The sequence below is a fragment of the Achromobacter sp. RTa genome, assembly GCF_000757485.1.
Lineage (GTDB): Bacteria > Pseudomonadota > Gammaproteobacteria > Burkholderiales > Burkholderiaceae_B > Achromobacter.
On sequence record NZ_JPYO01000045.1, the window covers coordinates 365365 to 421637 of the forward strand.

The window sequence follows — 56273 nt, forward strand, 5'->3', positions numbered from 1 at the left end:
GGCCGCGCTGGCGCGCGAGCGCCTGTGCGCCGCCGGGGCCGAGAACCGCGTGCTGCGCGTGCTGAGCCTGCCGTGCTCCAGCGGCGAAGAGCCTTACTCCATCGTCATGGCCCTGCTGGACGCGGGCGTGCCGGCGGAGCGTTTCCAGGTGGACGCCGTGGATATCAGCGTCCGTATGGTCGAGTTCGCCCAGCGCGCCGTGTATGGACGGAACTCGTTCCGGGGCGACGGACTGGCGTATCGCGACCGCTATTTTTTCGAAACGGCCGACGGCCACCAGCTCGCCGGGCACGTGGCGGGCCGGGTCCGGTTCCGGCCGGGCAATCTGTTCGACCCGGACTTGCTGGCGGGCGCGGCGCCTTATGACTTCGTCTTCTGCCGCAACCTGCTCATCTACTTCGACGCCGCCACCCAGGAACGCGCCGTGCAGGTGCTGCTGCGGCTCACGCGGGACGACGGCGCGCTGTTCGTCGGGCCGGCCGAGACCAGCCTGCTGACCGCGCGCCGCCTGCCGGCGGTGCCGCTCGCGCGCGCTTTCGCTTTTCAGGCAAAGGCCTTGCCGCCGCCGGCGCCACCTCCGCTGTTGCGGCCCCTCGTGCACAGCTGGACGCCGCCCAGGCGTCCGGCGCCTCAAGCGCCGGCGTCCGGATTGCCGCTGCCCCGGGCCGCCCGGCCGCCGGAACCGGCGGCGGAGCTGGACGCGCAGGCTTCGCTGCGCCGCATCGCGGCCCTGGCGGACCAGGGGCTGGTGCGCGACGCGATGGCGTGTTGCCGCGCCCATATCGACATGCACGGAGCGAGCGCCGAGGCCTTGTACCTGCAAGGGCTGCTGCAGGACGCCGCAGGCGACGCGCGCCAGGCGCAGGCCGCGTACCGCAAGGCGCTCTACCTGGATCCGGCCCACCGCGAGGCCTTGCTGCACCTCGCCGCCCTGGTCGCGTCGGACGGAGACCACGAAGGCGCCCGCCGCCTGCAGGCGCGCGCGGCGCGCGAGGAGGCCAGACGTGAGTGAACCGATGGGCATGCTGTCCGAAGTGGACGATTGCTGGAACCGCATCGGCATCCGCGGCGACAAGAGCTGCGCGCAGCTGGCGGGCCACGTGCATTGCCGCAACTGTCCGGTCTATGCCGAGGCGGCCAAGCGCATCCTGGACCGCCTGCCGCCGCAGATGGAGGAAGGCGGCGTGGACGCTCCCGCCGAGGAGCGGGGCAGGCTGTCCTCGCTGCTGGTGTTCCGCGTGGAGCGCGAATGGCTGGGGCTGCCGGCCCGGGCGCTGGACGAAGTGGCGGGCATGCGCCGCATCCTCGGCCTGCCTCATCGCCGCGATCCCGCGATGCTGGGCGTGGCGAACGTGCGCGGGACGCTGACCGTCTGTGTTTCGCTGTCCCGGCTGCTGGGCCTGGACGCCACGGCGGTGGATGCGCGCGAGCGCCCGGCCTCGGCGCGGATGCTGATCCTGGGCGGCGCCGGCCGGGCGGTGGTGCTGCCGGTGGACGAGGTGGAGGGCATCCATGCCGTCGATCTCGACCGGCTTGGCGCGCTGCCCGCCACGGTCGAGGGCGCCAGCCTGAAGTATTCGCGCGGCATGGCCCGCTGCGGCAGCCGCGCCGTGGGCGTGCTGGACGAGGCCTTGCTGATGCAAGCCCTGGAAAGGAGCCTGGCGTGAACCCGGAACAGATGCGCGACGCGTCGCTCCTGGAACTATTCCAGCTCGAGACCCGTACCCAGGTGCAGGTGCTGAACGACGGCCTGCTGGCCCTGGAACACGATCCGACCTCGGCGCCGCAGCTGGAAGCCTGCATGCGGGCGGCGCATTCGCTCAAGGGCGCCGCCCGTATCGTGGACCTGCACCCCGCAGTGCGCATCGCGCACGCCATGGAGGACTGTCTGGTCGAGGCGAAGGAAGGGCGCCTGCGCTTGCAGGCCGCGGATATCGACGCGCTGCTGCTGGGGGCCGACCTGCTGCAGCGGGTGGCCACGCCCGGCGCGGAACTGGGCGGGGAGATCGACGATCTGGTGGCCCGGCTGAGCGGCGCGGCCCATCCGCAGGCCGGGCTCCCGGCCGCGCCCGGGCCCTCCGGCTTGCCGCCGTCGATCCCGCCGCAAGAATATCTGCCGCCCGCCGAGGCCAAGGCGGCGCTGCCGGCAAGGCGTAGCTCGGACCTGGGCTTGGGCGATGGAGAGCGGGTGCTGCGCGTTACGGCGGACACGCTCAACAAGTTGCTGGGCCTGTCCAGCGAGACGCTGGTGGAGTCGCATTGGATCGCCCCGTTCGGCGCGTCCATGCTGCGCCTGCGGCGCATGCAGGCGGGCGCGGTGCAGGCGCTGGAGGGGTTGCGGACGGCTCTGGCCGGCCAGGCGCTGGATGCGCGCGCTCAATCAGCGCTGGACGACGCGCAGCGCATCGTTGACCAATGCCAGCAGGAACTGTCGCGGCGCACCGGCGAGGTCGATGAGTTTGGCTGGCGCATGGGCCATCTGGCCCAGCGCCTGTACGACACCGCGCTGGCGTGCCGCATGCGGCCGTTCGGCGATGGCGTGGGCGGCCTGCCGCGCATGGTGCGCGACCTGGGCCGTTCGCTGGGCAAGCAGGTGCGGCTGGAAATCGACGGCGAGTCCACGGAGGTGGACCGCGACATCCTGGACAAGCTGGACGCGCCGCTGACGCACCTGCTGCGCAATGCCGTGGACCACGGGATCGAGATGCCGGCCATCCGGGTGGCGGCAGGCAAGCCGCCGGAAGGGCTGATCCGGCTGTCGGCGCGCCATGCGGCCGGCATGCTGCTGATCGAACTGAGCGACGACGGGGCCGGCATTTCGCCGGAACGGCTGCGTGGCGAAGTCGTGCGGCGCAAGCTCGCCAGCCCGGAGACCGCCGCGCGGCTCACCGAGGCCGAGTTGCTGGAATTCCTGTTCCTGTCCGGTTTCAGCACGCGCGGCGAGGTCACCGAGATCTCCGGCCGCGGGGTGGGGTTGGACGTGGTGCAGACCATGGCGCGCCAGTTGCGGGGCGCGGTGCGCATCCATCAGCAAACGGGGCAGGGCACGCGCTTCATGCTGGAAATGCCCCTGTCGCTGTCCGTGGTGCGCAGCCTGCTGGTCGAAGTGCAGGGCGAGATCTACGCCTTTCCGCTGGCCTACGTCAGCCATGCCCTGCAGATACGCGCGCAAGATATCGAACAGCTGGAGGGCCACCAGCATTTCCGCTTCATGGACCGCCAGGTCGGGCTCGTGTCGGCGCGGCAGATCCTGCGCGCCGGCGAACCCGCGCCCTACACGGAGTCGGTCTGCGTGGTGCTGGTGGGCGGCCACGACCGGCTCTACGGGATCGCCGTGGACCGCTACGTGGGCGAGCGCACGCTGGTGGTGCAGCCGCTGGATCCGCGGCTGGGCAAAGTGCAGGACGTGATGGCGGGCTCGCTGATGGACGATGGCACGCCGCTGCTGATCCTCGACGTGGAGGACATGCTGGTGTCGGTCCAGAAGCTGGTGGAAGGCGGCCGGCTGGCCCGCGTGGACGGGCCGGGGGCTTCCGTCCAGGCGCGCCGCCGCAAGCGCGTGCTGGTGGTGGACGACTCGCTGACGGTGCGCGAGCTCGAACGCAAGCTGCTCCTGAACCGCGGCTTCGAGGTCGCCGTGGCGGTGGACGGCATGGACGGCTGGAACATGCTGCGCAGCGAGGACTTCGACCTGGTGGTGACCGACGTGGACATGCCGCGCATGGACGGCATCGAGCTCGTGTCCTGCATCAAGGCGGACCCCAGGCTGCAATCGCTGCCGGTCATGGTAGTGTCCTACAAGGACCGCGAAGAGGACCGGCGGCGCGGGCTGGATGCCGGCGCCGACTATTATCTGGCCAAGGGCAGCTTCCATGACGATGCGCTGCTCGACGCCGTGGAAGACCTGATCGGAAAGGCGAACGCGTGAGAATCGGGATCGTCAACGATATGCCGATGGCGGTGGAGATGCTGCGGCGCGCGATCGCGCTGGAGCCGGAACTCTCCGTGGCCTGGGTTGCGGGCAACGGCCAGGAGGCCGTGGACCTGTGCGTCCGCGACAGGCCGGACCTGGTGCTGATGGACCTCATCATGCCGGTCATGGACGGCGTGGAGGCCACGCGCCGCATCATGGCGGAAACGCCTTGCGCCATCGTCGTGGTCACGTCGGACGTCGCGCGCCACACGTCGCGCGTGTTCGACGCCATGGGCCATGGCGCGCTGGACGCCGCCGATACGCCGGTTGTCGGCTGTGCCGACCTGCGGACGGCCGCCGCGCCGCTGCTGCGCAAGATCCGCAACATCGGCTGGCTGATCGGCCGCTATGGCAAGCGCCCCGCCTTGAGCCCGGTGGCCGGGCCGGGGCCGCAGGCCGACGCCCGGCGCCTGCTGGTCATCGGCGCTTCCGCGGGCGGCCCCGCGGCGCTGTCGGAGCTGCTGGCCGGCATTCCGGCGGGTTTTCCGGCGGGCATCGTGCTGGTGCAGCATGTGGACGCCTCGTTCGCCGCAGGCATGGCCGACTGGCTCAACGAACAGGTGGCCCTGCCGGTCCGGCTGGTGCGCGAAGGCGAATCGCCCGCGCCCGGCCAGATACTGCTGGCCGGCACCGGCGACCATCTGCGCCTGCTTTCCGATGGTACGCTGCGGTATGCCCAGGATCCCAAGGAAAGCCTCTACCGGCCTTCCATCGATGTTTTTTTCCATAGCGTGGCGCAGCATTGGCGAGGCAAGGTGGTTGGCGTGCTGCTGACCGGCATGGGCCAGGACGGCGCGCGCGGACTGCGGGCGCTGCGCGAGCGCGGATGCCTGACCATCGCCCAGGACCAAGCCTCCAGCGCCGTCTACGGCATGCCCAAGGCCGCGGCGGCCATGCAGGCGGCCGTCGAGATCTGCCCATTGGACCAAATCGCTCCCCGCTTGGTGAAGGCGTTTGCCTGAGCGGCCGGACATTGCCAGAAACGAAGGATGAATATGCACCCTCCCATTGACAGCTCGGCTGCGTCGAATCTGCATTCGCATGCGGCCATGGTGTTGCTCGTCGACGACCAGGTGATGGTCGGCGAGGCCATCAGGCGGGCGCTGGTCACAGAGGGGAATATCGATTTCCACTACTGCTCGGACCCCGACAAGGCGCTGGCCGTGGCGATCCAGACGCGGCCCACGGTCATCCTCCAGGACCTAGTGCTGCCGGGCGTGGACGGGCTGAGCCTGGTCCAGGAATACCGCAACCATCCCGTGACGCGCGACATTCCCATCATCGTGCTGTCCACCAAGGAAGATCCTGCCATCAAGAGCGCCGCCTTCTCGGCCGGAGCCAACGACTACCTGGTCAAGCTGCCCGATTCGATCGAGCTGGTGGCGCGCATCCGCTACCACTCCCGCTCGTATCTGGCCCTGGTGCAGCGGGACGAGGCCTACCAGGCTCTGCGCCAGAGCCAGCAGCAGCTGCTGGAAAGCAATATGGAGTTGCGCCGGCTGACGAATTCCGACGGCCTCACGGGCCTGGGCAACCGCCGCTACTTCGATGAATACCTCAATGCCGAATGGCTGCGCGCGCGCCGCAACGGCCGCGAGATCAGCATGCTGATGATCGACGTGGACCACTTCAAGTCCTACAACGACACCTACGGGCATATCGCGGGCGACGAGGCCCTCAAGCGCGTGGCCAATACCATTTTCGCCAGCTGCGACCGTTCCACCGACCTGGCGGCCCGCTTCGGCGGAGAGGAATTCGCGCTGGTGCTGCCGGGCACGCCGGCCGGCAGCGCGAGGCTGGCCGCCGAAAAGCTGCGGCGCGCCGTCGAGGCCATGCAGATCCCCCAGAAAGACGCCGGCTCGGGGCCCTGGCTGACGGTCAGCATCGGCGCCGCCACCGCGGTGCCGCGGGACGAGCAGCCGTACACCGACCTGATCCAGGCGGCCGACCGCGGCCTCTACCAGGCCAAGCGGCAGGGCCGCAACCGCGTGGTGCCCGGCATGATGTAGCCGCCAGGCCGCTTACAGATGCAGCTTGGCCGAGGACTTGACCTCGTGCATGGATAGCGTGCTGAGCAGTTCCTTCACGCCCGGGAGCGGGCGGAGGCGATTGCGCACGAATTCCGAATAGGCGTCGAAATCGCGCGCCACGATGTGCAGCAGATAGTCGTGCTGGCCGGTGGTGTTGTGGCAAGCCAGCACCTCCGGCATGGCGAGCACGCCGGCCTCGAAGGCGCCGCAGGTTTTTTCCGTGTGGTTTTCCAGCGAGATGCTGACGAAGGCGACCACTCCCATGCCCAGCGCGCGGCGGTCCAGGATGGCCTGGTAGCCGCGGATCATGCCCGACGTTTCCAGACGCTTGAGGCGCTTCCAGCAGGGCGAGGCCGATAGCGACACGCGCTCGGCCAGCTCGGCGTTGCTGAGCCGCCCATCTTCTTGAAGGATTTTCATGATTTTCCAATCGATCGCGTCAAGTTGATGTAACGAGGCAGTGTCTTTCATGGAAGTCTTCTTATGGGAAACGTTGTTTCCCATTATCGCCGTGCGGCGATAGAAATGGAAAGAATATTGCCGGCGCCCGAGCCCATACTGCCATGCATCCCCGAGCCGCCGGCGCTATTGTTTTCGCATGCGCGACGCGCCCGCTCCGGCAGCCCCGCCGGCGGCCCGCAAACCGAGAGAGGCAGACCATGAGTTACTCCAGCTATCACAAGAAAGACATCTTCGGCCGTCCCCTGCACGCGGAGACGCAGATGATGTCCTATGGGTTCGACCCCTTTCTGTCGGAGGGCGCCGTCAAGCCGCCGGTATTCCTGACCTCTACCTTCGCGTTCCGCTCGGCGGAGGACGGCGCGGCCTTCTTCGACCTGGTGTCGGGCCGCAAGCCCCTGCCGCAGGGCGAATCCGCGGGGCTGGTGTACAGCCGCTTCAACCACCCGAACCTGGAAATCGTGGAAGACCGGCTGGCGCTGCTGGACGGCTCGCAGGATGCGGCGGTGACCTCCAGCGGCATGTCGGCGATCAGCGCGGTGTTCCTGGCGTTCCTGCGGCCGGGCGACCAGCTGGTGCAATCGGTGCCGCTCTATGGCGGCACGGAGACGCTGATTTCCAGGATCTTTCCGGAATGGGGCATCGGGTCGCACCCGATCCGGGACGGCCTGTCCGCCAGCAGTATGCGCGAGGCGCTGGAGGCCGCGGCGGCGCAGGGGCCTGTCCGTCTTTTCTACGTGGAGACGCCCGCCAATCCGACCAACGCGCTGATCGATTTCGAGGCCATGAAGAACGAGCTGGACGCGTTCGAGGGGCGGCACGGCTACCGGCCCATCTCGGTCTGCGACAACACGCTGCTGGGCCCCATTTTCCAGAAGCCGGCCGAGCACGGGGTGGACCTGTGCGTGTATTCGCTCACGAAGTACGTGGGCGGCCATAGCGATCTGGTGGCGGGCGCCGTCACCGGCAGCAAGGAACTGATCAAGAAGGTGCGCGCGATCCGCAGCGCGTTCGGCTCGCAGCTGGACCCGCATTCGTGCTGGATGATCACGCGTTCGATGGAGACCGTGGTGCTGCGCATGAAGCAGGCGGCGCGCACGGCGACCAAGGTGGCGCAATGGCTGTCGGGCAATCCGCACGAGAAGGTGCGCATATACCATTCGGAGCTGATCGCCGATCCTGCCTACCAGGAGGTCTACAAGCGCCAGTGCACCGGGCCGGGCTCGACGTTCGCATTCGTGCTGGACGGCGGGCGGGCCAAGGCGTTCCGCTTCATCAACGCGCTGCACCTGTTCCGCTCGGCGGTGAGCCTGGGCGGCACCGAATCGCTGATCTGCCATCCGGCCTCGACCACGCATTCCGGCGTGCCGGCGGCCGAGCGCGATGCCGCTGGCGTGTCAGAGGGGCTGATCCGGATTTCGATCGGGCTGGAGCACGAGGAAGACCTGATCGCCGACATGGACCACGCCTTCCGCAACGCCTGAACGGCGGGCCGGCCCTATGCGCGCATCCGCCGGCGGTTGAACAGCACGAATGCCGCGGTGGCCAGTAGCAGCACGGTGGCCGTGGCGAGCACGGCCGCGTAGCCGGTGTCGAACGCCGTCCTGGCCAGGCGGACGAGCGCGGCGCCCAGGTCGGCCGGCACGCCCTCGGCGACGATGAGCGCCTGGTCCAGGCTGTCGCGCGCGGCGTCGGATCCGGACAGGCCGGCGGGCACGGCGAGGGAATGCGCATACACGCCCGACAGGATGGATCCCATCAGGGTGACGCCCAGGGCGCCGCCCAGCTCATAGGACACCTCTTCGATCGACGCGGCCATGCCCGCGCGTTCGGGCGTGGCGCTTTGCATGATGGTGCTGGAGGCCGCCGTCATGGTGGCGCCGATGCCCGCGCCCAGCACGCACAGGCTGGCCATCTGGGGCAGGATCGCGGCGTCGTAGCTCAGCAGGTAGCCGGCCATGCCGATGCCCGAGACCAGCAGCGACAGGAACAGGATGCGGGCGCTGTCCGCCCGCCCCAGCAGCCAGCCGGTCAGCGGGCCGGAAACGAAGGCGGCCAGCGACAGCGGCAGGATGAAGAGCGCGGCCTCCAGGGGCGATTTCCCCATGACCAGCTGCAGCCGCTGGCTGAACACCAGTTCCATGCCCAGGAGCGCCGCCGCCGCGAACAGCGCGGCCGCCACGGCCGAACTGAAGGCGCGGTTGCGGAAGAGGGCGAAGTCGATGAGCGGATATGGCCGCGAGCGCTGGCGGCGCGCGAAAACCGCAAGCAGCGCCGCGCCCGCGGCGCAGGCCAGGCCGGCGTGCAGCCAGGACGGCGCCGGCTTGCCCAGCTCCTTCAACGCGTAGGCGCAGAGGATCAGGCCGGCCATCACCTGCAGGGAACCGACGAGGTCCCAGGGGCGCGAGGCATCCGGCCGGCTGGCCGGAATGAAGCGCCATGCTAGCGGCAGGGCGGCCAGCACGATCGGCACGTTGATGAGGAACACCGATCCCCACCAGAAATGCTCCAGCAGCACGCCGCCCACCACCGGGCCGACGGCCGCGCCGCCCGACGCCACGGAGGCCCAGACGCCGATGGCGACCGCGCGTTCGCGTTCGTCGGCGAACGTGAGACGCAGGATGGACAGGGTGGCCGGCATCATCATGGCCGCGCCCACCGCCAGCAGCGCGCGCGCCGCGATCAGCGCGGCCGAGCCGGGCGAATAGGCGGCGGCCAGCGATGCCACGCCGAACACCGCCAGGCCCGCCATGAAGAGGCGCTTGTGGCCCAGGCGGTCGCCCAGCGTGCCCATGCCCAGCAGCAGGCCCGACACGACCAGCGCATAGATGTTCACGATCCACAGCTTGGCCGGCGCGGTGACGCTCAGTTCATGAGTGAGGCGCGGTAGCGCGGTGTAAAGCACGGTCATGTCGACCACGATCAACAGCAAGGCGCTGGACACGATGGCCAGCACCAGCCAGCGGCCGGGCGCGGCCGTGGCGACAGCGTTCGGTTCAGTCCGCTGCATGGTTCTACTCCTGGATGGCTGGAATGCGCCGCGGGCGGGAAGCCTTTGTGGCGGCGGGTTATTATCCATCTTGTAATTTGCACGAAAAAGTTAGATTCCATCTATTAAATAGATGAATTACGGGAGGTGCCTATGCAGTGGACGCTGGACCAGCTACGCCAATTCGCCGCCGCGGCGGAGGCCGGGTCTTTCTCGGCGGCCGCGCGGCGCCTGGGCCGCGCGCAATCCGCGGTCAGCACCTCGGTGGGCCTGCTGGAAGCGGACCTGGGCGTGGAGCTGTTCGACCGGTCGCGCCGCAACGCCACCCTGACTCCGGCCGGCGAAGTGATGCTGCAGGAGGCCCGTGAACTGCTGCGCCAGGCCGGCGGGCTGGAGCAGCGCGCTTTGTCGTTCGCCGGCGGGCAGGACGCGCGCCTGTCCATCGCCCTGGACGAGGCCTTGCCCCACCTGGTGCTGGGCGCGCTGTGCAAGGAGCTGGCCGCGCGCTTCCCGGCGCTGGAATTGACCCAGCTGAACGGCACCGCGACGGAAGTGGCGGACTATGTGGAGCAGGGCCGCGCCAGCCTTGCCTTCCACTTCGACCGGGGAAATCCGGGCCCCGCCTTTGCGCACCGCTATCTGGGCAACGTGGCGCAAGGCATCTTCGTGGCCCTGGAGCATCCGCTGGCGGCGCTGTCCGAGGTCGGGCGCAGCGACCTGGCCCGCCACCGGCAGCTGATCATGCAGATGGATGGCGTGGACGAACTGGTGCTCAGCCCCACGGTGTGGCGGGCGGACAGCTGCTATAGCATCGCGGCGATGGCGGCCGACGGCGTGGGCTGGGCCATTCTTCCGCTGAACATCGCGGAATACGAAGGCAACCGCAACGCGCTGGTACGCGTGCCGTGTGAGGACCTGTCGCTGCCGATGCTGCCGGTGCGCACCCTGTGGCTGCAGGGCGCCAGGCTGAGCGAAACGGAGCGCTGGATCCAGCAGCGCATGGGGCAGTTGCTGCGGGCCGGGTCGCGGGGTTGAACTAGCGCAGCAGCGCGCTGACCAGGTCGCTGTCGGCGCGGCCGCCTTCCGCGAAATCCAGCGAGGTCTGGACGTGGTCCAGGTGCGCGTCCATCAGGGCGCAGGCGCGGTCGGCGTCGCCGGCGCGGGCCGCCTCGATGAAGGCGTGGTGTTCCTGGGACGAACAGCTCGCGTCGCGCGAGCTTTGGTACAGCATGGTGATCACGGCGCTGCGGGCGGAGAGTTCGCGCAGCATGCCGGTCAGCACGGAGTTGCCCACGGCCTCGGCCAGCAGGATATGGAAATGGCCGAGCAATTGGTTGCGCGCCTGCACGTCGGCGCCTTCGAGCGCGCGGCGCTCCGCGGCCAGGTGGGCGTCGATGCGGCGGTAGTCGGCCGCCGTGGCGCAGGCCACGAACTGGCGCGCCAGGGCCGCCTCCAGGATGCGGCGCACGGCGTAGACTTCGCGGGCCTCGTTGGCGTCCGGCTTGCTGACGAACGCGCCCTTGTCGGGGACGATCTGGATCAGCTTGTCCTTGGACAGCATGAGCAGGGCGGCGCGGACCTTGGTCCGGCTGACCTTGTAGACGCGCCCCAGCGCCTCTTCGCGCAGCCGGGTGCCGGGCGGAAGTTTGTGCGCCACGATGGCGGCGGCCACTTCCTTGGCGATATCGTCGGCGCTGGGGTCGGTGTGGACGTCCTGGGGCATTGGGGGCGGCGGCGCGTGCTCGCCGTTGTGGGCATCGGGGAGCCAGTCTAGCAAATCCAGCTGTATGGGGCCCCCACGCCGCGTATGCTGCGCATGCTTGCTGCCCCCACGCCGCGTCGGCTCAGTTCTTCGCCATCAGTCCCAGGTACTCGATCAGCGCCTTTTCCTTCACGAAGGTGGCCTGGGCCCAGGCTTTGTAGTCCTCGCTGTTGCGGTAGGCGGGTTCCTGGTTGAGCTGCTTCATGACTTCCATGCTGGCGGGGTCGAAGAGGGCGCGCTTGAAGGCGTCGTGCAGCGTCTTGACCACGGCCGGGTCCATGCCCTTGGGGCCGGCCAGTCCATAGGGCGAGGTGGACACGACCTTGTAGCCCAGCTCCTGCGCGGTGGGCACGTCGGGCCAACGGGTGGTGCGCTTTTCGCCGAAGGTCACCAGCAGTCGCATCTTGCCGGCGTCCACGAACTGGTCCCAGCCGGTGGCGTCGCTCTGCGCCATGACGTGGCCGCCCAGCAGCGCCTGCTGCATGTCGGCGTTGCCCTTGAACGGCACGTGGTTCAGCTTGACCTTGGCGTTGATCGCGATTTCCTCGATCAGCAGGTGGGGCGAGGAGCCCACGCCGGTGGAGCCGTAGTCGATCGTGCCCGGAGCCTTGCGCGCGGCTTCGATGTATTCGTCGAAGGTCTTGTACGGGGAGTCCGCGCGCACGGTAAAGCCGAAGGTGTAGCCGGACAGCCCCAGGATGAACGTGAAGTCATTGATGGGGTCCCAGCTGCTTTTCTGCATATAGGGCATGCGCAGCATCGCCAGCGTGTACAGGCTGATGGTGTAGCCGTCGGGCTTGGACGTCTTGGCCATGGTGGCCGGGCCCAGCGTGCCGCCGGCGCCCGGCCGGTTTTCCACGATGACCGGCTGGCCCAGGTACTTGGACGCGTCCTGCGCCACGATGCGCAGGTGGCGGTCGGTCGAGCCGCCGGCCGGGAAGGGCACGATGAGCGTGATGGGCTTGGAAGGGAAGGCGGTCTGCGCGCCGGCCTGCAGGGGCAGCGCGGCGGACAGCGCCGCGGTCAGCGCCAGCGCTAGGCAGACGCGGCGGTTGATGGATCGTTGCATGTTGTCAGTCTCCTCTTGTGGCAGCCGTTGGCCCGGCTGGAAGCGGCCGTTATTCGGCCGTCATTCCCTTGTCGCGCGCGAGTTCGCCCCATTTCCGATAGTCGTCGGAAATGCGCTGGCCCATTGCGGCAGCGGGTTCGAAGTGCGCGATGGTGCCCGCGCTGATCAATTTTTCCTGGATCGCGGGGTCCGCCAGGATGGCTTCGAGCTCGCGGTTCAGCCGGTCGACGACGACGGCGGGCGTGCCCGGCGGCGCCAGCAGGCCGCCCCAGGACACCGCGTCGAAACCCGCGAAGCCCTGTTCGCTGATGGTGGGCACGTCGGGCAGCACGGCGACGCGGCTGGGGGAACCCACCGCCAGCGCGCGCAGCTTGCCCGCCTGGATGTGGGGCAGGGCCGCCACCAGGTCGGCGTACATCATGGGCACCTGTCCGCCTATCGTGTCGGTGATCGCCGGCACGCCGCCCTTGTAGGCGACGTGCTGCATCCGGAAGTCGCCCACGTCCTGGAGCCGTTCCATGCTCATGTGGCCGAAGCTGCCGGCGCCGGAGCTGGCGTAGTTGAGTTCGCCGGGGTGGGCGCGCGCATAGTCGACCAACTGCGCCAGGTTGGCGACATCGGGCAGTTTCCGCGGATTGGTCACCACCACGATGGGCAGGTCGTACACGGTGGCGACGGGCGTGAAGTCCTTCGGAGTTTCGTAGCCGACATTCTTGTAGAAGAACGGCGCGAACAGGGTGGGCGTGGCCAGCATCATCAGCGTGTAGCCGTCGGGCGGCGAACGCTTGAGCAGGTTGGCCGCGATCGACCCCGAGGCTCCGGCGCGGTTCTCGACGATGACCGGCTGCCGCAGGCGCGCTTCGAGCTGCTGGCCGACCAGGCGCGAGGCCACATCGGTGGGGCCGCCGGGCGGGAAGGGCACGATGAGCCTGATCGGCTGGTTGGGGTAGGCCTGCGCGGCGGCGGCGCCCGCAACGAGCAGGTTGGCGGCCAGGGCCAGAACGGCGCGCCGGGTGAACTTGGAGCAAACCGCAAGCGTCAGATCACGCATATGAAAGTTCCATAGGGAGAAGGTGGGCCGGGTGAGCAATTAGTCGATGCGCGCTCAGCGCAATCAATCCGTGGCGGGCAGTGTCAGGACGCCTTGCGCCTGCAATGCCTCGAGTTGTGTATCGGTCATCTGCAGCAGGCCCCGCAGCACGTCGCGCGTGCCTTCGCCCAGGGTGGGCGGGGCATGGCGGACCGGCAGGCGTTCGCCGTCCAGGCGGTAGGGCGGCGCATAGACGTGCGTGCTGCCCGCTACGGGATGCGGCATTTCCTGCACCAGCCCGCTCTGGCGGGTGCGCTGGCTGGTCAGGGCTTCGTGCAGGCCCAGCACCTTGCCGCAAGGGATGCCGCAGTCGGCCAGGCGCTGCAGCAGCAGGTCGCGGGGGAATTCGCGGATCAGCCCGATCATCATGGGCAGCAGTTCCAGGCGGTTCTTCGCGCGCTCGACATTGGTGGCGTAGCGGGGGTCTTCGACGATGTCGGGCCGCATCAGCACCTGGCGGCAGAACTTGTCGAACTGCGCGTTGGTGCCCACCGAGATGATCAGCGGGCCATCGGCGGCCTCGAACATGCCGTAGGGCACGATGGACGGATGGGCATTGCCGTAGCGCCGGGGATCATGGCCCAGCAGCAGGGCGTCGAGGCCGTAATAGCTCGTGACCATGATGCCGCAGTCGTACAGCGCCATTTCGATCAGGCGGCCGCGGCCGGTGCGTTCGCGCCGGAACAGCGCCGCCAGCACCGCCTGCGCGGCATACATGCCGGTCATCATGTCGACGGCCGCGACGCCGAACTTCAGCGGAGGCTGCTGCGGTTCGCCGTTGATCGCCATGAGGCCGGTCTCGCCCTGGATGACCAGATCGTAGCCGGGCCGCGCCGCTTCGGGCCCGGCGCTGTTGTAGCCGCCGATGGCGCAATAGATCAGGTCCGGCTTCAAGTCCTTGAGCTGCGCATAGCCCAGGCCCAGCTTCTCGGCGCCGCCGCTCTTGAAGTTGTGGATCACCACGTCGAACTGCGGCAGCAGTCGGTAGACGATCTCCACGCCTTCCCTGGACTGGAGGTCCAGGGTGATGGACCGCTTGTTGCGGTTCATGCTGTTGTAGTAGGTGGTTTCGGTCTTGCCGATGCGCATGCCCCAGTCGCGCGTGTCGTCGCCGCGCACAGGGTGTTCGACCTTTACGACCTCGGCGCCGAAGTCGGCCAGCACCTGGCCGCACAGCGGGCCGGCGAACACGCGGGAAAGGTCCAGGACGCGCACGCCTTCCAGGGGCAGGTCCAGGCCATCGGGGGGCGGAGTACCGATATCCATGGCATTACTCCTGCGGGGCCAGCGCGATGAATCGGGCCAGGTGATGATCCTCGTCGCCCAGTTGATGATCGATCATGACCAGGCGCTTGGCATAGTGGGCCAGCGGCAGTTCCCAGGTCATGCCGATGCCGCCATGCAGCTGGATGCATTCTTCGGCCACCAGCGTGCCCACGCGTCCGATGGTGTGCTTGGCGGCCGACAGCGCGCGTTCGCGCGTGGCGCGGTCGGCATGGCCGAGCTGCGCGGCGGCGTTGATGACGGCCGAGCGCGCCTGCTCGATTTCGAGGAGCACGTCGGCCATGCGGTGCTGCAAGGCCTGGAAGCGGCCGATCGGCACGCCGAACTGCTTGCGGGTCTGCAGGTATTCGAGGGTGGCGTCGCGGGCGGCGTCCATGGCGCCGACGGCCTCGGCGCACAGCGCCAGCAGGCCTTTGCCGACGCTGCGCTCCAGCACGGCATGGCCCGCGCCGGGGCGGCCCAGCAGGGCCTCGGCGCCGACCCGCACGCCCGACAGCTCCAGGTCGCCGGCGCGGCCGCCGTCGATCAGGGGGTAGCCCTGCACCCGCAGGCCCGGGGTGCCGGCGGGCACCAGGAACAGCGAAATGCCGTCGGGGTCGGCGTCGCCGCCCGCGGTGCGCGCCGACACCACGAACAAGCCCGCATGCTCCGCGTTCGCCACCACGGCCTTGGAGCCGTCCAGCCGCCAGCCGTCGCCGTCGGGCCGCGCGCGCGTTTCCACGTGCGCCAGCTCGTCGCCGGCCTGGGCCTCGGCATGGGCCAGCGAAACGATGGCCGCGCCGGCCTGCAGCTCGGCCAGCACGGCCTTCTGCGCCGGCGTGCCGGCGGCGGCGATGGCGTCGCCCGCGATCAGTGCATCGAGAAAGGGCTCGACGACCAGCGCGCGGCCCAGGGCCTCGAATACGACGGCGATGTCGAAGCCCGACCCGCCCAGCCCGCCGTCCTCTTCGCCGAACAGCGCGGCGACGGCGCCGAGTTCCGCATAGCGTTGCCAGAACTCCGGGCTGTAGCCTTGCGGCGAGCGCGCGATGCGGTCGCGCACCGCGAAGCCGTATTGTTCGGCCCCGAAGCGTTTCAACATGTCCGACAGCATGCGCCGGTCTTCGGTATGGTCGAAATTCATGGGCGTTCTTCCTTACAGTCCCAGGATCATCTTCGAGATGATGTTCTTCTGGATTTCGTTCGAGCCGCCGAAGATCGACAGCTTGCGGTTGTTGAAATACTGTGCGGCGGCGCTGTCGGCGCCATCCGGGCCGATGCGCGGGCCGGCGTAGCCGTCTTCCAGCGCCTCCGCCACGTAAGGCCGCGCATAGATGCCCATGGCGCGCCGGTTCAGCGCCGATATCTCCTGGCGGATCTGGGTGCCGCGGATCTTCAGCATCGAACTCTCGGCGCCGGGCGCGCCGCCGTGGGCGGCCGCCGCCAGCACCCGCAGGTTGGTGACGCGCATGTTGTCGAGCTCGATTTCGACGCGCGCCAGCCTGGCCGCGAACGCCGGGTCCTGGGCCAGCGGCTTGCCGTTCCTGCGCTGGCGCGCCGCCACGGCCTTGAGCTGCTGCAGCGCGGCGGTGGACTGGCCCACGCCGGCGATGTTGGTGCGTTCGTAGGTCAGCAGGTACTTGGCGCAGGACCAGCCGCGGTTCTCTTCGCCCACCAGGTTGTCCGCGGGCACGCGCACGTCGGAGAAGAACACCTCGTTGACCTCGTGGGCGCCGTCCAGGGTGATGATGGGGCGCACTTCGATACCCGGCGTGCGCATGTCGATGAGCAGGAAGCTGATGCCCTCCTGGGGCTTGCCCTCGCTGCGGGTGCGCACCAGGCAGAAGATCATGTTGGCATGCTGTCCCAGCGTGGTCCAGGTCTTCTGGCCGTTGACGATGTAGGCGTCGCCGTCGCGCACCGCGGCGGTCTTGAGCGACGCCAGGTCCGAACCCGCGCCGGGCTCGGAATAGCCCTGGCACCACCAGTCGGACCCGTCCAGGATGCGCGGCAGCCAATAGCGCTTCTGCGCCTCGGTGCCGTACTTGATCAGGACCGGCCCCAGCATGCTCAGCCCGAAGGGCACGATACGCGGCGCATGGGCGAGGGCGCATTCGTTTTCGAAAATGAACTTCTGGACCGCCGTCCAGCCGGTGCCGCCGTATTCGGCGGGCCAGTGGCTCGCGAGCCAGCCGCGCGCGTTCAGGATGGCGTGCCAGGCTTCCATGTCGGCCTTGGCGAGATGCCGGTGCTCGCGCACCTTGCGCGCCAGCGCCTCGGGCAGTTCGGCGGCCAGGAAGGCGCGCACGTCGGCGCGGAACGCCTCTTCTTCGGGAGTGAAATTCAGATCCATGGATGCTCTCGTACTCAATAGATTTCAAACAGTCCGGCCGCGCCCATGCCTCCGCCCACGCACATCGTCACGACGGCGTAGCGGGCGCCGCGGCGGCGGCCCTCGATCAGCACGTGGCCGGCCAGCCGGGCGCCGGTGACGCCGAAGGGATGGCCCAGCGCGATGGCGCCGCCGTCCACGTTCAGGCGGTCCATCGGGATGCCCAGTTTTTCCTGGCAGTACAGGGCCTGCGAGGCAAAGGCTTCGTTCAGTTCCCAGAGGTCGATGTCCTGCACCGAGAGGCCGTGGCGGGCCAGCAGCCTGGGCACGGCGTAGACCGGCCCGATGCCCATCTCGTCGGGCTCGCAGCCCGCGATCGCCAGGCCGCGGAACGCGCCCAGGGGCTGGATGCTGGCGCGCTGCGCCTCCGCGGCCTCCATCAGCACGCAGGCCGCGGCGCCGTCGGACAGCTGGGACGCGTTGCCCGCGGTGACGAACTGGCCGTCGCCGCGCACCGGCGCCAGCGCGGCCAGCGCGTCGTAAGTCGTGCCGGGACGGTTGCAGGTGTCGCGATCCACCGTGACTTCGCGTTCGCTGACCGAGCCGGTCGCGCGGTCGGTGACCGACATGGTGGTGGTGACGGGGATGATCTCTTCGCGGTAGCGCCCGGCGGCCTGCGCGGCCTCGGTACGCGCCTGGCTTTGCGCCGCGAAACGGTCCTGGGCCTCGCGGCTGATGCCGTAGCGGGCCGCGACGATATCGGCGGTTTCGATCATGGGCAGATAGAGTTCGGGCTTGTTCGCCACGATCCAGGGATCCATGCCGCTGACGCCGTCGTCGCGGGTGCGGATCTGCGATACGCATTCCACGCCGCCCGCGATCATGGCGGGCGCGCCATCCATCACGATGCGGCTGGCGGCGGTGGCGATGGCCTGCAATCCCGACGCGCAGTAGCGGTTGACGGTCGCGCCGCCCACGCTCAGCGGCAGGCCGGCGCGGACCACGGCCTGGCGGCCGATATTGCGGCCGGTGGCGCCCTCGGGGTAGCCGCAGCCGAGGATGGCGTCCTCGATCAGCGCCGGGTCCACGCCGGCGCGTTCGACCGCGGCGCGCACGGCGTGGGCGGCCAGCGTCGGGCCCGGGATCAGGTTGAATTCGCCGCGCCCCGCCTTGGTGATGGGGGTGCGGGCGGTGGAGACGATGACGGCTTCGCGCATGAGTGGCCTATGGAAGTTGGGTATCAGGCAGCCCGGTTCAGGCTGGCGAAATCGCGGCCGGAGCCGGCCAGTTCGACGAGCAGGGGGGAGGGCGTCCAGAACGCCGGGTCTTCCTTCGCGTACTCGCGCAGGTCGGCCAGGATGGCGGGCAGGCCCACGCTGTCCGCGTGGTGCAGCGGCCCGCCCCGGTGGCGCGGAAAGCCGTAGCCCGCGACCGCCACCACGTCGATGTCGGACGGGCGCAGGGCGATGCCTTCGCGCAGCACGTTGGCCGCTTCGTTGATCATGGCGGCCAGGTAGCGGCGCTGGATGTCTTCCTGCGTGAACGGGCGTGGACGGATTGCGGCCCGCGCGCGCTCGGCGTCGATGATGGCGAGCACCTCGGGATCCGGCTGGCCCTGGCGCGCGCCGTCGGGATAGAGGTAGTAGCCGCGGCCCGTCTTCTGGCCGAACCAGCCGCGCTCGCACAGGCGGTCGGCGATCTGCACGTAGCGCAGCGCGGGATTGCGGGTGGGGGCGCGGCGCTTGCGCGTCGCCCAGCCGATATCCCCGCCCGCAAGATCCATCATCTGGTAAGGGCCCATCGGATAGCCGAAGGCGCGCACCGCGGCGTCGATGTCGTAGGGCGAGGCGCCGTCCTCCATCATCATGTCGGCGGCCTGCCGGTAGGCCGCGAGGATGCGGTTGCCGATGAAGCCGTCGCACACCCCGGCGCGCACCGGGATCTTGCGCAGCCTGCGCGCGAAGTCGAAGCCGGTGGCGACGGTGTCCGGCGCGGTCTGCCTGCCCACCACCACTTCCAGCAGCTTCATGATGTTGGCGGGCGAGAAAAAGTGCAGGCCCAGCACGTCGGCGGGGCCGCGCGTCGCGGCCGCGATCCGGTCCACGTCCAGGTACGAGGTGTTCGTGGCCAGCACCGCGCCGGGCTTGGCCACGCGGTCCAGCTGCGCGAACACGGCGAGCTTGGCGTCCATGTCCTCGAATACGGCCTCGACGATCAGGTCGGCATCGGCCAGCGCGTCGTAGGCCGTCGCGCCGGTGAAGCGGGCCAGGCGCGCGGCGCGCTCGTCGGCGCTCATCCGGCCCTTGGCGACCAGCAGGTCATACACCTTGGCGACGCGCGCGCGGCCCCGTTCCAGGGCGGCGTCGTCCTGTTCGACCATCACCACCGGCAGGCCGGCGTCCAGCACCGACACGGCGATGCCGGCGCCCATGGTGCCGCCGCCCACGATGCCCACCCGTTCCACGCCGCGCGGCCGGGCCTGTTTCAGTTCGGGCGCCTTGGCGGTTTCGCGTTCCGCGAAGAAGGCGTGCACCAGGCCGGCCCGCTGCGGGCTGTCCAGGCATTGGAGGAACAGGGCGCGTTCGGCGCGCAGGCCTTCGTCGAAGGGAAGTTCGATGGCGGCGCGCACGGCTTCGACGATACGGGCGGGCGAGTACAGGCCGCGCGCGGTCTTGGCGACGCGTTCGGCGGCGGCGTCGGCCTCGGCCAGCGCGGCCGGCTTGTCCGCCAAAGCGGCGGCCGCGTCGCGCGTACGGCGCGGGCCGGCGCGCATGGCGAGCAGCTGCCGGGCGTATGCCAGGCCGGCGTCCAGCGCATCGTTCTCGCTGGCCAGCGCATCTACTAGGCCGGCTTCCAGCGCTTCCTGGGCGGACAGGTGCCTGCCCGACAGCATCAGGTCCAGCGCGGCCCGCGCTCCCATGAGGCGCGGGGCGCGCTGCGTGCCGCCCGCGCCCGGCAACAGGCCCAGCGTCACTTCGGGCAGCCCCAGTCTGGCCCCGGCCAGCGCGACGCGGTAGTGGGCGGCCATCGCCACTTCCAGCCCGCCGCCCAGCGCGACGCCGTGCAGCACCGCCACCACTGGCTTGGCGCTGGCCTCTATCTGGTTGCAGACGTCCGGAAGGCCGGGAGGCGGGGGGGCTTGCCGAATTCGCGTATGTCCGCGCCGGCGATGAAATTCCGGCCGGCCCCCGCCAGCACGATGGCTCGCACTTGCGGGTCCGCCTGGGCGTCCTGGATGGCGGCGGCCAGGCCGGCGCGCACGGAGGCGCTCAGGGCGTTGACAGGAGGATGGTCGATCGTGATGACGAGAATGTCTTCATAGCGGCGCGCGTGCGCGGCGCCGGTGCCTGCGCTGTCGGTCATGAACCGTGTCTCCTTCGGGGGCCGCCCCTGGCGCGCGCGGAACCGGCGGCAAGGGGTGGCCTGGCGGGCCAGGGCGGCCCGTCTTTTTTGTGGCTTTATTCTTCCGCAGTAAATATGTCTTGACAATGACATCTATAATTGACACTACGTATAAGAAATTTTGACAGTGCCTAGAGACACGCTCACCGGGAGACGCCGCATGGACACCAAATCCCTGACCCTGCTGGTGGAGATACTGGACGCCGGCAACCTGAGCGAGGCCGCGCGCCGGCTGAAGATGACGCGCGCCAACGTCAGCTATCACCTGAGCCAGCTCGAGCGTTCGGTGGGCATGCAGCTGGTGCGGCGCACGACGCGGCGCGTCGAGCCCACCGAAATCGGATTGAAGCTCTATCGCCATGGACGCAGCATCCAGGACGAGCTTGCAGCCGCCCGCGAATCGATCGAAACGCTGGGCAAGACGCCCCAGGGCAAGGTCCGCTTGAGCGTGCCCAGCGGCTACGGCCAGTTCGTGATGGCGCCGTGGCTGCTGGAATTCAAGCGGGCCTATCCGGACATCGTGCTGGACGTGCTTTTCGAGAACAGCGTCGACGACCTGTTGCGCGACGAGGTCGACATCGCGGTCCGCATCATGTCCGAGCCGCCGCAGAACCTGGTGGCGCGCGAGCTGGGCCAGGTGCGCTACGTGGCATGCGCATCGCAGGCCTATGCCGCCGCCCGGGGACTGCCGCAGCGCCCCGAAGACCTGGCGGGCAGCCCCATCATCAGCGCCGCCGTCATCGGCCGGCCGCTGCGCCTGTCAGCCTATTACGGGGGGCAGCCGCGGCAGCACGTGGTGCTGGAGCCCACCGTGATCTCGCGCAACTACGCCTTCCTGCGCGATGCCATCCGCGCCGGGCTGGGCGTGGGCATCGTGCCTGACTACGTGGTCCACGAGGACCTGGCCCGAGGCGAGCTGGTGGCCGCCCTGACGCCGTGGCGGCTCAGCATCTTCGGGCGCGGCATGTACATGCTCTACATGCCGAACCGGCATCACCCCCGCGCGATCGCGATGATCATCGAGTTCATCCTCGAACGCGCGCAGGCGCGCCACGAGGGCAGGCCGGGGCTGATGGCGGCCGCCGGATAAGGCGCGGCGCGGGTTTCCTGACTGGGCGTTCAGCTTCGCGGGAATAAAATCCGTTTTCATCATGGCGGCCAGCCGCAGGCTGGCGACGCCCCGCCCGCTTTTTCCAGGCCCGACTATGTCTTCGTTCGACATCCAACTGCTGCTCACCGCCCTGGCGAGCGTTCTCGTGCTGGTGGCGCTCATCGTCTCGCGCATCCGCATGCATCCATTGCTGGCGCTGCTGATCGTGTCCATCGGCGTCGGTTTCGCCACCGGCATGGAACCGTCGGCCATCGTCAAGAACCTGACCAACGGCGCCGGCAAGACCTTGGGCGCGGTGGGCGTGGTGATCGCGCTCGGCGCCATGCTGGGCAAGATCCTGGCCGATTCCGGCACCACGGAGCGCCTGGCCAATGCCATCCTGCGCCATACCTCGGCCCGCCTGATTCCGTGGGCCATGACGCTGGTGGCGTTCGTCATCGGCATCCCCATGTTTTTCGAGGTGGGCCTGGTGGTGATGCTGCCGCTGATCTTCAGCGTGGCGCGCAAGCTGGAAAGCCAGGAGCGCTTCAAGGGCTCGGCCTATGTGTACGTGGGCGTGCCGGTGATTTCGGCGCTGGCGGCCATGCACGGCATGGTGCCGCCGCATCCCGGCCCGCTGACGGCCATCGCCACGCTCAAGACCACCGTGGGCCCGACCATGATCTACGGCTTCGTCGCCGCGCTGCCGGCCATGATCTTCGGCGGCCCGCTGTACGGCGCGTTCATCGCGCCGCGCATGACCACCCGCCCGGACGAGGCCTTGCTCGAACAGTTCACCGCGACCCGGCAGCAGGCCGAAGGGCGCGGCGCGCCCAGCGTGGGCCTGGGCGTCCTGGCGGCGCTGCTGCCGGCGCTGCTGATGCTGGTGCATGCGCTGGCCGAGATGCTGCTGCCCAAGGATTCCCCGGCGATGCACGCCGCCGCCTTCCTGGGCGACCCGCTGGTGGCCATGCTGCTGGGCGTGCTGTTCGCGGCCGTCACCCTCGTGTACTTGCGCGGCGGCGATGCCGAGAAGCTGCGCGACGCGCTGGGCAAAAGCCTCAAGCCGATTGCCGGCATCATGCTCATCATCGCCGGCGGCGGCGCGTTCCAGCAGGTGCTCACGAGCGCCAAGGTGGGCGACGCCATCGTGCACCTGACCCACCAGTTCGCCTTGCCGCCTCTGGTGCTGGGCTGGCTGATCGCCATGCTGCTGTCGGTCTCCACCGGTTCGGCCACCGTCGGCATCGTGGGCGCCGCGGGCCTGCTGGCGCCGTTGGCGGGCGCCGATCCCAGCCTGAACCTGCCGCTGCTGGCGCTGTCCATCGGCTGCGGCTCGCTGTTCTTCAACTACGCCAACCACGCGGGCTTCTGGATGGTGAAGGAATCCTTCGGCATGACCATGGGCGAAGCCACCAAGACGATTTCGGTGGTGCAGTCCATCGTTTCCGTGGTGGGCCTGGCGATGGTCCTGCTGTTCGACCTGCTGCCTCCCCTGGGTTGATGCCGGGGCCGCCGGCCGCCATGGCGGCCGGTATTGTTATGCTGGGTCCATCCGAGCCGGAGACCCCATGACAGACACGCCCCGTCCCGCCGCCGCGCACGCGACCCGTTCCGCCCTGGCGTCCGACGCGCGCCGCGCGCAGCTGCGGCGCATGAAGATCGCCGCGCTGGCCTTGCTGGCGGCCATGATCAGCGGCTTCATCACCAGCCATGCCATGGGCGGGCAGGGCGCCTGGGCATGGGTGCGGGCGTTCTGCGAGGCGGCCACGGTGGGCGCGCTGGCTGACTGGTTCGCCGTGGTCGCACTGTTCCGCCGCCCGATGGGGCTGCCCATCCCCCATACCGCCATCATCCCCAGCAACAAGGACCGCATCGGCGACAACCTGGCGGTATTCGTACGCGACCATTTCCTGGACCCGGACGCCCTGATGGAAAAGCTGCGCGTGTTCGATCCGGCAGCGCGCCTGAGCCGCTGGCTGGCGCGTCCCCGCCAGGCGCGCGCCTTGAGCGACGGCGCCCGCAACGTGGCTCTGCAGACGCTGGACCTGCTGGACGATCGGGCGGTGCGCGGCGTGATCCAGGAGTTCGTGGTCAAGAACCTGCGCCGCTGGGACGCCGCCGATACGGCGGGGGAAGTGCTGGGCCTGCTGACCCGCGACGGACGGCACCAGGAACTGCTGGACGCGGCGCTGGAAAGGCTGGGCGGCTATCTGGGCGAGGAAGACGTGAAGGCGCGCGCCTCGGGCCTGCTGGTGAAGTTCGCCAAGAAGGAGTGGCCGCGCATCATCGCCGCCGTGGACGTGGTGAAGTCGGTGGACGGCATCGCCGATAACCTGGCGGACCGGCTGGCTCGGGCCCTGGTGGAGGAGCTGCGCGACGTGCTGTCCGAGCCGGACCACCCCGTGCGGCGCGACTACGAGGCCTGGGTGCTGAACTACATCCGGCGCCTGCGGGACGATCCTGCCCTGGCGGAGCAGGTCGAGGCGCTGAAGCAGCGCGCCATCGACCATCCCAAGGTCCAGGAATACGTGCAGGGGCTGTGGGACGACATCCATGCCGCGCTGCGGCGCGATCTGTCCAACGAGGATTCGGCGCTGGCGCGCCATCTGGAAAGCGCTTTGCTGGCGCTGGGCCGCAAGCTGGGCGAGGATCCCGGCCTGCGCGAGGCGATCAACAACCACGTGCTGGGCGGCGCGCGGCGGCTGACGGGCAGGCTGCGCAGCGGCGTCACCGAACATATTTCGCGCACCGTCAAGAACTGGGACGAGCGCCATCTGGTCGATGAACTGGAGCTCAGCGTGGGCCGCGACCTGCAATACATCCGCTTCAACGGCACCCTGGTGGGCGGCCTGATCGGGGTGGCGCTGCATGCGGCGGTGGTGATGGCGCGGGGGTGAGGCCGGGCTACCCATCGCCACGGTTTGTATCAGGAACGAAGATTGCTGGCGGACGGCGCGAGGCGAATGCTATTGTTTTTGACGGCATGGGCGGCGGCTGGGCCGTCCTTGTCCTACCGGCCGCCCGCGGCTTGCGGGCACGAATCCTGGAGGCACTCCATGAAGAAAATATCGTTGCTGGTCACGGCGCTTGCGCTGGCAGGCGCATCCGGCGCCGCATCGGCGGAAAATGTCTCGATGTCGTTCCTGTCCGCGGATGGCGTGGGCAAGAGCGCCGGCACTATCTCCGTCAAGGACACCAAGGGCGGGCTGCAATTCACGCCGAACCTGAAGGGCCTGCCTCCCGGCGAGCACGGTTTCCACGTGCACGAGAAGGGTTCTTGCGGCCCCGGCATGGTGAACGACCAGATGGCGCCCGGCGGCGCGGCGGGCGGGCACCTGGATCCCAAGGGCACCAAGGCCCACAAGGGCCCGATGGCGACCGACGGCCATCAGGGCGACTTGCCCTTCATCGTGGTGGCTGCCGACGGCAGCGCCAAGAAAGCCGTCGTGGCGCCGCACCTGAAGCTGGCAGACGTAAAAGGGCGCGCGCTGATGGTGCACGTAGGCGGCGACAACTACAGCGATACGCCGAAGCCCCTGGGCGGCGGAGGCGGACGCCTGGTCTGCGGCGTGGTGAAGTAGCCGCGGCTTGCGTCAGACGGTGCCGTTGCGGCCGTGCCGTCGGTAGCCCTCGCGTTCGGCCAGGCGGTCGTAGTAGGCCGCGACGGCCGGCAGCGCGGGCTTATCGAAGGGCGTGAGGTACCACCGGTTCACCGACAGCCCGACGGGGATGTCCGCAAGCGAGAACGCCTCTCCCGCCACATAGGCGCCGGTCTGCGCCAGGCGCTGGTCCAGTATGCCCATGCAGTGGGCCCACGCCTGGCAGGACGCTTCGATGGCGGCCGCGTCCTGGTGCGCGGGCGACTGCCGCGCCAGCGCCATGAAGGCGTAGGACCATGAACGGTTCAGATCGGTCGCCTGCCAGTCCATCCATTGGTCCACGCGCGCCCGCAGCCTGGGTTCGGCTGGATACAAACGCTGCCCGCCATGCTGCGAGGCTAGGTAGCGGATGATGGTGTTGGACTCCCACAGCACGAAATCGCCGTCCTGGATGACGGGCACCATGGCGTTGGGATTCAAGGCCAGGAAGGCGGGATCGGAAGTGGGCCGGAAGCCCGATCCCCAGTCTTCCCGGTCGAACGGCAGGTTCAGTTCGGCGCAGGTCCACAACACCTTGCGCACATTGATGGATGAGGCCTTGCCCAGTATTTTCAGCATGTTGCGCGCGCCGGGCGCTCCGATGGGATGACTGGCGCAGTCTAGCCGCGCCGCGCCGGCGCCGCCAGATACAGATTCCCGCCGCTCAGCCCGCAACAGATCCGGCGGCCACGGCTTCGGGCTGGCTGCGCAGCCGCAGCACGGGCGAGGTGAACAGCACCGCGAACTGCACGGCGAAGCCGGCGGCGGACACCCACAGGCAGGCCTCCACCCCGGCGCGCGCTGCCAGGGCGGCGCCGATCAGCGCGCCGATGGGGCGGGCGCCGAAGGTGGCGGTGAGGATCACCGCGGAAACCCTGCCCAGCAAGGCATTGGGCGTTACCGCCTGGCGCAGCGTGGTGGTCGTGATCGTCCACAGGATCGGCCCGGCGCCGAAAAGGAAGAACCCGGCCGCAGCCCAGGCGCCCGAAGGATGCGCGAGGGTGGACAGCAGGATGAGGCTGGCCGCCAGCGCGGCCAGGGGGCCCGCTCCGATCATCGCGCCGAAGGACAGCCGCCGGGCCAGCCAGGGCGCAAGCAGGGCGCCCGCCACCATGCCCGCGCCGTACACGCCCAGTGTGGCGCCGACCCCGGCGGCGGACAGTCCCAGCCTTTCGATGGCATAGGCCACGTAGATGGCTTGCAGCACGAACCAGGCGGTATTGAAGAACACGGCGGTAACCAGCACGGGGCGCAGCAGGGGATGTGAAAGGACGAAGGCCGCGCCTTCGCGCAGCTCGCCCAGCATGTGCCGCCGAGGCCTGGGGCCGGGCACGTCCCGAGGCAGTCCCGCAAGCAGCAGCGCCGCCAGCAGCGATAGCGCGGTAGCCAGCACGTACGCCGCGGGCGCTCCCGTCCAGCCGACCAGCGCGCCGCCTGCCGCGGGGCCGGCGGAGAATGCCGCGCTGCGCGCCAGCTCCAGCCAGCGGTTGGCGCTGGCCAGTTCGCCGGGCGCCACCAACCGGGGCACGAGGGCGGGCGCCGCTACGTTGTACGCAACCGTGCCCACCGCGCCCAGGAAACCCAGCGCGGCGAGCCAGCCCAGGCCCAGCCCGCCGGTCCACAGCAGCGCGAGCAGGCCCAGCAGGCTGGCCGCGCGCACGGACTCGGCTGCGGTCATCAGCGTCCGGCGCGACACCCGGTCGGCCAGCACGCCCGCGGGCAGCGATAGCAGCAGGAACGGCAGGGTCTGGGCGGTCTGGAGATAGCCCGTCTGCGCCGCGCTGGCGCCCAGGGCAAGCACCGCCACCAGGGGCGCGGCGGCCAGCGCCATCTGTTCGGAGAACTGGGCGGCGAGGTTGGACGCGGCCAGGCGGCGGAACGCGGAGGGCAGGGCGGGCATGGAGGCGGGGGGGCGCGGCGGCCGCGCCACGGAAACGGCAAGGGCACGATCATGATCGTGCCCTTGCTTGCCCGCACTCCGTTCCTTGCCGTGGGCAAGGAAGCGCCCGTCAGGGTATGGGGGGATAGCTGCCGAAGCCGTCCGGCCAGGATGTCAGCACCTCGTAGCCGGCGTCGGTCACGACTACCATGTGCTCCCATTGGGCCGACAGCGAGCGGTCCTTGGTGACCACCGTCCAGCCGTCGGGCAGCTGCTTGGTCTGGGGCTTGCCCGCGTTGATCATGGGTTCGATCGTGAACATCATGCCCGGTTGCAGAACCAGGCCTTCGCCCGGACGGCCGTAGTGCAGTACCTGCGGTTCATCGTGGTAGATCTGGCCGATGCCGTGGCCGCAGTATTCGCGCACGATGCTGAAGTGCTCGCGGTGCGCCACGGTCTGGATCGCATGCCCCACGTCGCCCAGCGTCGCGCCCGGCTTCACGGCCATGATGCCGGCGCGCATGGCTTCGAAGGTTGTCTCGACCAGGCGGCGCGCCAGCGGGCTGGGCTGGCCCACGTAGTACATGCGGCTGGTGTCGCCGAACCAGCCGTCCTTGATGACGGCCACGTCGATGTTGAGGATGTCGCCGTTCTTCAGCACCTTGGCCGACGGGATGCCGTGGCAGATGACGTGGTTGGCCGACGCGCAGATCGTCTTCGGAAAGCCGTGGTAGCCCACGTTGGCCGGTATCGCCTTCTGCACGTTCACGATGTAGTCGTGGCAGATGCGGTCCAGCTCGTCGGTGGTGACGCCGGGGCGGACGTGCTCGGCGATCATGTGCAGCACTTCGGCCGCCATGGCGCCGGCCTTGCGGGCCATTTCGATGTCGGCGGCGGACTTGATGGAGACTTTGCGCGCCATTTACGCGGCCTCCTGCTGGGCGGCCTGGGGCAGGCCCTGGGACAGGGAGGCGATGGCGAAACCCTCGGCCTGCTCGATGCGGATCAGCATCTGGCAGATGTCCGCGTGGCGCAATTCGGGATAGAGCTCGGACAGCATGCCGATGCGCATCCAGTGTTCGGCCTGGGAGTTGATGGAGCGGCTGAGCGCGCCGCTGGCGACGCGGAGGTTCTCATGCATCTGCTCGGAGATCTTGACGATGCCCATAAGTAATCCATATATGATCCGTATATGGAACGTATCTTACTGCCGAGCGGGGGCCGGGCGCAAATCGGGCGGGCGCCTAGGCTGCGCCCAGCTCGGAGTGCGCCCCGCGCCTGCCCTAGCGGGCCTTGCCGCGCGCAGTCTTCCTGGCGCTGGCGCGCGGCGCGTCCTTCGGCGGCGGGGCGACGGCCGCGGCCATCTGCTCCATCCACATCAACGCATCCGTATACGACAGGAATTGCTGCAGATAGCCGGGCGACAGTTCGCGCATCAGCGAGAGCGTCCGGTGCACGATCTGGTTGGAGTTGAGCGGGCCGGCGTTCTTGTGCACCTGCTCCTGCGATTGTCGGACCTGGCGGTCGGCGCTGACGCGCGACCACACGCCGCGGAAGTATTCCAGCACCGGCAGGTCGGGGTAGGCGGCGCGCAGCTCTGCCACGAGGGAGGCGTCGTCCGCGGCGGGCGCAGGGGCGGCGAGGGCGTCGGCCAGTTGCCCGAGCGGCCCGCGCAAGGGGGCTGCGGGCGCGGGGCCGTCCGAGGCGGCCGAGGCGCAGGCGGAATGCGCGGCGGCGCGGTCCAGATCGGCCTCGTAGGCCTGGATCAGCGCCGCCAGCCTGCCGTCCAGGCGCCGTCGGGCTTCGCCGTCGTGAACGGCCGCGCGGCGTTCCATCGCGTCGATGAACTGGAAGCGCGCCGGCGCCAGGCGGTCGGCGCCGCTTTCGCGCCAGGCGTCCAGCAGGGCGCGGACGCCGAGGATTTCCTCGCGGGTCCCGTCACTGCTCACTTGGCTGCCCCGGGTTGCTGGAAGGCCTGGGGATGGGCGTGATCTCGACCCGGCGGTTCTTGGCGCGGCCTTCCTCGTCGGCGTTGGAGGCCACCGGCTGCTCGGAGCCGAAGGCGGCGGCGAACACGGAGGAAGAGGGCACGCCCTCGTCGATCAGCGCGCGCGTCACCGTCAGGGCGCGCTGGGCCGAAAGGTCCCAGTTGTCCGCAAAGCGGCGGTTGCCTTCGCGCACCTGCTGGTCATCGGTGTAACCGCTGACCATCAGGATCTCGTTGTGCGTCTTCAGGTAGGCGGCCAGCGGTTCGATCAGCGTCTTCAGGACCTCGCGGCCCTCGGGCTGCAATTGATCGGAGTTCAGGGCGAACAGCACGCTGCCGCTGATGCCGATGCGGCCGTTGATCAGGGTCACGCGGCCGGCCGCCAGCGGGCCGGCCAGCGCCTGTTCGAGCGTCTCGCGGCGCTGCGTTTCGGCCTGGCGTTGCTTGACCTCTTCCTCGAGCTGGTTCGACAACTGGAGCTGCACGGCGACGACGCTGACGAGGATCAGGACGAAAGCGCCCAGCAGCACCGACATCAGGTCGCCGAAGACGGCCCAGGCCGGGACTGTGGGCTCGACGCCGCCGTCGATGTCCTCGCTCATGCCGCTTCCGCTCCGGCCGTTGCGCGCTGGCTGGCCAGCTGCTGCAGGTTTTCGACGATCTGCTTCTGCGACATCACGCTCAGGTCCACGACTTCACGCGCCTGCGCGACGTAGTAGGCCAGTTGCTCGTCGCCGCGCGCGATGGACTTGTCCAGCGCGGCTTCGATGCGCTGCAGATGCGCCACCAGCTTGTCGTTGGACTCGCCGAAGAGCTGCACGGCCGCGCCGAAGGATTCGCCCAGGCTGGCGACCTCGACGGCGCCGCTGGAGACCTGCGCGGCGACCTCGGCCAGCTTGCCGGTCTCGCTTTCGACGAGGCCGGTGAACTGGGCACCCACGCGGTCCAGCAGGCCGGCAGACGAAGAGACCAGCGCGTCCACGGCCGAGCGCTGCTCGGCGGCCGTGTGATTGACGGCGTCCAGCAAGGTGCCCAGCGTTTCGAGCAGGCGGCTGCGCTCTTCCAGCATGTCGTTGTCGCGCGCCATGCTGTCGGACAGCTTCTGGCGCAGTTCCCCAATGACGTCGGCGGCCGCGCGCGGCGCTTCGGACGCCGCCTGCACCAGGCGGCTGATTTCAGCGATGGTCTCGCTGGCGTGCGCCTGCGTCTGGGACGCGATGTCCTGCGCGGTCAGGGCCAGCGCGTCGCAGATCTGCTGCTGCTGGCTGGCGGTGCTGGCGCCTGCCTGCTCCCATTCGGCGCGCAAGGCGTCGGCCATTTCGCCGAGCTTGCCGGTCCAGGCCGCCAAACGGGCCTCGTCGCCGGAGGCCAGGGCCGCCTGCAGGTCCGAATGCGATTGCTCCAGCGTCCGCAGCAGCGCGGCGGAATGTTCTTCGAAAGCGGCCGCGGCGGTTTCCAGCGCCTGCCGGTTGCTGTCGGCCAATCGTTCGCCGACCTGCTCTTGGCGGGACTGCGCTTCGGTCCAGGCCTGGGTGACGGTGCCGGCCGCCGTTTCCAGCCGGTTGGACACGCTTTCCAGCAGGCTGGCCTGCGTCTGCGACTGCGCGGTGAGGTCCCGCGCGGTCTGGGACAGCGTGTCGCTGATTTCCAGCTGGCGGATGGCGGCCTGTGTGCCGGCCTGCTCCCATTCCTCGCCGAGCCTGGCGGCCATCGCGGCAAGCGTGCCGGTCCAGGCGGCGAGGCGTTCCTCGTCGCGCGAGGCCAGCGTCTGCTGGAGCTGCGCGTGCGATTGGTCCAGCGTGCCCAGCAGGGCCGCCGCATGCCGTTCGAAGGCCGACGCGGCGGCTTCCAGCGCCTGCTGGTTGTCGCTGGCCAGCTTCGCCCCGACCTGCTCCTGGCGGGATTGGGCCTCGGTCCAGGCCTGCGTGACGCTGGCGGCGGCCGTCTCCAGGCGCGCCGAAACGTTTTCCAGCAGGCCGGCCTGCGCCTGCGTCTGGGCGGTGATGTCGCTTGCGGTCTGCGCCAGCGTGCCGGTCCAGGCGGCCAGGCGTTCCTGGTCGCGCGTGGCCAGCGCGTCCTGCAGCTGGGCATGCGACTCGTCCAGCGTGCGCAGGAGCGAGGCCGAGTGCTGTTCGAACGCGGCGGCCGCGGTCTCCAGCGCCGCCTGGTTGCCGGCGGCCAGCTTCTCGCTCACCTGCTCCTGGCGGGCCAGGGCGCTGCTCCATTGGTCGGAAACGCCGCGCGCGGCGGTTTCCATGCGCGCCGCCACGCCTTCCAGCAGCGCGGCCTGGGATTCCGTCCGGGACGTAACGTCGCGCACCGCCTGGGCCAGCGATTCGGTGATTTCCTGCTGGCGGGCCACGGTGTGTTCGCCGGCCTGTTCCCATTGCCGGCCCAGCGCGGCGGTCATGGCGGCGAGCGTGCCGCTCCATGCGGCCAGGCGCTCCTGGTCGCGCGAGGCGAGCGTGGCCTGCAGGTCCGCGTGCGATTGGTCCAGCGCGCGCAGCAACGAGGCGGAATGCTGTTCGAAGGTGGCGGCGGCGGCCGCCAAGGCCTGCTGGTTGTCGCCGGCGAGCTTGGCGCTTGCGGCTTCCTGGCGGGAGAGGGCGTCGGCCCATTGCTGCGAAACGCCGTTGGCCGCGGCTTCCATGCGGGCCGACACGCCTTCCAGCAGGCTGGCCTGCTCGGCCGCCTGCGAGGTGATGTCGCGCACCGTCCGGGCCAGCGTTTCGGCGATGGCCTGCTGGCGGTCGGCGGCCTGTGCGCCAGCCTGTTGCCATTCCTGGCGCAGCGTCGCGCCCATGGCGCCCAGCGTCTCGGACCAGGCCGCCAGGCGCTGCTGGTCGCGCGAAGCCAATTCGGATTGCAGTGCGGTATGCGATTGGTTCAGGGTGCGCAGCAGCGAGGCCGAGTGCTGCTCGAAACTCGCGGCTGCGGCCGTCAACGCCTGCAGATTGTCGCCAGCCAGCTTTTCGCTTGCCTGCTCCTGGCGCGACAGGGCGTGGGTCCATGCTTCGGACATCGTGCCCGAGGAGGCTTCCAGGCGGGCGGAGACGTTGTCCAGCAGGGCGGCCGAGCGCTGCTCGAAGGTCTGGGCAAAGCGGTCCAGCGACGCGCGCAGGTCCTGGGCCAGCGCCTCGCTGGCGCGTTGCTGCCCGGCCAGGGCCTGGTTCCAGATGTCGGCCACGTTGGCGGTCGAGGCCTGGAGGCCGGCCGTCAGGCCGTCCAGTTGCCGCTGCACGGCCTGCGTCACGGTGTCCTGCAGGGAGGCCGTCTCGCGCGACAGGCTCGCCATCGTTGCTTCCACCACGGGCTGCAAAGCCTCGCCGGCGGAGCGCGCGCTGTGCGCCACGCCGTCCTTCATGGATTGTTCCATGACGGCTGCCAGGCGGGCGTACGCGGCCTCGGCCTTGCCCTGGAACGCATCCTGGCTGGCCAGTTGCCGGTCGTTCAGCGACTGGTTCTGGCGGGTCATGCCGTCCATCATCGTCTGCAGCTTATCCACCAGCGCGGGCATGGCATCGGCCTGCCGTTGCATGACTTCGGCCTGCCGCTGGAGCAGCTTGAAGGATTCCTCGCGCTGGTAGCCCTGCGAATACACGCGCAGGGTGGTGGCGGCCTTGGTGTCCAGCCATTGGGCCGCCCGCACGCGGTCGCGGCGGCACAGCGCGGCCAGCAGCCCCAGCATTGCGGAGGTGGCCACGCCGGCGATCGATGTGCCGAACGCGAAACCCAGGCCCTTGACCGGCGCGGCCAGCGACGCCCGGATGGCGGCCAGGTCGGTGGCGCTTTCCAGCGCCAGGCCGGTGCCGCGCAGCGTGACCACCATGCCCAGGAATGTGCCCAGCATGCCCAGCAGCACCAGCAGCCCCACGAGATAGGGAGTAAGCGCCGGCCCGGGCAACCCCGCGCGCTCGCCTTCGATGCGCAGGCGGGCCGCGTTGCGCAGGCTGGGCGCAAGCTGGTCCAGCCAGCTGCCCAGATTGCCCGGCGCCTCCGACAGGCCGGAAAGGGCGCGGGTCAGCGACGATGTCGCCTGCTGGTAGCGCCATAATTCGAATGCGCCCGTGAGGTAGCAGAAGCCGATGAGCAGGGTCACGGCCAGCGCCAGCGGATTGGTGCCGGCATAGCCCAGGCCGATCCAGCCCGCGACGGCCAGGCCGGCCAGGAAAACAACGAAATTGATCAGATATCGGGACATAGTGTCCTTAGTGTGAACAGACCTAGCTGGAGCGAAGGGCGGCAAGCAGCCCCTCGACCGGTTGTAAACGAACGTCCAATTCAGCAAGCAGGACGCTCCGCATATCCTTGCGGAACGTATCCAGCCATGCGCCGGACGCGATCGGCGCGGGCGCGGCGGCGTCTTCGGCCTCGTCGGCGGCTTGCGCGCCTGCCTCGGCCAACGCTGCCGCCTCCGCCTGGCGCAGGCGCTCGAAATGGCTCTGCAGCAGCTTGGGGATGGCGCCCAGCAGGGCGCGCTCCTTGGGCAGCAGGGCGCGGTCCATGATGGCATCCACCACCGCCAGCCGCGTCCACTCGCCGTTGCGGGCCGCGACCATGCCGCGCAGCCGGCTGCGCAGATTGCCCACGCTGGTTTCCATCGTGTGCTGCAACGATAGATAGCGCTGGCGGAAATTCGCGTAGTCGGCCTCGGCTTCGGCCAGGGCCGCCAGCTTTTTCGCCGGCGGCGCCTGCCCCGGCACGGGCCGCTTGGCGGCCGTGGCGGCGGTATCGCTGGCGATGGCGTCGGCCAGCGTGGTCCGGACCCGCTCGCACTCGCGTTCCTCGGCGCTGCTGAACATGCGCGCGCCCGGGGCGATTACCGGCGGCTTGGTATTGAGCGCCGCGGACAGGGCGATCGCGTCCGTCCAGCCGAGCCATTGGCTCAGATGGTCCGAGAGCGATTGCCTGGATTCCGGAACATCGACATCCGTCAGGCGAGTCAGCAAGCGAATGAGCGTCGGGCCGCTTAAACCTGTGCGCTGTGGGGCTTGCAACATACCACCAGAGTCAAAAAGGGGGGAGTTTACACGGTGGCTGGCAGGCGAAGGGCCCCAGGCGGGCGGGAGAGGGCGCTGGGCAGCCAAAAGGGGGCGTATCACCCCCTGGAATGCAATATTGTGACGCCGGGCTACGCCGCGGGCGCCGGCGCAGGGCCGGTTTCCGGGGCAGGCGCGGGCGAATCCAGGCGTTGCGCCAGGAAGTCGATGAAACGGCGCGTCTTGGCAGGCAGCAGGCGCGTTTCGGTAACGGCATGGACCGCAACCGGCCCGAGGCTCCAATCCGGCAGCACGCGCACCAGTCCGCCGGCCTCGCCGCCCAGCGCCGCGATGCCGGCCCCCAGCATGGCCAGTTGCCTGGCCATGCAGGCATCGTTGACGCCGTAGCGCTGGGCCGCCGGCGCCGGGCGCCGCTCACGCCCGCGCTGCAGCAGCCAGGGAGCCGCCTGGCCGGCGCCCAGCCGCAGGCCGATGCAATCGTGGCGTTCCAGGTCGGCGGGAACCTGGGGCGTTCCACGCGCCGCCAGGTAGGCGGGCGAGGCGTACAGCCCGGCCCGCAGCGTGCCGATGCGGCGCGCCACCAGCGAGGAATCGGGCAGCTCGCCCAGCCGGATCGACACGTCGCCGGTGCCGGGCGGCCGGTCGGCGGATTCGGCGCCGGCCACGCCCAGCTGGAGGCGGATTTCCGGGTGACGGCTGCCGAAAGCCACCAGGGCGGGCATCAAGGCGTCCAGCGCATAGGCCGCCGGCAACAGGACGAGCAGCGGGCCGCTCGGGGTTTCCAGCTGTTCGCGCAGCTCTTCGTGGGCGAGCTCGGCTTGCGCCACGATACGGCGGCAACGCTCGAAGTACAGGCGGCCGGCGTCGGTCAATTCCACGCGTCGGGTGCTGCGGTTGAGCAGCCGCAGCCCCACCGCCCGTTCCAGCTCCGCCACGTGGCGCGATACGGTGGACGTCGGGACGCCGAGCGCGGCGGCGGCGCGGCTGAAACTGTGCGCCTTCGCCACTTCGGCGAACAATTCCATTCCATGCAGGCGTTTCATCAGTGGGTCTCCCACGCTCGGCCGGGCAGGGGCCGTGGCGTCAGAATGCGTAGATCACGCCCACGTTGGCGAAAACGTTCGTCTTGCGTTCCGTCAGCGGGCTGTCCCGGGCGTCGCCCACCAGGGTATTGACGCCCAGCGTGGTTACGGCGCTCCAGCGCGTATCGATGCGGTGGGCCCAGGTGCCGAAGAGCGCCACGGACTTGAAGCCGGACGAGGGCGAGTACGTTTCCAGTCCCGCGTGGCTGCGCGCCGCCTGCGACTGCGTCACGCCGAACCAGGTCTGCATGGCGTCGCCGTTGGCCCATTGCGTGCTGGCGCCCAGCGTGACGCGGTTGCTGGTGTCGCGCCATGCTTCATAGGTGGCGCGCAGCTCCAGCGTGCCGCCGTAGCCGCTGCGCGCCGCTTGCCGGTAGGCCGCCATCACCGAATACGGCCCGGGGGACCATTCGATGAAGGCGCCGTAGGTGCCGTGGAAGTCGATGTCGTCCAGGCCCTCGGTCCGGTCGGAATCGTCCGCCTTCCGTCCCAGCGCCATGCCGACGAAGGCGCCGGCCGTCCAATCGGGGGCCAGATCCGTCTTCAGGCCCATGGCGGGCAGCCCGGCGCGCGGGGAAATGAAGAAATGACCCGAGTCGTAGTTGATCAGGGGCACGGGCAGGGCCCGGTACTCGCGCGAGCCTTCGTACACCGGCACGGCTCCCACGCCCAACCCGATGAAGTTGGCGCTGCCGCTTTCGGCGCGGGCATTGCCCGCCAGGGCGGCCAGCAGGGCCGAAGCCACCGCCGGCCCGCTTGCTAAAATCTTTCGCTTCATTCCATTGCTTCCTGTGCGTGTTCGCGGCGGGCCATCAGCCTCGCCGTCCGAGGTCCGCATTGTCGGCATGGGGTTTTAATAATTTTTTAAAGCGGTGCCGGCATCCTCTGGCCTCGTTTGATTGCCTGGGAGCGCCCTTGCGTGTCCTGTTAGTGGAAGACGACGCCATGCTGGGCGACGCGCTGCATACCGGCCTGGCCCAGTCGGGCGCGGACGTGCATTGGGTGCGCGACGTCGCGCAGGCGAAGCTGGCCCTGGTCGAGCATGGCTTCAACGCCGTGCTGCTGGACCTGGGGCTGCCCGACGGCAGCGGCCTGGCGGTCCTGAAGCAGCTGCGCGCGCGCTACGACGCCACGCCGGTACTCATTCTTACCGCGCGCGACCGGCTGAGCGAACGCGTGCAGGGCCTGGACCTGGGCGCCGACGACTACATCGTCAAGCCGTTCCAGCTCGATGAACTGCTGGCCCGCCTGCGCGCCGTCGTCCGGCGCAGCAGCAATACGGTCGTGTCGGCGCTGCGCTGCGGCGACGTGTCGGTGGAGCCCGCGAGGCGGGCGGTGACCCGCGGCGGCGTGGAAATCAGCCTGAGCGCGCACGAGTACCGCACGCTGCTGGCGCTGATGGAGCGCATCGGCCACACCGTCAACCGCGAGCAACTGGAAGCCGCGGTCTATGGCGATAGCGGCGCCATCGAGAGCAATACCGTGGCCGTGTACATCCACCAATTGCGCCGCAAGCTGGGCGAGGGGCTGATCACGACCGTGCACGGCCTTGGCTACCGCATCGAGGCTGCGCCATGAAAACGCTGCGCAGGCAGCTGACGGTCACGCTGCTTCTGACCCTGCTGCTGGCCTGGGTGGCCGTGTTCGCGTTCCAGCAGTACGAAACCACGCGCTCGCAGACGGGCGTGCGCGATCAATGGCTGCATGACGCCGCCAACCAGATGCTGGCGTCGCTGCCCGTCAGTCTGCTGGGCAACGTGGCGCCCACCGAACGCTTCTCTCCCCCCGTTTCCGGCCATGTGGATGGCGACAGGATCAGGTTCCACGTGTGGTCGCTGGCAGACAGCCGGCTGCTGATGCGCTCTCCGGAATCGCCGGCCCAGCCCTTGAGCGGCGGCTTCCGGGACGGCTATGCCGACGTGGCCGCCGACGGGGCCGAATGGCGCGTGTTCGCGCTGACCGACGCCAGCGGGCGCGTGCAGGTGCAGGTGGCCAAGCCCCTGAGCGTATGGCGCGCGGAGTCCCTGTACAGCTTCAAGCGCGGGTTGATCATCGTCTCCATTCTCTTCGTGCTGCTGGCGGCGGTGAGTTGCGCGGTAGTGGGCCGGGCCTTCCGCAAGGTGGACCGCGCGGGAGTGGCCATTTCCCGCCGGGGGCCCTTCGACCTGGCGCCGCTGCCCTCGGCCGGCATGCCGGGCGAATTGCGCCCGTTCATCCAGTCGATCAATCAGCTGCTGCTGCGCGTGAAGGGCGGCATGGACCGCGAGCGCCGCTTCCTGGAAGACGCGGCGCACGAGCTGCGCACGCCCCTGGCCGCGCTGAGCGCGCATGCGGAGCTGGTGGCGCGCAGCGCCGGCAGCAACGAGGCCGCCGCAGCCATTGAGAAGCTGCGCCTGGTCGCGCAGCGCACGTCGCGCCTTTCGGAACAACTGCTGGACCAGGCCCGCACGGACGCCTTGAACGAAAGCGCGGACGCGCCGGTGGCGATCGAACTGGACGCGCTCCTCGTGATGCTGGTGCGGGACCGGGAAATGGACGCCACCCGCAAGCGGCAGCGCATCCAGCTCGACGTTCAGCCCTGCGCGGCCCAGGGGCGGCTCGATGCGATGGGCGTGCTGCTGCGCAACCTGCTGGACAATGCGGTCCGCTATACGCCGGAGGGCGGCCAGATCGCGGTGTCCTGCGGGCCGCTGCCCGGCGGCGGCGCATTCGTGTGCGTGGCCGACGACGGCCCGGGCATTGCGCCGGCGGAGCGCGAGCGCGTGTTCGACCGCTTCTACCGGCCCGCGGGCAGCGCTGGCGGGGGCAGCGGCATCGGCTTGTCGCTGGTGGCGCAGATCGCCGGCCAGCACGGCGCCGACGTGACCCTGGGGCCGGGCCTGCGCGGGGCGGGCGTGGCGCTGTCGGTGGCTTTCCCGCCGGCGGGCGCCTGATAAAGCCGGCCGCCGCGGCCTCGTTCCTGCGCGCCGCTTGATGGTAGATTAGGGTGAACTGGCCCTAATCCCGGTCACCCAGGGGGAGCGGCGAAAGTGGCGGTATGCCCATGGATTTCCTGATCGACTCGGCTGCGCGCGCGCTGGCGGCCGGCGATCCCCTGGGCGCGCTGAATCACATTGCCCTGCGCGGCGACGCGGCCGCGCTCGCCCTGCGGGGCATCGCCATGGCCCAGCTGGGCGACTTCCGGCGCGCGAAAACGCTGTTGCGCTGCGCCGCCCGCGGCTTCGATCCGAAAGATGCGCTGTCACGCGCCCGCTGCGTCGTGGCGGAGGCCGAGATCGCGCTCGTGTCGCGCGAGCTGGCCTGGCCCGAGAAGGCGCTTGAGGCCGCGCGCGCGGCGCTGCAGGCGCACGGGGATCCGGCGAACGCCGCGCACGCCCGGCATCTGCAGGCCCGCCGCCAGCTTCTGATCGGCCGCCTCGACGAGGCCGAGCGCGCGTTGGCCGCGCTGGATCCGGCAAGCCTCGCGCCTGCCTCCCGGGCGGTCCACGAACTGATCGCGGCGGGCATCGCGCTGAGGCGACTGCGCATGCAGCCCGCGCGCGCCGCGTTGGCCCAGGCCGAGCTCGCCGCCGGACACGCCGGCATCCCCGCGCTGATGGCCGAGGTGGAAAGCGCGTCCCTGGTCCTGTCGACGCCGGCGGCGCGCCTGGTCGCGCGCGGCGAGGAACGCCTGCTGCTGCTGGATGATGTCGAAGCGCTGCTGGCATCGGACACCCTGGTCGTGGACGCATGCCGCCATGCCGTCCGCGAGGCGGGCGTCACGGTGCCGCTGGCGAGCCGACCGGTGCTGTTCGCGCTGGCCCGCGCGCTGGCGGAGGCCTGGCCGCACCCGGCGCCCCGCGAGACGCTTATCGCGCAGGCCTTCCGCACGGCATACTTCGACGAAACGCACCGCGCTCGCCTGCGCGTCGAGATCGGGCGGCTGCGCGCCGCGTTGCGACCGGTGGCCGGCATCGTCGCCGCCCGCAACGGCTTTGCGCTGAAGCCGCGGGAGGGGCGGCAGGCCGCGGTACTCGCCCGCCCCGTGGACGACGCCGACCGCGAGCATGGCGCGATTCTGGCTTTCCTGGCCGACGGCGAGGCGTGGTCGAGTTCGGCGCTGGCGCTGGCGCTGAATGCAAGCCAGCGCACGGTGCAGCGAGCGCTCGACGCGCTGGCGGCGGCGGACAAGGTGCAATCCTGCGGGCAGGGGCGCGCGCGGCGCTGGATGACACCGCCCATGCCTGGATTCACGACAACCTTGTTACTCCCGGCGGGGCTGGCGGGCCGCTAGCATGGTGATACCCATACGAGGACACCGACATGAAACGCTCTCAAGCTCAAATCATCCGTGAATATGGCCCCTTTCCCGGCGTGCAAGCCGTGCATGGCGTGACCTACGACGGCCGCCAGGTGTGGTTCGCCGCAGGAGAGAAATTGCTGGCGCTGGACCCGGAAACCGGCGCTACGCCGCGCGAGATCGCGGTGGCCGCCAGCGCCGGCACGGCGTTCGACGGCAAGCATCTCTACCAGATCGCCGACGGGCGCATCCAGAAGATCGATCCCGGCAGCGGCCGGGTGCTGTCCACCATTCCCGCGCCGGGCGCGGGCGAGGACTCGGGCCTGGCCTGGGCGGAAGGCAGCCTGTGGGTGGGCGTGTATCCGCAGCGCAAGATCCACCAGGTGGATCCCGAAAGCGGCCGCGTGCTGCGCACGCTTGCGTCGGACCGCTACGTCACGGGCGTGACGTGGGTGGACGGCGAGCTCTGGCACGGCACCTGGGAAAACGGCGCAAGCGAGCTGCGCCAGCTGGATGAACGGACCGGTGAAGTGCTGCAAAGCATGGAGATGCCCGCGGGCGCCGGCGTATCCGGGTTGGAGTCGGACGGCGCCGCCTGCTTTTTCTGCGGCGGCGGCGAAAGCGGGAAGGTCAGGGCGGTGCGGCGTCCGGCCCAAGAGGCCGGCGATGCGCCCGCAGGCAAGATGCCGGCGGAATCGTCCGCAGGGTAGGCGCAGGATGCGCCGGCGCCTTGCGGGCGCCGGCATGCTTACCAGCGGATCGTATAGGGCCGGTCTCCCAGGCCCCACACGCCGTCTTTCCGTTCCAGCATGATGTGGCGGGTTTGCCACTCGTCCGGCTCATGCTGCGAGGGAAACCCGGATATATGGGGATAAAAAACGGGGTCCGCCGCCCAGTCCGCGGTGGCGCGGTCCAGCCGCCATTCGAACTTCACTGCCGAGACCGCATTGGGATTGTCGTCGAACGGATTCTTGCCCGGCTTTGAATAGTTGAGGATCTTGCCGACCTGCAGGCCGGGGGCGCAGAACTTCGCCGTATAGAGCAGCTTGGACCCCATGAGGGCCTCGCCGTCCGTGTAGTACGCGCGGCCTTTTTCGGTGAGCTCCATGCGGCTGGTGGCGTCCTCGGGCTTCTCGTCCGGTTGCGGAGGCGAGCCGTCGCCGCTGGCGCTGACGCGCTTGACCGTGATGAGCTGGTGCTTGACCAAGCCTTGCACGATCTTGTCCTGCTCTTCAAGGAATGCCGTATAGACATCGGTGGGCAGGGGCCGCACGCCCACGACATTGACGCAGGCGCTGCCCGGCGCATTCGTGGGCGTCGCCATGGCGGCGACCAGGATCTTGTGTATCTTGCCTTCGGTCAGGCCCGGACCCAGCGGAGATTCCTTCCAGGCATAAAACCCCGCGGCCGCGGCGACGGCCAGGCCCAATGCCCAGGCCTTGCGCGGAATCCGGCGGCGGTTGGCCTTGCGCTGCGCTTGATTCATTCCCTTCCTTGCCGATTGAGGTCCCGGGATAGTAACGCCACGCGCGGGAAGGTAGCGCGAAAGCACTAGTGCCCGCGTCTAGGGTAAGTCCTGACATAAAGCTGATTGTCAGCGATTAGTCAGAAAGGTTTAATCAGCACACAGATTTCGCATCATCCGCAGCCCGGTCCCGGGAACGCGCAGCAGGCGTCGCCATCCCGCGTCCACGCAGGAGAAGTAACTACAAGCTGGTCCATGTAGTCCTTTCAGGAGACAACAAGCCATGCAACACGTTACGAAGCCCCGTCGTAAGTTCATCTCTGGCGCCGCTGTCGCTGGCGCCGCCGCGCTGGGATTCCCGGCAGTCACCCGCGCGCAGAATGCCCCGGTTTCCCTGCGTTTCCAAAGTACCTGGCCCGCCAACGACATCTTCCACGAGTTCGCCCGCGATTACGCCCAGAAGGTCAACGACATGGCCGGAGGCCAGTTGAAGATCGAGGTGCTGCCCGCCGGCGCCGTGGTCAAGGCGTTCGACCTGCTGGATGCCGTGTCCGCGGGCACGCTGGATGGCGGGCACGGCGTGGTGGCCTACTGGTACGGGAAGAACACGGCGGTGGCCTTGTGGGGGTCCGGCCCGTCCTTCGGCATGGACGCCAACATGCTGCTGGCCTGGCACGAGTACGGCGGCGGCAAGGAGCTGCTGGTCGAGATCCAGAAAGCCATGGGCGTGAACGTGGTGTCGCTGATGTACGGGCCGATGCCGACCCAGCCCTTCGGCTGGTTCAAGCGTCCGGTCACGAAGATGGAAGAGGTCAAGGGCCTCAAGTTCCGCACGGTGGGCCTGGCCATCGACATGTATACGGCCATGGGCGCGGCGGTCAACGCGCTGCCGGGCGGCGAAATTGTGCCGGCGCTGGACCGCGGGCTGCTGGACGGGGCCGAATTCAACAATGCGTCCTCGGACCTGGCGCTGGGTTTCCAGGACGTGTCCAAGATCTGCATGCTGCAGAGCTTCCACCAGAGCGCGGAGCAATTCGAGATCCTGTTCAACAAGGCGAAGTACGACGCTTTGCCGGAGCACCTTAAGCACATCCTGAGCTATGCCGCGCAGGCCTCCAGCGCGGATATGTCCTGGAAGGCCGCGAACCGCTATTCGCAGGACTACATCAAGCTCCAGAAAGAGCACAACGTCAAGTTCTACAAGACGCCCGACGCGATTCTTCAGCAGCAGCTGAAAATCTGGGACGAGATGATCGCCAAGCGCTCGGCCGAGAACCCCCTGTTCAAGAAAGTGCTGGAGTCGCAGCGCGCGTTCGCCGAACGGGTGGGGCGTTGGCACGGGGATACTTCGGTCAACTTCCGCATGGCCTACAACCATTACTTCTCGCGCAGCAACAAGGCTTGACCCACCCCGTACCCGCTTGCGCGGGCCCCCTCAAGGGGGCGGCACCGACGGACCGGCAGAGCCGGATCCGTGGTGCCCTGGATTGGGTAGAGCATCTTGATTGGGCGGAGCAATCCTGTTGCGCAGAGAACGTCTGCTTGATGGGCTTCGGGTGTCACGTGCCTCGAAAGACTGACACACCTGTCTCCCACGCAGCGCGCCGTCCATCGGTGCGCTGCGGCGCCGTGCGCCTTGACCAGGACGTCAGATGATCCGAATCATACGTTTCATAGACCGTGTTTCCACCTTTGTCGGGCAGGCCTTTGCCTGGTTGATCGTCATCCTGACCTTGCACGTATGCTGGGAGGTGGCCGCGCGCTACCTGTTGAATCAGCCCAGCGCATGGGCGTTCGACCTGCAGATGATGTATTACGGCATCCTCTTCATGATGGCCGGCGCGTACACCCTGGCCAAGAACGGCCACGTGCGCGGGGACATCCTGTACGGATTCCTGCCGCCGCGCGTCCAGGCGGGCCTGGACCTGACCCTGTACATCGTATTTTTCTTTCCCGGCGTGATAGCGCTGGTATGGGCGGGCTGGTACTACGCCGGCTATTCCATCGCGATCCGCGAGCATTCCTCGCTGATGGCCGACGGGCCGCCCATCTATCCCTTCAAGGCCTTCATCCCGATAGCGGGCGCGGTCCTGCTGGTGCAGGGCGTGGCGGAAGTGATGCGCTGCCTGCTGTGCCTGCGGCGCGGCGCCTGGCCTTCGCGCGAAGAGGACGTCGAGGAAGTGGACGTCGACAAGCTGAAGGAGATGGTGCACGTGAAGGACGAGGACATCGCCCGTCTGGACCGCTACGTCACTACCGGGGAGCCTCGCAAATGAAAATCCACAAGGCATTGTGGTTCGGCTTGTCGTGCATCGGGCTGGTCGTCCTGATGATCGTGTTCCTGACGCCCTGGGACCATCTCACCACCGGGCACATCGGCCTGCTGATGCTGGCCCTGATCGTGGTGGCGATCATGCTGGGCTTTCCGACGGCGTTCACGCTGATGGGGATGGGCGTGCTGTTCACATTCCTGGCGTACTACATGCAGAGCTCGGATCCGGGCCGTTCGATCGGGCAGACGCTGGACCTGATGGTGCAGCGCACGTACGCCACGATGACGAACGACTCGCTGATCTCCATCCCGCTGTTCGTGTTCATGGGCTATCTGGTCGAGCGCGCCAACCTGATCGAAAAGCTCTTCCGGTCCATGCACCTGGCGCTGGCGCGCGTGCCGGGCGCGCTGGCGGTGGCCACGCTGGCGACATGCGCGATCTTCGCCACCGCCACGGGCATCGTGGGGGCGGTGGTGACGCTGATGGGCCTGCTGGCCATGCCCGCCATGCTGAAGGCGGGGTACAGCGTGCGGCTGACCGCCGGCGCCATCACGGCGGGCGGCTGCCTGGGCATCCTGCTGCCGCCGTCGGTGATGCTGATCGTGTACGGCGCGACGACCGGCGTGTCCGTCGTGCAGCTGTACGCGGGGGCCCTGTTCCCCGGCATCATGCTGGCGGCGCTGTATATGGGCTATGTGATCCTTGTCGCCAAGGTGCGTCCTTCCATGGCGCCGCCGCTGCCCATGGAGGAACGTGGGGTGCCCTTGTCGCCCGAGTCCGCCGCGCTGGCCTCGGGAGGCCACGTGCGCGCGCTGTCGGGCATGCTGGCGGCCCTGTTCAAGGGGCGCCGCAATCGCGATGTGCCGTTCGGCGCGCTATTGCGCTACATGGCGATGGCGCTGGCGCCGCTGGCGGTAACGGTGCTGCTGGTGGCGGTGGTCTACCAGGCCACGACGCGGCCGGAGGTGGTGTACGACATCCCCGCGGAACTGCAGCTGGGCTCGGGGGATTTCGATTCGGGCCTGAGCGAGCCGCCGTCCGGAGGGCTGGCCGAACCGCCATCGGGCGAGCTGGCCGAACCTCCTTCGAACGAGGCGCCGGCGGCCGGCGGCCTGTCCGAGCCGCCCGGCACGCCCGCCGCTCCGGCCGCCGCGGCAGGCGCTGCCGCGCCCGAAGCGCCTGGCGCTCCGGCGGAGGCGGGCGACAGCGTCGCCGCGCCCATGGGATTCTGGATATTCGCCGGCATATGCGCGGTGGCCATGCTGGTGTTCTATGCGATGCTGACGTGGGCACGCCTTGAAATCTTCAAGATGCTGATGTCCTCGTTCTTCCCGCTGGCCGTGATGATCGCGGCGGTGCTGGGTTCGATCGCCTTCGGCCTGGCCACGCCCAGCGAGGCCGCGGCGATGGGAGCCATGGGCGGCGCGCTGCTGGCGCTGGCGTACCGGCGCCTGAACCTGCCGGTGCTGCGGGAATCGGTATTCCTCACGGCCAAGACCAGCGCCATGGTGTGCTGGCTGTTCGTCGGTTCGTCCATCTTCTCGGCGGCCTTCGCGCTGCTGGGCGGCCAGCGCATCATCGAGGAATGGGTGCTTTCGCTGGGGCTGTCCCAGCTGCAATTCCTGCTGCTGGCGCAGATCATCATTTTCCTCCTGGGCTGGCCGTTGGAGTGGACCGAGATCATCGTGATCTTCATGCCGATCTTCGTGCCGCTGCTCAATACCTTCGGCATCGATCCGCTGTTCTTCGGCCTGCTGGTGGCGCTGAACCTGCAGACGGCGTTCCTTTCGCCGCCGGTCGCGATGTCGGCCTTCTATCTGAAGGGCGTCTCGCCGCCGCACGTCACCCTGAACCAGATCTTCATGGGGATGATGCCGTTCATGGGCATCCAGGTGATCGCGATCTTCCTGCTTTACGTATTCCCGGAAATCGGCCTGTGGCTGCCGACGGTGCTGTACCGCTAGGGCGGGCGGGGTCCGGCGCCAGGGTATGCGCCGGATGCTGTCTCGAGCGGGTACCAGGACCTAGTACGGATGCACCATTGCGGCGGCCTCGCGCCCCGACGTAAGCTTGCCGCTGGTTCGGCTTGCGGGAACCGCCAACCCTCAGAGGCGCCGGCGTCGCGCCAAAGCGAGGCTGCATGGACCGGGCAATCGTACTTGTCGGCGTCAGCCGCACCCAGGGCGACCTGGGCCGGCTGGAAGCGGTTGAAAGCGCCGTGGACCGCATGGAATCGTGGGCCCGGGAACAGGGAATTCCCGAGGACCGCATCGTCCGGCTCACGGATGGCGCGGACCGACCCGTCACGGTGCGGCGGATCTACCGCGTCATCGACCGGCTCATCGGGCTGGATACGCTGGAGCAGTTGATCGTCTATTTCTCCGGGCATGGCTGCATGCTGGGCCGCAGCGAGTTCTGGCTCCTGTCGGAGGCGCCGGCCGACCCGAACGCCGCGGTCAACCTGGAGGTCTGCTTCGACCTGGCGCGGTACGGCCGGATCCCGCACGTGGTGCTCATCTCGGACGCGTGCAGGACCGTCGCGAAAGACGTGCTCCAGAGCCGGATCTACGGCGCCAGCATCTTTCCGAACTTCAACGATGGCCGCTCCGGACGTGGGGTCGATATTTTCTACGCGACCAGCCCAGGCGCGCCCGCGCTCGAATTGCCGGCGCTGGTCGGGGTGAACGAGGTCTATCAGGCGGTCTATACCGAAGTGCTCTGCGATGTGCTGGGCGGCGGCGAGCCGGATCTGGTGGTCGACGGCTTCATCCGGCCGCGGCCCTTGGGCGACGCGTTGATGGAGCTGGTGCCGAAGGATCTGCTCAGGCGCGGCATGCCCGTACGGGTCGGCCAGGAGACGGACGCGCGCATCAGCTCGGGCGATCGCGCCTGGGTCGCCCGCTTCGATATCAGGAAGCCGCAGGGCATGCCCCGCCAGCGTCCGCCGGGGCCCGGGTCGCGCGGCCCGGGCAAGGGGATCGACAGCGAAGCCGGGCGGCCCGAGGACGGAACGCCGGATGACGACACGCCGGAAGACGGGATGCCGCCGCTGCCCGTCGGCGGCCTCGTCGATTACCTGCTCACGCATCCGTCGGACGCCGCAGGCCTGGAGCTTCAGGTTTCGCGCACCTTGTCGGACCCGGCCCGCAGCCTGCTCCGCAGCGTGATCCGCCGCGCCATCGGCGAGGAGCCCGCCTTGCTCGAACCGGGCTTCATCCTGCGCGGCCGCGAAGTCCGGCGCGTGGTGTGCCACGACTACGGCGGCAGGCCGGGATGGCGCGCCGACATGTATCATCCAGCGCCCGGCGCCAGGCTCGAACCGTACACGGCCTGGGAATTCCCCCATCTTTTAAGCCCGGCGCAGGCCTTGCTGATCTTTCGTGACGGCTCCGGCACGTTGCTGCCCGTTTTCCCCAGATGCGCGGGCATCGTGGAGTTCGATGCCGAGGGCGGTTTCGCGCTGCGTTACGAACCCCTGGAAGGGCAAGCCGGCGCGGAGGACCTGCGGGAACTGCGGTGGCTGCGCGCGGCCGTGGCCGAATCCGCCAGGCAGGGGGTCTTCGCGCTCGAGCCGGCCAGCGCGCGGATGCTGGAGGCCCGCATGAGAGGACTCCGCTTCCTGGATCCCGTCCTGGCGCTGCATGCCGCGTACGCCTACCGCGAGATCGGCGAGATCGACCGCATCCTCGCCTTGCAGGACTATCTCTGGCGGAGCCTGGACGTGCGCCTGTTCGACCTGGCGCTGCTGTCGCGAGACCTGCTGCGGGAGGACTATGCGGGGGCCGGGGTCATGCCCGCGGCGCCTTTGCTGTCGACGGGATGGGTGCTGATGGATTCGCTGGGATGCAAGCTGCCGCTGGAAGTGCGCGAGCTGCGCCAGTACGACACCGGCTCGCTGTGGACGCACTACTCGCCGGAAGGGGTACGGATCCTGGAGGCCTGGCTGCAACCGGCGTCCGGCCCGGCGGAGGTGTACGAGATGGAGGCGCCCAGGGCATGAAAGAACTCGTGCTGATCCACGGCCGGTCGCAGCAGGACAAGGATTCGAAGGCGCTCAAGCGCGCCTGGATCGAGGCTTGGGGCAGGGGCTTGGCGGCGGCGGGGCTGGCCCTGCCCATCCCCGAGGAGCGGATCCGCTTTCCGTACTACGGCGACACGCTGCGGGATCTGCTTGAAGGCATTCCCGAAGCGGATGCCGCGAAGATCATCGTGCGCGGCGCCCGGGAAGACGATGTTGCCGCCAGCCTGCTGCTGGGTTTGCTGAATGAATACATCGACGCCTGCGGGATAGGGGACGACGAGATCCGGCGCAATCTTCCGCCCGCCGCCGGTCCGGTTGCGGTCGAGCGCGGACCGCAGAACTGGCGCTGGGTGCAGGCCGTGCTGCGGGCCATCGACCAGCGCGTGCCGGGCAGTGGCGTCCTGATCGGCCTGCTGACCAGCGATGTCTCCCTCTACTTGCGCAACACCAATGTGCGCGGCGCGATCAACGGCGGCGTCCGCCAGGCATTCGAGCGTCCTCGGAACAAGGTGGTGGTCGCGCATTCGCTGGGTTCCATCGTCGCGTACCTGCTGTTGGGGAAAGACGGCAGCGAGGCCGGCTGGCGCGTGCCGGCCCTGATCACCCTGGGATCGCCCTTGGGCATCAAGGCGATACGGGGGCGCCTGGGCGGCGTGCGGCACCCTGACTGCGTGGGCAGCTGGTTCAATGCCCGGGATCCCCGCGATGTGGTCGCGCTGTACTCGCTGGACGAGCGGAATTTCGGGGTTGTCCCTGCCATCGAAAACAAGATCGACGTCGATAATTCCACCAGCAACCGGCACGGCATCGAGGGATACCTGGAAGACCCGGAAGTCGCCAGGCGCATCCATGACGCGCTGATCGCTTGACCGCGTTCAAGACCCCGGGCGAGCGAGCGCGTAGACGGCGGTCTCGCGCTGGTAATGCCGCTCCATGCCCCTGAACGCGAACCCCAGCTTCTCCAGGACCCGGATCGAGCCGAGGTTGCGTGGCCAGGCGACGGCGACCAGTTCGGGCACGTCCAGCGCGCGCCAGGCGTGGGCGCAGAGCTGGCGGCCCGCCTCGCTGGCATAGCCGTGGCCCCAGGCATCGCGGCACAGGCGGTAGGCGAGCTGGATGCTGCCGGTGCCTTCCAGCGGCGTGAGGCTGATCCAGCCGACGGTCCGGCCTTGCACGACCACGGCCCAATGCCCGATATCCGTCGGCGGTTCGCGCAGCCAGGCCAGCAATTCCTGGCGCCGGGCCTCGGTGGCTGGCTTGACGCCCGTGCTATGGCGCATGACTTCAGGATCGGACTCCATGGCGAGAATCATGGGCACGTCGTCCGTGCGCAGGCGGCGCAGGATCACGCTGGCGGATAGGGTGGACATGGGCGGTATCGAGAGGCAGGGGCAACGGCCATGATAGCGGGTGGGCCGACGTTCCCACGCTTGTGTGAATATGGTTAGGCGCCGTATTATATCCGTTCTGTCATTTCTGGAGCGCCTTCCATGCAGGACGCGCAACCCATGCTGGAGCCCAAACACCGCGCACTGCTGGGCGTGGCGGCGGAGCGAGGCCTGCCTTCGGCCGACGGGATCGGCCTGTGTTTCCAGCTGCTGTCACTGGCCGGAGCCATCGACCGCGACTGCGCCGCCAGGCTGGCGCCGCAGGGCCTGTCCGAAGGCAAGTTCGTGCTGCTGTTTCTGCTGCACGAGCAGGCCGATGGGATGGCGCCGCATGAATTGGCCGAAGGCGCCGGCGTCACGCGTGCCACGGTCACGGGGCTGCTGGACGGCTTGGAGCGCGACGGCTTCCTGTCGCGCCACGCTGGCAAGGAGGATCGCCGCAGGATCAGGGTGAAGCTGACCGCCAGGGGCAGGACGGCGGCGGCCCGGCTGTTCAAGGACCACACGGACTGGATCGGCTCGCTATTCGCGGACCTGGACGATCCGGACCGGGCGCGGCTGCGCGGGCTGCTGGCGCGGATCTGGCGGGCCACCGACGCGGGCCGCGCCGCCACTCGGGAGAGGCAATCGTGAGCAAGGCAAAGCCGCTGGCGCCCAAGCCCGCGGGCAGGGGAGTCAAGGACATCGCCCGGGAACGCCTGGCGCAACTCAACGCCGGCGAGCCGGCCGCCACCCTGACCGAATGCCTGGCCGTGGATTTTGCCGCGCTGATGCAGGTCGTGGCGCCGCAGGTCGGCGCCGACGCGATCGGCACGATGCGCGCGCAGGCCGGGCTGGGAATTTCGCGGCGCATGGCGCTGGCGGCGTACATCCTGGGCGAACGGCTGGGCGCGGAGGGTTTCGAGCAGCTGAAGTCGCATCGCTCGGACACCGTGCGCGGCTGGGCCTGCTTCATGGTGGGCGCCATGCCGGAGATGGCGTTGCGCGAACGCCTGGACCGGATTCGCCCGCTGGCCGACGACGCTCACTTCGGCGTGCGGGAATGGGCCTGGCTCGCGGTCCGTCCGCACCTGGCGGCCGAGCTGGGCGAGGCGTTGCAGTTATTGCGGCCCTGGACGGGCGACGCTTCCGAGCGGATCCGGCGCTTTGCGAGCGAGTCTTTGCGCCCGCGTGGGGGCTGGTGCGCGCACATCGCCGCGCTGAAGTCGGATCCGGGCATGGCGCTGCCCATTCTGGAGCCGCTGCGGGCGGACCCGGCCGTGTACGTGCAGGATTCGGTGGCGAACTGGCTGAACGACGCCAGCAAGGACCGTCCGGACTGGGTGCGCGGCGTGTGCGCGCGCTGGTTCGCGGGCAAGCCTTCCGCCGCGACCGAGCGCATCTGCAAGCGCGCCCTGCGTTCCATCGGTCCGTGAATCGGGCCGGCGCTTCGGCGGTCGCCGATCGCCTGCCTTCCAATTCGGTATAGTCGTTCCAGCCCGCGGGTCGCCCGCGGCACCGCGGCAGAGTCCGCGCACAACAGTCCAAAGGACGGGCATGGAAGAGACGACACTGAACTGGGCATCGCTGGTCGATGACCTGAACAAACTGCTGCGCCTGAAAACCACGGTCATCGGCATGAAGCTCTACGAGCGTGTAGAGGACATGGCGGCGGTGAAGGGCTTGCGGCGTCCGCAGGCCACGCACACTACCGACCAGATCGTGGGCATGGCGGCCCGCCTGGGATGGACGGTGGGCATCACGGGCGACGACCTGGTCGGCGCGCAATGCCGCGCGGTGATCGGGCTGGGCCCCCAGGACGAGGCCTGGAAGAGCGGCAAGGACTACGTGGGCGTCTGGCACGCCACGCCGGAAGACGCCCGCGCCCGCCAGGAGGCGCTGTCCTGTGTGCCGGCGGGCAAGTACCGCGGCATGGTGGTCTCGCCCCTGGCCTCGGGCCGGCTGGATCCTCCCGACATCTGCCTGGTCTATGCCACGCCGGGCCAGATGATCATCCTGATCAATGGCCTGCAATGGAAGAACTACCGCCGCTTCGACTGGAGCGTGGTGGGCGAGACCGCCTGCGCGGATTCCTGGGGCAGGGCGCTCGCCACGGGCGAGCCCAGCCTGTCTTTGCCCTGTTTCGCCGAGCGCCGCTACGGCGGCGTGCCGGACGAAGAAATGCTGATGGCCATGCCGCCGCGCTATCTGCCGATCGCGATCGAAGGCATGAAGGCCCTGTCGGCCAATGGCTTGCGCTATCCCATACCGCCCTACGGCATCCAGAACGACGTGCGCGCCGGGATGGGCGTGAGCTACGCGCAGCCGGCGTCCAGGCCCTGATGGGCCCCGGCCCGCAGCGCGGCTGCCAGCACGCGGGCAGCCGGCCCCAGGGGCTGGTCGATGCGGTGCGCCAGATAGGTTTCGGTGGCCACCTGGCTGCCCCGGCCCAGGCTGTCGGTGGGCAGGCGCAGCAGCCGGCCCTCGGCCAGGTCGCGCTCCACCTGCCACAGCGGCAGTCGGCCCCAGCCCACGCCCGCCACGATCAGGGCGTGCTTGACGTCCTGGCCGCTGACGCGGCAGGTCTGCGGCGACAGCACCGCGAAGTCTCGGCCTTCGGTCAGCGTGGAGGGATCCGTTTGCACGATCTGGACGTGGTCCGCAAGCTCCGGCGGGCTCAATGGCGCGTCCGCGGCCACGTGCCGCGCCAGCGCGTGCCCCGCGCCCACGACCGCCACCATCTGCACGGACGACAGCGCCTGCATGACGATGCGCGGGTGGCGGAAATGCTCGCCGGCGATGACGCCCAGCGTGTGGCTGCGCGTCAGCAGCGCTTCCACCGGTCCGCCCAGCGGCAGCACGGAGACCCGGGCGGCGACGGACGGATAGGCCGCGCGCACGGCGTTCAGGGCCGCGCCGACTTCCGCGATCGGAAACAGGGTGTCCACCGCCAGGGACAGCTCCAGTTCCACGCCTTCGCCCAACCCCTGGGCGCGGGCGCGCATGGCGTCCACGCGCAGCAGGATGTCGCGGGCGTTGGCCAGCAGCGCCGCGCCCTGCGGCGTCATCACGGGGCGATGGCCGCTTCTGTCGAACAGCGCCACGCCCAGCTCCGATTCCATATTGGCGATGGCGTGGCTGACGGCCGACTGCACGCGCGACAGGCGGCGGGCGGCCGCGCGGAAGCTGCCGGCATCGGCCACGGCCGCGAACACGCGGAGCTGGTCCAGGGTGAGGGCGTCTAGCATCGTGCCGCCTGATCTATTCAATCGATCGTTTTCATCACAAGATTATCACTTACGGGAATCGGTCCGTCCTGGCATGCTGGCGGGGTTTCGAACGAGGGGAGATCAGAATGGGCAAGGAAGGAACGCGCTGGCCGGCGGTGCTGGCCATCGTGGGGGCGGGCGTGGTGGCCGCGCTGCAGGTTGGCAAGCTGATCATCGCCGCGCCGCTGCTGCGCAAGGACCTGGGGCTCGACCTGGCATCGATCGGGGCGCTGGCCGCCGTGTTCTCGGTCCTGGGAATGTTCGGAGGGATCGCGGCGGGCGGCGTGATCACCCGCTACGGCGCGCGGCGCATGCTGCTGGCCGGGCTGGCGACCACGGCGGCGGGCGCCGCCATCGGAGCCATGGCGCCGGCCTACGGCGTGCTGCTGGCCTCGCGCGTGGTAGAGGGCCTGGGTTTCCTGATGATCACGGTGGCGGGGCCCGCGGCCCTGCAGCGCATGGTATCTGCCTCCAGCCGCGACTTCGCGTTCGCGCTCTGGAGCTGCTACATGCCCGCGGGCATGGCGATCGCGATGCTCGCGTCGCAGGCCTTCGTAGACTGGCGAGCCTATTGGTGGTGCGCGGGCGCGGCGGTGATCGTGGCGCTGGCCTGCGTGGCGCTGTTGGCGCCGGCCACGCAGGCCGGGCCGCGCCTGTCGTGGCGGGGCCTGCGGCAGGACACGGTGGATACCGTGAGCGCGCCGGGGCCCGGACTGCTGGCGTTGTCGTTCATGCTCTACAGCCTGATGTTCTTCGCGCTGTTCACGTTCCTGCCCATTCTGCTGACCGAACAGCTGGGCCTTTCGCTGACCACGGCCGGCCTGTACAGCGCGATCGCAAGCGCCGCCAACGTGATCGGCAACCTGGGCGCGGGCGTGCTGCTGGCGCGCGGCTGGCGGCGGTCCACGCTCATCGCCTGCGCCAGCGTGGCGATGGGCGTGGTGGCGCTGCTGATCTTCCGCTCGGTGCTGCCCGCCATGCCGACCTTCCTGCTGTGCGTGCTGTTCTCGGCGGTGGGCGGCCTGATCCCGGCGACGTTGCTGGGCACCGCTCCCTTGGTGGCTCCGCGCGCCGGTTTGACGGCGGCGTCCGTGGGGCTGGTGATGCAAGGCAGCAACCTGGGGCAGGTCATCGGCCCGCTCGCGGTGGGCGGCGCGATCGACCGCTACGGCTGGTCTGCGGCCTCCTTCATCGTGGCGGCGGCCGGCCTGGGCGGCGTGGCGCTGGCGTGGCGCCTGCGGCGATTGAAGGGCAACGGGCTGTAGGGCAAGCCTCCCATCGCCCGGCTGTCATGCGGCGGGCATATCATGGAGGTCCCTTTTCCTGGAGCCGCCATGCATACGCCTGCCCCCCGCCTGGTCATCTTCGATTGCGACGGAGTCCTGATCGATAGCGAGATCATCGCGGCGCGCGCCCAGTCGCGGGCCCTGGCCGTCCACGGCATCGCCATCACGCCCGAAGAGGCGGCGCGCCGCTTCGCCGGCATCCCCGACGCGGACATGTGGCGGACGCTGCAGCAGGAGAACGCGCGCAGCCTGCCGGACGGATTCGCGCGGCAGTATGCCGACAGGCTGGAAGCCACGTTCCGCCAGGAACTGCGCGCGCTGCCCGGCGCGGCCGAGACGGTGGCGGCGCTGCGCGAACGCGGCGTGCAGGTCTGCGTGGCCTCCAGCAGCATGCCCGCGAAGCTGGAAGCGGCATTGAAGATGGTGGGCCTGTGGGACGCCTTCGCGCCCAACGTCTTCAGCACCGCGCAGGTGGCGCACGGCAAGCCGGCGCCGGACGTGTTCCTGTTCGCGGCCCGGCGGATGCAGACAGCTATCCTGGATTGCGTGGTGGTCGAGGACAGTGTGCCCGGCGTGCGCGCGGCGCGCGCCGCGCGGATGCGCGCGGTGGGCTTCGTGGGGGCCTCGCACAACGGGCCGGACCAGCGCCAGCGGCTGCTGGACGAAGGCGCGTCCGAGGTCATCGACGATCTGCGCCGCCTGCTGGAGATCGTCTAGGCCTGTTTACGCTGATCGGAGCTGCGCACGGGCCAGGCTCAGGCTGCGGCGGACTGCGGTTCGGGCTTGACCCGCACGGCGCGCAGCACTCCGATCATCAGGCAGGCGATCCCGGCCAGGGTCAAGGGCTGCGGCATCTGCCCGCGCAGGATGAAGGCGTAGGCCAGGGCCGCCAGTGTTTCGAACACGATGAGCTGCCCGGCCAGCGCGGTCGGCAGGCGCTGGCTGGCCTCGTTCCAGCACAAGGTGCCCAGCCACGATGCGAACAGGCCGATGATGGCCATGAGGCCCAGGAAGACCTCGGGCCGAGGACCCGCCGGCATGGGAAACGCGCTGCCGGCCGCCGCCATGCCGCCCCACAGCACGGCATAGCCCGCAAGGGCCAGGGGCAGGGTGGCCACACCCTGGGCGGTGGCCCAGGTGCGGGGGCTGCGGTCGGGATGCGCGCGCAGCCAGTCCGCATTGCGCAGCGGATACCAGGTCCAGCAGGCCACCGCGCCCAGCGCCAGCAGGCCGCCGATGGCGTAGCGCCGCAGGTCGGCGCCGTCATCCTGGCTCAGCGCCTGCAACTCCACCCGGTTGACGCAGGCGATGCCCAGCGCGATCAGCGCCAGCGACGGCGCCAGCCGCTTCCACGGAAGTTTCCCGTCGCGCCGCGCGTTGCGCAGATTGGCGCTGATGGCGATCACCACGGGCAGGGTGCCGATGAGCATGGTGGGCAGCGGGCCGCCCGCGCGCTGGATGGCGCTGGCCAGGCACAGGTAATACAGCAGGTTGCCGATGGCGGCGAGCTTCAGCGCCTCGATCCAGTCGGCCCGGCTCAGTTGGCGCAGGGCGTGGCGGTCCAGCCAGGCCAGGGGCAGCGCGATCAGGCCGAACGCCAGGTAGCGCGCCACCGACTGCAGCGCCGCCGGATATTCCGGCAACAGCAAAGGGCCCACGAACACCAGCCCCCACATCAGGCCGGCGGCCAGGGCGTAAAGGGTTCCAGCCCACATACGAGTCGCTCCAGGTCGGTCAGGCCCCAATCTAGCGGGGGCGGAACCAGCGCGTCTTGTACCAGCTTGCTGTCCGGGCGTCAGGACCGGACTTGTTTCTGATAGCGGGCGGGCGTGACGCCGTAGCGGCGCGAGAAGGCGCGCGTCAGGTGGGCCTGGTCGGTCAGGCCGGCGGCCAGCGCCACCTGGGCGGGCGCCTCGCCCGCGGCCAGCCGACGCTTGGCCTCGAACAGCCGCAGCGCCATCAGCATCTGCTGCGGCGTGGCGTGATAGTGCGCCTGGAAACGGCGCAGGAAATGGAAGGGGCTGAGCCCGGCCACGGCCGCCAGTTCATCCAGCGTCATCCGCCTGGACAGGTGAGCGCGCAGGTAGTCGACGACGGGAGCGAAACGCGGCGCCCCTTCCGCCTGGGCGGGCCGGTCCAGGCGGGCGTGGGGGCGGAACTCCGCCAGCAGGGCGTACAGCGCGCTGTCGAAGGCCAGCGGTTCGCGCGCCAGCCACAAGACATCGAGCAGGGCGGCGATGCGCTGCGCGCGGGCGGCGTCGGCGCCCACCGCGGCGTCGAACCACCAGCCGCTGTCGCCGGTCACGCGTTCCACTACGCCCGGGTCCAGGTAGGCCATGCGGTAGCGCCAGCCGCCTTCGGTTTCGGCGCGCCCCGTGTGCAGTTCGTCGGGATTCATCAGCACCACTGAACCTGGCGGGGCGAGATGGTCCGAGCCACGATAGCGGAAACGCTCCACGCCGGATTCGATGGCGCCCAGTCCGTAGGCCTCGTGGGTGTGCGGCTCGAAGGCGTGGCGGATGATATGGGCGCGGTACAGCTCCACGCCGGGCAGGTGCGGCGGCTGCCTGAATTCGGCGCGGTCGCCGGGATGGTCGAACGCCGCCGGCACGCCTGGCATGGCGGGCGCGGCGAGGTCCGGCGGAACGGCGTGGGCGGGATGCATGGATGGAATTTAAGCACGCCGGCGTAGAAGCGGCGCGGCGGGATTTGCCGGTGTCTTATCCGTCCGCGCGCATGGCCTCGGCGCGTTCCAGCAGCAGCTCCCGTTCGCGCGCGTTGCGCGTCATGCCGGCGGCGCGCTCGAATTCGGCGCAGGCCTCGGCCCGGCGCCCCAGCTTGGCCAGCAGGTCGCCGCGCACGCTGGGCAGCCAATGGTAGTTGGCCAGCGCCGGATCCTGCGCCAGCTGGTCCGCCAGGTCCAACCCGGCCTGCGGACCGAACGCCATGCCGACCGCCACGGCGCGGTTCAACTCCACCACGGGCGAAGGCTGGGCCTGGACGAGCGCGTCGTACAGCGCCACGATGCGCGGCCAATCGGTGTCTTCGGGCGTGCGGGCCCGGGCGTGGCAGGCGGCCAGTCCGGCTTGCAGCGCGTAGGGGCCGCGGGCGCCGCCCAGCGCGTCCGAGCGCTCCAGCGCCGCCAGGCCCCGCCGGATCAGCAGCGGATCCCAGCGGCCGCGGTCCTGCTCCATCAGCAGCACGGGGCGGCCTTGCGCATCGGCGCGCGCATGCAGCCGCGAAGCCTGCAGCTCCATCAGCGCGA

50 protein-coding genes and 1 pseudogene (2 of these 51 only partly in view) are annotated in these 56273 nt (G+C 69.4%); 25 read left to right on the top strand and 26 right to left on the bottom strand.

Going from position 1 to position 56273, the window contains the following annotated elements; all coding sequences use genetic code 11:
- The 5 genes in view from JL37_RS25955 to JL37_RS25975 are tightly spaced (at most 33 nt apart) and all read left to right on the top strand, a layout consistent with a single transcriptional unit that may run on beyond the window.
- Nucleotides 1-1012, top strand: partial view of a CheR family methyltransferase gene (locus JL37_RS25955; protein ID WP_043547868.1) — the 3' portion only. It extends 242 nt beyond the left edge of the window; 1012 of the gene's 1254 nt are visible here — the last part of the coding sequence; the start codon falls outside the window, past its left edge; the stop codon is at nt 1010-1012.
- 4 nt (nt 1013-1016) lie between these two features.
- Complete coding sequence (locus tag JL37_RS25960) at nt 1017-1667, top strand: chemotaxis protein CheW (protein WP_043547869.1); 651 nt, start codon at nt 1017-1019, stop codon at nt 1665-1667.
- Entirely contained in the window at nt 1664-3928 is a 2265-nt protein-coding gene (locus tag JL37_RS25965) for a hybrid sensor histidine kinase/response regulator (RefSeq protein ID WP_043547870.1), read from the top strand. Before JL37_RS25960 ends, JL37_RS25965 begins: the two co-directional genes overlap by 4 nt.
- Nucleotides 3925-4935: a chemotaxis response regulator protein-glutamate methylesterase gene (locus tag JL37_RS25970; protein ID WP_043547871.1), complete on the top strand. Its 1011-nt coding sequence runs from the start codon at nt 3925-3927 to the stop codon at nt 4933-4935. The genes JL37_RS25965 and JL37_RS25970 overlap by 4 nt, the downstream gene beginning before the upstream one ends.
- Nucleotides 4936-4968: 33 nt before the next feature.
- The gene (locus JL37_RS25975) at nt 4969-5982 is read left to right on the top strand and encodes a PleD family two-component system response regulator (RefSeq protein ID WP_043548234.1); all 1014 of its coding nucleotides are present in this window, start codon (nt 4969-4971) and stop codon (nt 5980-5982) included.
- A gap of 12 nt (nt 5983-5994) precedes the next feature.
- On the opposite strand, the gene JL37_RS25980 is transcribed toward JL37_RS25975, so the two are convergent.
- Nucleotides 5995-6474, bottom strand: a complete 480-nt coding sequence (locus JL37_RS25980) for an Lrp/AsnC family transcriptional regulator (RefSeq protein WP_081955212.1) — start codon at nt 6472-6474, stop codon at nt 5995-5997.
- A gap of 188 nt (nt 6475-6662) precedes the next feature.
- Between JL37_RS25980 and JL37_RS25985 the strand changes: the two genes are divergently transcribed.
- Complete coding sequence (locus JL37_RS25985) at nt 6663-7946, top strand: cystathionine gamma-synthase family protein (RefSeq protein WP_043547873.1); 1284 nt, start codon at nt 6663-6665, stop codon at nt 7944-7946.
- 14 nt (nt 7947-7960) lie between these two features.
- Here the strand turns inward: JL37_RS25985 and JL37_RS25990 are convergent, their stop codons facing one another.
- Nucleotides 7961-9472: an MFS transporter gene (locus tag JL37_RS25990; protein ID WP_043547874.1), complete on the bottom strand. Its 1512-nt coding sequence runs from the start codon at nt 9470-9472 to the stop codon at nt 7961-7963.
- Between the two features lie 132 nt (nt 9473-9604).
- Here JL37_RS25990 and JL37_RS25995 point away from each other — a divergent pair, with 132 nt between their 5' ends.
- The gene (locus JL37_RS25995) at nt 9605-10486 is read left to right on the top strand and encodes a LysR family transcriptional regulator (protein ID WP_043547875.1); all 882 of its coding nucleotides are present in this window, start codon (nt 9605-9607) and stop codon (nt 10484-10486) included.
- A gap of 1 nt (nt 10487) precedes the next feature.
- Here JL37_RS25995 and JL37_RS26000 read toward each other — a convergent pair whose 3' ends face one another.
- The 8 genes and pseudogenes from JL37_RS26000 to JL37_RS26035 form a co-directional block, all read right to left on the bottom strand.
- The gene (locus tag JL37_RS26000) at nt 10488-11174 is read right to left on the bottom strand and encodes a GntR family transcriptional regulator (protein ID WP_043547876.1); all 687 of its coding nucleotides are present in this window, start codon (nt 11172-11174) and stop codon (nt 10488-10490) included.
- Nucleotides 11175-11295: 121 nt separating this feature from the next.
- A complete protein-coding gene (locus JL37_RS26005) occupies nt 11296-12282 on the bottom strand; it encodes a tripartite tricarboxylate transporter substrate binding protein (RefSeq protein ID WP_043547877.1) in 987 nt (328 codons plus the stop codon).
- Nucleotides 12283-12331: 49 nt separating this feature from the next.
- Complete coding sequence (locus JL37_RS26010; protein ID WP_043547878.1) at nt 12332-13333, bottom strand: tripartite tricarboxylate transporter substrate binding protein; 1002 nt, start codon at nt 13331-13333, stop codon at nt 12332-12334.
- Between the two features lie 63 nt (nt 13334-13396).
- Nucleotides 13397-14638 (bottom strand): CaiB/BaiF CoA-transferase family protein, encoded by a 1242-nt coding sequence (locus JL37_RS26015; protein WP_043547879.1) that lies wholly within the window; start codon nt 14636-14638, stop codon nt 13397-13399.
- A gap of 4 nt (nt 14639-14642) precedes the next feature.
- Entirely contained in the window at nt 14643-15779 is a 1137-nt protein-coding gene (locus tag JL37_RS26020) for an acyl-CoA dehydrogenase family protein (protein ID WP_043547880.1), read from the bottom strand.
- A gap of 12 nt (nt 15780-15791) precedes the next feature.
- On the bottom strand, nt 15792-16988 hold the full coding sequence (locus JL37_RS26025) for an acyl-CoA dehydrogenase family protein (protein WP_043547881.1): 1197 nt from the start codon (nt 16986-16988) through the stop codon (nt 15792-15794).
- 14 nt (nt 16989-17002) lie between these two features.
- Nucleotides 17003-18184: an acetyl-CoA C-acyltransferase gene (locus tag JL37_RS26030; RefSeq protein WP_043547882.1), complete on the bottom strand. Its 1182-nt coding sequence runs from the start codon at nt 18182-18184 to the stop codon at nt 17003-17005.
- Nucleotides 18185-18207: 23 nt separating this feature from the next.
- Nucleotides 18208-20330, bottom strand: a pseudogene (locus tag JL37_RS26035) (3-hydroxyacyl-CoA dehydrogenase NAD-binding domain-containing protein).
- 199 nt (nt 20331-20529) lie between these two features.
- On the opposite strand from JL37_RS26035, the gene JL37_RS26040 reads away from it, so the two are divergent.
- The 4 genes from JL37_RS26040 to sodC all read left to right on the top strand — a co-directional run bounded on the left by JL37_RS26040 (nt 20530) and on the right by sodC (nt 25043).
- Nucleotides 20530-21459, top strand: a complete 930-nt coding sequence (locus tag JL37_RS26040; protein ID WP_043547883.1) for a LysR family transcriptional regulator — start codon at nt 20530-20532, stop codon at nt 21457-21459.
- Nucleotides 21460-21574: 115 nt separating this feature from the next.
- On the top strand, nt 21575-22963 hold the full coding sequence (locus JL37_RS26045; protein WP_043547884.1) for a GntP family permease: 1389 nt from the start codon (nt 21575-21577) through the stop codon (nt 22961-22963).
- A gap of 67 nt (nt 22964-23030) precedes the next feature.
- Nucleotides 23031-24359 (top strand): DUF445 domain-containing protein, encoded by a 1329-nt coding sequence (locus JL37_RS26050; protein ID WP_043547885.1) that lies wholly within the window; start codon nt 23031-23033, stop codon nt 24357-24359.
- A gap of 159 nt (nt 24360-24518) precedes the next feature.
- Nucleotides 24519-25043, top strand: coding sequence for a superoxide dismutase family protein (sodC, locus tag JL37_RS26055; RefSeq protein WP_043547887.1), 525 nt, complete (start codon nt 24519-24521; stop codon nt 25041-25043).
- A 12-nt stretch (nt 25044-25055) separates the two neighbouring features.
- Here sodC and JL37_RS26060 read toward each other — a convergent pair whose 3' ends face one another.
- The 10 genes from JL37_RS26060 to JL37_RS26105 form a co-directional block, all read right to left on the bottom strand.
- A complete protein-coding gene (locus tag JL37_RS26060; protein WP_043547888.1) occupies nt 25056-25679 on the bottom strand; it encodes a glutathione S-transferase family protein in 624 nt (207 codons plus the stop codon).
- 85 nt (nt 25680-25764) lie between these two features.
- The gene (locus tag JL37_RS26065; RefSeq protein ID WP_043547889.1) at nt 25765-27000 is read right to left on the bottom strand and encodes an MFS transporter; all 1236 of its coding nucleotides are present in this window, start codon (nt 26998-27000) and stop codon (nt 25765-25767) included.
- Between the two features lie 109 nt (nt 27001-27109).
- Nucleotides 27110-27901, bottom strand: coding sequence for a type I methionyl aminopeptidase (map, locus tag JL37_RS26070; RefSeq protein ID WP_043547891.1), 792 nt, complete (start codon nt 27899-27901; stop codon nt 27110-27112).
- Entirely contained in the window at nt 27902-28147 is a 246-nt protein-coding gene (locus tag JL37_RS26075; RefSeq protein WP_043547892.1) for a ParD-like family protein, read from the bottom strand.
- A gap of 115 nt (nt 28148-28262) precedes the next feature.
- A complete protein-coding gene (locus JL37_RS26080) occupies nt 28263-28928 on the bottom strand; it encodes a DUF2894 domain-containing protein (protein ID WP_052097606.1) in 666 nt (221 codons plus the stop codon).
- Nucleotides 28918-29568: an OmpA family protein gene (locus JL37_RS26085; protein ID WP_043547893.1), complete on the bottom strand. Its 651-nt coding sequence runs from the start codon at nt 29566-29568 to the stop codon at nt 28918-28920. Before JL37_RS26085 ends, JL37_RS26080 begins: the two co-directional genes overlap by 11 nt.
- Complete coding sequence (locus JL37_RS26090; RefSeq protein ID WP_043547894.1) at nt 29565-33167, bottom strand: DUF802 domain-containing protein; 3603 nt, start codon at nt 33165-33167, stop codon at nt 29565-29567. The genes JL37_RS26085 and JL37_RS26090 overlap by 4 nt, the downstream gene beginning before the upstream one ends.
- Nucleotides 33168-33189: 22 nt before the next feature.
- Nucleotides 33190-33966: a DUF3348 domain-containing protein gene (locus JL37_RS26095; protein WP_043547895.1), complete on the bottom strand. Its 777-nt coding sequence runs from the start codon at nt 33964-33966 to the stop codon at nt 33190-33192.
- Between the two features lie 131 nt (nt 33967-34097).
- The gene (locus JL37_RS26100; protein WP_081955213.1) at nt 34098-35009 is read right to left on the bottom strand and encodes a LysR family transcriptional regulator; all 912 of its coding nucleotides are present in this window, start codon (nt 35007-35009) and stop codon (nt 34098-34100) included.
- Between the two features lie 40 nt (nt 35010-35049).
- Entirely contained in the window at nt 35050-35826 is a 777-nt protein-coding gene (locus tag JL37_RS26105) for a MipA/OmpV family protein (RefSeq protein ID WP_052097607.1), read from the bottom strand.
- A 137-nt stretch (nt 35827-35963) separates the two neighbouring features.
- On the opposite strand from JL37_RS26105, the gene JL37_RS26110 reads away from it, so the two are divergent.
- The 4 genes from JL37_RS26110 (at nt 35964) to JL37_RS26125 (ending at nt 40037) form a co-directional block, all read left to right on the top strand.
- Nucleotides 35964-36626: a response regulator transcription factor gene (locus tag JL37_RS26110; RefSeq protein ID WP_043547898.1), complete on the top strand. Its 663-nt coding sequence runs from the start codon at nt 35964-35966 to the stop codon at nt 36624-36626.
- Complete coding sequence (locus JL37_RS26115) at nt 36623-37981, top strand: ATP-binding protein (protein WP_043547900.1); 1359 nt, start codon at nt 36623-36625, stop codon at nt 37979-37981. The genes JL37_RS26110 and JL37_RS26115 overlap by 4 nt, the downstream gene beginning before the upstream one ends.
- A 110-nt stretch (nt 37982-38091) precedes the next feature.
- Nucleotides 38092-39321: a hypothetical protein gene (locus tag JL37_RS26120; RefSeq protein ID WP_043548238.1), complete on the top strand. Its 1230-nt coding sequence runs from the start codon at nt 38092-38094 to the stop codon at nt 39319-39321.
- Nucleotides 39322-39350: 29 nt separating this feature from the next.
- On the top strand, nt 39351-40037 hold the full coding sequence (locus JL37_RS26125; RefSeq protein ID WP_043547901.1) for a hypothetical protein: 687 nt from the start codon (nt 39351-39353) through the stop codon (nt 40035-40037).
- A gap of 38 nt (nt 40038-40075) precedes the next feature.
- Here the strand turns inward: JL37_RS26125 and JL37_RS26130 are convergent, their stop codons facing one another.
- Entirely contained in the window at nt 40076-40813 is a 738-nt protein-coding gene (locus JL37_RS26130; RefSeq protein ID WP_043547902.1) for a hypothetical protein, read from the bottom strand.
- Between the two features lie 262 nt (nt 40814-41075).
- Between JL37_RS26130 and JL37_RS26135 the strand changes: the two genes are divergently transcribed.
- From JL37_RS26135 to JL37_RS26155, 5 genes are all read left to right on the top strand, one after another.
- Nucleotides 41076-42197: a TRAP transporter substrate-binding protein gene (locus tag JL37_RS26135; RefSeq protein ID WP_043547903.1), complete on the top strand. Its 1122-nt coding sequence runs from the start codon at nt 41076-41078 to the stop codon at nt 42195-42197.
- A gap of 247 nt (nt 42198-42444) precedes the next feature.
- On the top strand, nt 42445-43068 hold the full coding sequence (locus tag JL37_RS26140; protein WP_043547905.1) for a TRAP transporter small permease subunit: 624 nt from the start codon (nt 42445-42447) through the stop codon (nt 43066-43068).
- Nucleotides 43065-45029: a TRAP transporter large permease subunit gene (locus JL37_RS26145; protein WP_043547907.1), complete on the top strand. Its 1965-nt coding sequence runs from the start codon at nt 43065-43067 to the stop codon at nt 45027-45029. Before JL37_RS26140 ends, JL37_RS26145 begins: the two co-directional genes overlap by 4 nt.
- Nucleotides 45030-45205: 176 nt before the next feature.
- Nucleotides 45206-47065, top strand: coding sequence for a hypothetical protein (locus JL37_RS26150; protein ID WP_043547908.1), 1860 nt, complete (start codon nt 45206-45208; stop codon nt 47063-47065).
- The gene (locus JL37_RS26155; RefSeq protein WP_043547909.1) at nt 47062-47955 is read left to right on the top strand and encodes a hypothetical protein; all 894 of its coding nucleotides are present in this window, start codon (nt 47062-47064) and stop codon (nt 47953-47955) included. Before JL37_RS26150 ends, JL37_RS26155 begins: the two co-directional genes overlap by 4 nt.
- Before the next feature lie 6 nt (nt 47956-47961).
- Here the strand turns inward: JL37_RS26155 and JL37_RS26160 are convergent, their stop codons facing one another.
- On the bottom strand, nt 47962-48456 hold the full coding sequence (locus JL37_RS26160) for a GNAT family N-acetyltransferase (protein WP_043547911.1): 495 nt from the start codon (nt 48454-48456) through the stop codon (nt 47962-47964).
- 120 nt (nt 48457-48576) lie between these two features.
- On the opposite strand from JL37_RS26160, the gene JL37_RS26165 reads away from it, so the two are divergent.
- From JL37_RS26165 to JL37_RS26175, 3 genes are all read left to right on the top strand, one after another.
- Nucleotides 48577-49107, top strand: a complete 531-nt coding sequence (locus JL37_RS26165; RefSeq protein WP_043547912.1) for a MarR family winged helix-turn-helix transcriptional regulator — start codon at nt 48577-48579, stop codon at nt 49105-49107.
- Nucleotides 49104-49889, top strand: coding sequence for a DNA alkylation repair protein (locus tag JL37_RS26170; RefSeq protein WP_043547915.1), 786 nt, complete (start codon nt 49104-49106; stop codon nt 49887-49889). Before JL37_RS26165 ends, JL37_RS26170 begins: the two co-directional genes overlap by 4 nt.
- A gap of 121 nt (nt 49890-50010) precedes the next feature.
- The gene (locus JL37_RS26175) at nt 50011-50796 is read left to right on the top strand and encodes a DUF169 domain-containing protein (protein WP_043547916.1); all 786 of its coding nucleotides are present in this window, start codon (nt 50011-50013) and stop codon (nt 50794-50796) included.
- Here JL37_RS26175 and JL37_RS26180 read toward each other — a convergent pair.
- Entirely contained in the window at nt 50769-51701 is a 933-nt protein-coding gene (locus tag JL37_RS26180) for a LysR family transcriptional regulator (RefSeq protein ID WP_043547917.1), read from the bottom strand. The two genes, JL37_RS26175 and JL37_RS26180, sit on opposite strands and share 28 nt — an antisense overlap.
- A gap of 107 nt (nt 51702-51808) precedes the next feature.
- Between JL37_RS26180 and JL37_RS26185 the strand changes: the two genes are divergently transcribed.
- Nucleotides 51809-52987: a CynX/NimT family MFS transporter gene (locus JL37_RS26185; protein ID WP_043547918.1), complete on the top strand. Its 1179-nt coding sequence runs from the start codon at nt 51809-51811 to the stop codon at nt 52985-52987.
- Nucleotides 52988-53056: 69 nt separating this feature from the next.
- On the top strand, nt 53057-53725 hold the full coding sequence (locus JL37_RS26190; protein WP_043547919.1) for an HAD family phosphatase: 669 nt from the start codon (nt 53057-53059) through the stop codon (nt 53723-53725).
- 38 nt (nt 53726-53763) lie between these two features.
- On the opposite strand, the gene JL37_RS26195 is transcribed toward JL37_RS26190, so the two are convergent.
- From JL37_RS26195 to JL37_RS26205, 3 genes are all read right to left on the bottom strand, one after another.
- Nucleotides 53764-54723, bottom strand: coding sequence for a DMT family transporter (locus tag JL37_RS26195; protein WP_043547920.1), 960 nt, complete (start codon nt 54721-54723; stop codon nt 53764-53766).
- Nucleotides 54724-54803: 80 nt separating this feature from the next.
- Nucleotides 54804-55628, bottom strand: a complete 825-nt coding sequence (locus JL37_RS26200) for an AraC family transcriptional regulator (protein WP_043548239.1) — start codon at nt 55626-55628, stop codon at nt 54804-54806.
- Nucleotides 55629-55728: 100 nt separating this feature from the next.
- Nucleotides 55729-56273, bottom strand: partial view of an RNA polymerase sigma factor gene (locus JL37_RS26205; protein WP_043547921.1) — the end only. The gene runs 739 nt beyond the window's last position; only the last 545 of its 1284 coding nucleotides appear in the window; its start codon lies off the right edge, out of view; the stop codon is at nt 55729-55731.

Bases quoted from the DNA above. Each gene is read 5' to 3' on its own strand.
- JL37_RS26105 (WP_052097607.1), bottom strand. From the start codon at position 35,826: ATGAAGCGAAAGATTTTAGCAAGCGGGCCGGCGGTGGCTTCGGCCCTG.
- JL37_RS25985 (WP_043547873.1), top strand. From the start codon at position 6,663: ATGAGTTACTCCAGCTATCACAAGAAAGACATCTTCGGCCGTCCCCTG.
- JL37_RS26020 (WP_043547880.1), bottom strand. From the start codon at position 15,779: ATGAATTTCGACCATACCGAAGACCGGCGCATGCTGTCGGACATGTTG.
- JL37_RS26065 (WP_043547889.1), bottom strand. From the start codon at position 27,000: ATGCCCGCCCTGCCCTCCGCGTTCCGCCGCCTGGCCGCGTCCAACCTC.
- JL37_RS26190 (WP_043547919.1), top strand. From the start codon at position 53,057: ATGCATACGCCTGCCCCCCGCCTGGTCATCTTCGATTGCGACGGAGTC.
- sodC (WP_043547887.1), top strand. From the start codon at position 24,519: ATGAAGAAAATATCGTTGCTGGTCACGGCGCTTGCGCTGGCAGGCGCA.
- JL37_RS26175 (WP_043547916.1), top strand. From the start codon at position 50,011: ATGGAAGAGACGACACTGAACTGGGCATCGCTGGTCGATGACCTGAAC.
- JL37_RS26010 (WP_043547878.1), bottom strand. From the start codon at position 13,333: ATGCGTGATCTGACGCTTGCGGTTTGCTCCAAGTTCACCCGGCGCGCC.
- JL37_RS26005 (WP_043547877.1), bottom strand. From the start codon at position 12,282: ATGCAACGATCCATCAACCGCCGCGTCTGCCTAGCGCTGGCGCTGACC.
- JL37_RS26060 (WP_043547888.1), bottom strand. From the start codon at position 25,679: ATGCTGAAAATACTGGGCAAGGCCTCATCCATCAATGTGCGCAAGGTG.
- JL37_RS26025 (WP_043547881.1), bottom strand. From the start codon at position 16,988: ATGGATCTGAATTTCACTCCCGAAGAAGAGGCGTTCCGCGCCGACGTG.
- JL37_RS25975 (WP_043548234.1), top strand. From the start codon at position 4,969: ATGCACCCTCCCATTGACAGCTCGGCTGCGTCGAATCTGCATTCGCAT.
- JL37_RS26165 (WP_043547912.1), top strand. From the start codon at position 48,577: ATGCAGGACGCGCAACCCATGCTGGAGCCCAAACACCGCGCACTGCTG.
- JL37_RS26040 (WP_043547883.1), top strand. From the start codon at position 20,530: ATGGACACCAAATCCCTGACCCTGCTGGTGGAGATACTGGACGCCGGC.
- map (WP_043547891.1), bottom strand. From the start codon at position 27,901: ATGGCGCGCAAAGTCTCCATCAAGTCCGCCGCCGACATCGAAATGGCC.
- JL37_RS26140 (WP_043547905.1), top strand. From the start codon at position 42,445: ATGATCCGAATCATACGTTTCATAGACCGTGTTTCCACCTTTGTCGGG.
- JL37_RS26115 (WP_043547900.1), top strand. From the start codon at position 36,623: ATGAAAACGCTGCGCAGGCAGCTGACGGTCACGCTGCTTCTGACCCTG.
- JL37_RS26185 (WP_043547918.1), top strand. From the start codon at position 51,809: ATGGGCAAGGAAGGAACGCGCTGGCCGGCGGTGCTGGCCATCGTGGGG.
- JL37_RS26180 (WP_043547917.1), bottom strand. From the start codon at position 51,701: ATGCTAGACGCCCTCACCCTGGACCAGCTCCGCGTGTTCGCGGCCGTG.
- JL37_RS25980 (WP_081955212.1), bottom strand. From the start codon at position 6,474: ATGAAAGACACTGCCTCGTTACATCAACTTGACGCGATCGATTGGAAA.
- JL37_RS26085 (WP_043547893.1), bottom strand. From the start codon at position 29,568: ATGAGCGAGGACATCGACGGCGGCGTCGAGCCCACAGTCCCGGCCTGG.
- JL37_RS26000 (WP_043547876.1), bottom strand. From the start codon at position 11,174: ATGCCCCAGGACGTCCACACCGACCCCAGCGCCGACGATATCGCCAAG.
- JL37_RS26150 (WP_043547908.1), top strand. From the start codon at position 45,206: ATGGACCGGGCAATCGTACTTGTCGGCGTCAGCCGCACCCAGGGCGAC.
- JL37_RS26100 (WP_081955213.1), bottom strand. From the start codon at position 35,009: ATGAAACGCCTGCATGGAATGGAATTGTTCGCCGAAGTGGCGAAGGCG.
- JL37_RS25960 (WP_043547869.1), top strand. From the start codon at position 1,017: ATGGGCATGCTGTCCGAAGTGGACGATTGCTGGAACCGCATCGGCATC.
- JL37_RS26130 (WP_043547902.1), bottom strand. From the start codon at position 40,813: ATGAATCAAGCGCAGCGCAAGGCCAACCGCCGCCGGATTCCGCGCAAG.
- JL37_RS26095 (WP_043547895.1), bottom strand. From the start codon at position 33,966: ATGTTGCAAGCCCCACAGCGCACAGGTTTAAGCGGCCCGACGCTCATT.
- JL37_RS26045 (WP_043547884.1), top strand. From the start codon at position 21,575: ATGTCTTCGTTCGACATCCAACTGCTGCTCACCGCCCTGGCGAGCGTT.
- JL37_RS26135 (WP_043547903.1), top strand. From the start codon at position 41,076: ATGCAACACGTTACGAAGCCCCGTCGTAAGTTCATCTCTGGCGCCGCT.
- JL37_RS25995 (WP_043547875.1), top strand. From the start codon at position 9,605: ATGCAGTGGACGCTGGACCAGCTACGCCAATTCGCCGCCGCGGCGGAG.
- JL37_RS26200 (WP_043548239.1), bottom strand. From the start codon at position 55,628: ATGCCAGGCGTGCCGGCGGCGTTCGACCATCCCGGCGACCGCGCCGAA.
- JL37_RS26160 (WP_043547911.1), bottom strand. From the start codon at position 48,456: ATGTCCACCCTATCCGCCAGCGTGATCCTGCGCCGCCTGCGCACGGAC.
- JL37_RS26125 (WP_043547901.1), top strand. From the start codon at position 39,351: ATGAAACGCTCTCAAGCTCAAATCATCCGTGAATATGGCCCCTTTCCC.
- JL37_RS26015 (WP_043547879.1), bottom strand. From the start codon at position 14,638: ATGGATATCGGTACTCCGCCCCCCGATGGCCTGGACCTGCCCCTGGAA.
- JL37_RS26090 (WP_043547894.1), bottom strand. From the start codon at position 33,167: ATGTCCCGATATCTGATCAATTTCGTTGTTTTCCTGGCCGGCCTGGCC.
- JL37_RS26050 (WP_043547885.1), top strand. From the start codon at position 23,031: ATGACAGACACGCCCCGTCCCGCCGCCGCGCACGCGACCCGTTCCGCC.
- JL37_RS26145 (WP_043547907.1), top strand. From the start codon at position 43,065: ATGAAAATCCACAAGGCATTGTGGTTCGGCTTGTCGTGCATCGGGCTG.
- JL37_RS26030 (WP_043547882.1), bottom strand. From the start codon at position 18,184: ATGCGCGAAGCCGTCATCGTCTCCACCGCCCGCACCCCCATCACCAAG.
- JL37_RS26155 (WP_043547909.1), top strand. From the start codon at position 47,062: ATGAAAGAACTCGTGCTGATCCACGGCCGGTCGCAGCAGGACAAGGAT.
- JL37_RS26075 (WP_043547892.1), bottom strand. From the start codon at position 28,147: ATGGGCATCGTCAAGATCTCCGAGCAGATGCATGAGAACCTCCGCGTC.
- JL37_RS26120 (WP_043548238.1), top strand. From the start codon at position 38,092: ATGGATTTCCTGATCGACTCGGCTGCGCGCGCGCTGGCGGCCGGCGAT.
- JL37_RS26195 (WP_043547920.1), bottom strand. From the start codon at position 54,723: ATGTGGGCTGGAACCCTTTACGCCCTGGCCGCCGGCCTGATGTGGGGG.
- JL37_RS25990 (WP_043547874.1), bottom strand. From the start codon at position 9,472: ATGCAGCGGACTGAACCGAACGCTGTCGCCACGGCCGCGCCCGGCCGC.